Origin of the sequence: Acinetobacter sp. ANC 4862 (genome assembly GCF_004336635.1) — a bacterium.
Lineage (GTDB): Bacteria > Pseudomonadota > Gammaproteobacteria > Pseudomonadales > Moraxellaceae > Acinetobacter.
The window spans coordinates 1-57,671 of the sequence record NZ_SJXH01000014.1 but is presented as its reverse complement, the minus strand read 5'-3'; the positions used below and the strand labels follow the sequence as shown (position 1 = coordinate 57,671).

At 42.3% G+C, this 57,671-nt stretch carries 53 protein-coding genes, 2 pseudogenes and 1 riboswitch (1 of these 56 running past the window's edge); of the genes and pseudogenes, 32 read left to right on the top strand and 23 right to left on the bottom strand.

Annotated elements, in window-relative coordinates; all coding sequences use genetic code 11:
* From E0409_RS08190 to E0409_RS08165, 6 genes are all read left to right on the top strand, one after another.
* A protein-coding gene (locus E0409_RS08190; protein WP_131289567.1) for a TerC family protein crosses the window boundary here: on the top strand, positions 1-1,068 show its 3' portion. 510 nt of this gene lie to the left of the window's left edge; the window shows 1,068 of its 1,578 coding nt (coding positions 511-1,578); the start codon falls outside the window, past its left edge; its stop codon occupies positions 1,066-1,068.
* 85 nt (positions 1,069-1,153) lie between these two features.
* A complete protein-coding gene (locus E0409_RS08185; protein WP_131289565.1) occupies positions 1,154-1,621 on the top strand; it encodes a YchJ family protein in 468 nt (155 codons plus the stop codon).
* Between the two features lie 60 nt (positions 1,622-1,681).
* The gene (locus E0409_RS08180) at positions 1,682-2,326 is read left to right on the top strand and encodes a trimeric intracellular cation channel family protein (RefSeq protein ID WP_086193105.1); all 645 of its coding nucleotides are present in this window, start codon (positions 1,682-1,684) and stop codon (positions 2,324-2,326) included.
* Between the two features lie 136 nt (positions 2,327-2,462).
* Positions 2,463-3,782, top strand: a complete 1,320-nt coding sequence (gene niaP / locus E0409_RS08175; RefSeq protein ID WP_131289562.1) for a niacin transporter NiaP — start codon at positions 2,463-2,465, stop codon at positions 3,780-3,782.
* 164 nt (positions 3,783-3,946) lie between these two features.
* Positions 3,947-6,166: a DNA topoisomerase IV subunit A gene (gene parC, locus E0409_RS08170; protein ID WP_131289560.1), complete on the top strand. Its 2,220-nt coding sequence runs from the start codon at positions 3,947-3,949 to the stop codon at positions 6,164-6,166.
* 148 nt (positions 6,167-6,314) lie between these two features.
* Entirely contained in the window at positions 6,315-7,991 is a 1,677-nt protein-coding gene (locus E0409_RS08165; protein ID WP_131289558.1) for an AMP-binding protein, read from the top strand.
* 52 nt (positions 7,992-8,043) lie between these two features.
* Here E0409_RS08165 and E0409_RS08160 read toward each other — a convergent pair whose 3' ends face one another.
* Entirely contained in the window at positions 8,044-8,424 is a 381-nt protein-coding gene (locus E0409_RS08160) for a hypothetical protein (RefSeq protein WP_131289556.1), read from the bottom strand.
* A gap of 106 nt (positions 8,425-8,530) precedes the next feature.
* Between E0409_RS08160 and E0409_RS08155 the strand changes: the two genes are divergently transcribed.
* Positions 8,531-8,929: an MAPEG family protein gene (locus E0409_RS08155; protein WP_131289554.1), complete on the top strand. Its 399-nt coding sequence runs from the start codon at positions 8,531-8,533 to the stop codon at positions 8,927-8,929.
* Positions 8,930-9,057: 128 nt separating this feature from the next.
* Entirely contained in the window at positions 9,058-9,594 is a 537-nt protein-coding gene (ppa, locus tag E0409_RS08150; RefSeq protein WP_131289552.1) for an inorganic diphosphatase, read from the top strand.
* An 87-nt stretch (positions 9,595-9,681) separates the two neighbouring features.
* Here ppa and E0409_RS08145 read toward each other — a convergent pair whose 3' ends face one another.
* Entirely contained in the window at positions 9,682-10,995 is a 1,314-nt protein-coding gene (locus E0409_RS08145; RefSeq protein ID WP_131289550.1) for an OprD family outer membrane porin, read from the bottom strand.
* Between the two features lie 596 nt (positions 10,996-11,591).
* On the opposite strand from E0409_RS08145, the gene E0409_RS08140 reads away from it, so the two are divergent.
* Complete coding sequence (locus E0409_RS08140; RefSeq protein WP_131289548.1) at positions 11,592-12,362, top strand: TorF family putative porin; 771 nt, start codon at positions 11,592-11,594, stop codon at positions 12,360-12,362.
* Positions 12,363-12,742: 380 nt separating this feature from the next.
* Positions 12,743-13,486 carry a TorF family putative porin gene (locus E0409_RS08135; protein ID WP_131289546.1) on the top strand — a complete coding sequence of 248 codons (744 nt, stop codon included), beginning with the start codon at positions 12,743-12,745 and terminating at the stop codon, positions 13,484-13,486.
* Between the two features lie 59 nt (positions 13,487-13,545).
* Here E0409_RS08135 and E0409_RS08130 read toward each other — a convergent pair.
* The 3 genes and pseudogenes from E0409_RS08130 to E0409_RS08120 form a co-directional block, all read right to left on the bottom strand.
* Positions 13,546-14,060 (bottom strand): annotated as a pseudogene (locus tag E0409_RS08130) (GNAT family N-acetyltransferase).
* Between the two features lie 7 nt (positions 14,061-14,067).
* The gene (locus tag E0409_RS08125) at positions 14,068-15,543 is read right to left on the bottom strand and encodes a YifB family Mg chelatase-like AAA ATPase (protein ID WP_131289544.1); all 1,476 of its coding nucleotides are present in this window, start codon (positions 15,541-15,543) and stop codon (positions 14,068-14,070) included.
* 67 nt (positions 15,544-15,610) lie between these two features.
* Complete coding sequence (locus E0409_RS08120; protein ID WP_131289542.1) at positions 15,611-15,838, bottom strand: accessory factor UbiK family protein; 228 nt, start codon at positions 15,836-15,838, stop codon at positions 15,611-15,613.
* A gap of 279 nt (positions 15,839-16,117) precedes the next feature.
* Here E0409_RS08120 and glnK point away from each other — a divergent pair, with 279 nt between their 5' ends.
* From glnK to E0409_RS08085, 7 genes are all read left to right on the top strand, one after another.
* The gene (gene glnK / locus E0409_RS08115; protein WP_067722465.1) at positions 16,118-16,456 is read left to right on the top strand and encodes a P-II family nitrogen regulator; all 339 of its coding nucleotides are present in this window, start codon (positions 16,118-16,120) and stop codon (positions 16,454-16,456) included.
* Positions 16,457-16,516: 60 nt separating this feature from the next.
* The gene (locus E0409_RS08110; RefSeq protein WP_131289540.1) at positions 16,517-17,920 is read left to right on the top strand and encodes an ammonium transporter; all 1,404 of its coding nucleotides are present in this window, start codon (positions 16,517-16,519) and stop codon (positions 17,918-17,920) included.
* A gap of 138 nt (positions 17,921-18,058) precedes the next feature.
* A complete protein-coding gene (gene nrdR / locus E0409_RS08105; RefSeq protein WP_074946956.1) occupies positions 18,059-18,517 on the top strand; it encodes a transcriptional regulator NrdR in 459 nt (152 codons plus the stop codon).
* Between the two features lie 12 nt (positions 18,518-18,529).
* Positions 18,530-19,633 (top strand): bifunctional diaminohydroxyphosphoribosylaminopyrimidine deaminase/5-amino-6-(5-phosphoribosylamino)uracil reductase RibD, encoded by a 1,104-nt coding sequence (gene ribD / locus E0409_RS08100; protein WP_131289538.1) that lies wholly within the window; start codon positions 18,530-18,532, stop codon positions 19,631-19,633.
* Positions 19,630-20,922 carry a DNA adenine methylase gene (locus tag E0409_RS08095; RefSeq protein ID WP_131289536.1) on the top strand — a complete coding sequence of 431 codons (1,293 nt, stop codon included), beginning with the start codon at positions 19,630-19,632 and terminating at the stop codon, positions 20,920-20,922. The genes ribD and E0409_RS08095 overlap by 4 nt, the downstream gene beginning before the upstream one ends.
* A 27-nt stretch (positions 20,923-20,949) precedes the next feature.
* Positions 20,950-21,609, top strand: coding sequence for a riboflavin synthase (locus tag E0409_RS08090; RefSeq protein ID WP_131289534.1), 660 nt, complete (start codon positions 20,950-20,952; stop codon positions 21,607-21,609).
* Positions 21,610-21,721: 112 nt separating this feature from the next.
* On the top strand, positions 21,722-22,267 hold the full coding sequence (locus tag E0409_RS08085) for a VTT domain-containing protein (protein WP_131289532.1): 546 nt from the start codon (positions 21,722-21,724) through the stop codon (positions 22,265-22,267).
* Positions 22,268-22,378: 111 nt separating this feature from the next.
* On the opposite strand, the gene E0409_RS08080 is transcribed toward E0409_RS08085, so the two are convergent.
* The 4 genes from E0409_RS08080 to E0409_RS08065 all read right to left on the bottom strand — a co-directional run bounded on the left by E0409_RS08080 (position 22,379) and on the right by E0409_RS08065 (position 25,248).
* Complete coding sequence (locus E0409_RS08080; RefSeq protein WP_131289530.1) at positions 22,379-22,597, bottom strand: hypothetical protein; 219 nt, start codon at positions 22,595-22,597, stop codon at positions 22,379-22,381.
* 141 nt (positions 22,598-22,738) lie between these two features.
* Positions 22,739-23,374, bottom strand: a complete 636-nt coding sequence (gene blhA / locus E0409_RS08075) for a cell division protein BlhA (RefSeq protein WP_252151787.1) — start codon at positions 23,372-23,374, stop codon at positions 22,739-22,741.
* A 25-nt stretch (positions 23,375-23,399) separates the two neighbouring features.
* A complete protein-coding gene (locus E0409_RS08070) occupies positions 23,400-23,807 on the bottom strand; it encodes a DNA polymerase III subunit chi (RefSeq protein ID WP_131289526.1) in 408 nt (135 codons plus the stop codon).
* Complete coding sequence (locus E0409_RS08065) at positions 23,800-25,248, bottom strand: leucyl aminopeptidase (protein ID WP_131289524.1); 1,449 nt, start codon at positions 25,246-25,248, stop codon at positions 23,800-23,802. The genes E0409_RS08070 and E0409_RS08065 overlap by 8 nt, the downstream gene beginning before the upstream one ends.
* Positions 25,249-25,407: 159 nt before the next feature.
* Here E0409_RS08065 and lptF point away from each other — a divergent pair, with 159 nt between their 5' ends.
* The 4 genes from lptF (at position 25,408) to E0409_RS08045 (ending at position 30,460) form a co-directional block, all read left to right on the top strand.
* Complete coding sequence (lptF, locus tag E0409_RS08060; RefSeq protein WP_131289522.1) at positions 25,408-26,508, top strand: LPS export ABC transporter permease LptF; 1,101 nt, start codon at positions 25,408-25,410, stop codon at positions 26,506-26,508.
* A 1-nt stretch (position 26,509) separates the two neighbouring features.
* Positions 26,510-27,580, top strand: a complete 1,071-nt coding sequence (gene lptG / locus E0409_RS08055; protein ID WP_131289520.1) for an LPS export ABC transporter permease LptG — start codon at positions 26,510-26,512, stop codon at positions 27,578-27,580.
* Positions 27,581-27,704: 124 nt separating this feature from the next.
* Positions 27,705-29,252, top strand: a complete 1,548-nt coding sequence (gpmI, locus tag E0409_RS08050) for a 2,3-bisphosphoglycerate-independent phosphoglycerate mutase (RefSeq protein WP_131289518.1) — start codon at positions 27,705-27,707, stop codon at positions 29,250-29,252.
* Between the two features lie 74 nt (positions 29,253-29,326).
* The gene (locus E0409_RS08045; RefSeq protein WP_502699806.1) at positions 29,327-30,460 is read left to right on the top strand and encodes a S41 family peptidase; all 1,134 of its coding nucleotides are present in this window, start codon (positions 29,327-29,329) and stop codon (positions 30,458-30,460) included.
* 8 nt (positions 30,461-30,468) lie between these two features.
* Here the strand turns inward: E0409_RS08045 and E0409_RS08040 are convergent, their stop codons facing one another.
* Genes E0409_RS08040 through gacA form a run of 3 tightly spaced genes read right to left on the bottom strand, consistent with a single transcriptional unit; the run spans position 30,469 to position 34,132 of the window.
* On the bottom strand, positions 30,469-31,881 hold the full coding sequence (locus E0409_RS08040) for a sigma-54-dependent transcriptional regulator (RefSeq protein ID WP_165541316.1): 1,413 nt from the start codon (positions 31,879-31,881) through the stop codon (positions 30,469-30,471).
* A 15-nt stretch (positions 31,882-31,896) separates the two neighbouring features.
* Positions 31,897-33,465, bottom strand: a complete 1,569-nt coding sequence (locus E0409_RS08035) for a sensor histidine kinase (protein ID WP_131289511.1) — start codon at positions 33,463-33,465, stop codon at positions 31,897-31,899.
* A gap of 31 nt (positions 33,466-33,496) precedes the next feature.
* Positions 33,497-34,132 (bottom strand): response regulator transcription factor GacA, encoded by a 636-nt coding sequence (gacA, locus tag E0409_RS08030; RefSeq protein ID WP_131267965.1) that lies wholly within the window; start codon positions 34,130-34,132, stop codon positions 33,497-33,499.
* 220 nt (positions 34,133-34,352) lie between these two features.
* Between gacA and E0409_RS08025 the strand changes: the two genes are divergently transcribed.
* Positions 34,353-35,405 (top strand): serine hydrolase, encoded by a 1,053-nt coding sequence (locus tag E0409_RS08025; protein ID WP_131289509.1) that lies wholly within the window; start codon positions 34,353-34,355, stop codon positions 35,403-35,405.
* Positions 35,406-35,493: 88 nt separating this feature from the next.
* On the opposite strand, the gene thrC is transcribed toward E0409_RS08025, so the two are convergent.
* The 4 genes from thrC to xerD all read right to left on the bottom strand — a co-directional run bounded on the left by thrC (position 35,494) and on the right by xerD (position 39,960).
* Positions 35,494-36,633, bottom strand: coding sequence for a threonine synthase (thrC, locus tag E0409_RS08020; protein WP_131289507.1), 1,140 nt, complete (start codon positions 36,631-36,633; stop codon positions 35,494-35,496).
* A 57-nt stretch (positions 36,634-36,690) separates the two neighbouring features.
* Positions 36,691-37,995: a homoserine dehydrogenase gene (locus E0409_RS08015; protein WP_131289505.1), complete on the bottom strand. Its 1,305-nt coding sequence runs from the start codon at positions 37,993-37,995 to the stop codon at positions 36,691-36,693.
* Positions 37,996-38,118: 123 nt separating this feature from the next.
* Positions 38,119-38,934 carry a DsbC family protein gene (locus E0409_RS08010; protein ID WP_131289503.1) on the bottom strand — a complete coding sequence of 272 codons (816 nt, stop codon included), beginning with the start codon at positions 38,932-38,934 and terminating at the stop codon, positions 38,119-38,121.
* Positions 38,935-39,042: 108 nt separating this feature from the next.
* Positions 39,043-39,960 (bottom strand): site-specific tyrosine recombinase XerD, encoded by a 918-nt coding sequence (xerD, locus tag E0409_RS08005; protein WP_131289501.1) that lies wholly within the window; start codon positions 39,958-39,960, stop codon positions 39,043-39,045.
* A gap of 171 nt (positions 39,961-40,131) precedes the next feature.
* Here xerD and E0409_RS08000 point away from each other — a divergent pair, with 171 nt between their 5' ends.
* The 5 genes from E0409_RS08000 to ftsW all read left to right on the top strand — a co-directional run bounded on the left by E0409_RS08000 (position 40,132) and on the right by ftsW (position 45,276).
* The gene (locus tag E0409_RS08000) at positions 40,132-40,395 is read left to right on the top strand and encodes a FeoA family protein (RefSeq protein ID WP_131289590.1); all 264 of its coding nucleotides are present in this window, start codon (positions 40,132-40,134) and stop codon (positions 40,393-40,395) included.
* Complete coding sequence (feoB, locus tag E0409_RS07995) at positions 40,392-42,248, top strand: ferrous iron transporter B (protein WP_131289499.1); 1,857 nt, start codon at positions 40,392-40,394, stop codon at positions 42,246-42,248. Before E0409_RS08000 ends, feoB begins: the two co-directional genes overlap by 4 nt.
* Positions 42,249-42,295: 47 nt before the next feature.
* Positions 42,296-42,547, top strand: a complete 252-nt coding sequence (locus E0409_RS07990; protein WP_131289497.1) for a DUF6587 family protein — start codon at positions 42,296-42,298, stop codon at positions 42,545-42,547.
* Positions 42,548-42,711: 164 nt separating this feature from the next.
* Positions 42,712-44,058 carry a UDP-N-acetylmuramoyl-L-alanine--D-glutamate ligase gene (gene murD / locus E0409_RS07985; protein ID WP_131289495.1) on the top strand — a complete coding sequence of 449 codons (1,347 nt, stop codon included), beginning with the start codon at positions 42,712-42,714 and terminating at the stop codon, positions 44,056-44,058.
* 21 nt (positions 44,059-44,079) lie between these two features.
* Positions 44,080-45,276 (top strand): putative lipid II flippase FtsW, encoded by a 1,197-nt coding sequence (gene ftsW, locus E0409_RS07980; protein ID WP_131289493.1) that lies wholly within the window; start codon positions 44,080-44,082, stop codon positions 45,274-45,276.
* A 32-nt stretch (positions 45,277-45,308) separates the two neighbouring features.
* On the opposite strand, the gene E0409_RS07975 is transcribed toward ftsW, so the two are convergent.
* The 7 genes from E0409_RS07975 to E0409_RS07945 all read right to left on the bottom strand — a co-directional run bounded on the left by E0409_RS07975 (position 45,309) and on the right by E0409_RS07945 (position 52,069).
* Complete coding sequence (locus E0409_RS07975; RefSeq protein WP_131289491.1) at positions 45,309-45,542, bottom strand: zinc-ribbon domain-containing protein; 234 nt, start codon at positions 45,540-45,542, stop codon at positions 45,309-45,311.
* Positions 45,543-45,593: 51 nt separating this feature from the next.
* The gene (gene gluQRS, locus E0409_RS07970) at positions 45,594-46,511 is read right to left on the bottom strand and encodes a tRNA glutamyl-Q(34) synthetase GluQRS (RefSeq protein ID WP_171458798.1); all 918 of its coding nucleotides are present in this window, start codon (positions 46,509-46,511) and stop codon (positions 45,594-45,596) included.
* Between the two features lie 9 nt (positions 46,512-46,520).
* On the bottom strand, positions 46,521-47,048 hold the full coding sequence (gene dksA, locus E0409_RS07965; RefSeq protein WP_067722416.1) for an RNA polymerase-binding protein DksA: 528 nt from the start codon (positions 47,046-47,048) through the stop codon (positions 46,521-46,523).
* 209 nt (positions 47,049-47,257) lie between these two features.
* A complete protein-coding gene (cpdA, locus tag E0409_RS07960; RefSeq protein WP_131289487.1) occupies positions 47,258-48,067 on the bottom strand; it encodes a 3',5'-cyclic-AMP phosphodiesterase in 810 nt (269 codons plus the stop codon).
* 10 nt (positions 48,068-48,077) lie between these two features.
* Positions 48,078-48,698: an NUDIX domain-containing protein gene (locus E0409_RS07955; protein ID WP_131289485.1), complete on the bottom strand. Its 621-nt coding sequence runs from the start codon at positions 48,696-48,698 to the stop codon at positions 48,078-48,080.
* Between the two features lie 76 nt (positions 48,699-48,774).
* On the bottom strand, positions 48,775-50,670 hold the full coding sequence (thiC, locus tag E0409_RS07950) for a phosphomethylpyrimidine synthase ThiC (RefSeq protein ID WP_131289483.1): 1,896 nt from the start codon (positions 50,668-50,670) through the stop codon (positions 48,775-48,777).
* 111 nt (positions 50,671-50,781) lie between these two features.
* Positions 50,782-50,910, bottom strand: a riboswitch (TPP riboswitch).
* Positions 50,911-51,001: 91 nt separating this feature from the next.
* On the bottom strand, positions 51,002-52,069 hold the full coding sequence (locus E0409_RS07945) for a hypothetical protein (protein WP_213073362.1): 1,068 nt from the start codon (positions 52,067-52,069) through the stop codon (positions 51,002-51,004).
* 274 nt (positions 52,070-52,343) lie between these two features.
* On the opposite strand from E0409_RS07945, the gene abuO reads away from it, so the two are divergent.
* From abuO to E0409_RS07920, 5 genes and pseudogenes are all read left to right on the top strand, one after another.
* Entirely contained in the window at positions 52,344-53,696 is a 1,353-nt protein-coding gene (gene abuO / locus E0409_RS07940) for a multidrug efflux outer membrane protein AbuO (RefSeq protein WP_131289481.1), read from the top strand.
* A 96-nt stretch (positions 53,697-53,792) separates the two neighbouring features.
* A complete protein-coding gene (gene phoU, locus E0409_RS07935) occupies positions 53,793-54,509 on the top strand; it encodes a phosphate signaling complex protein PhoU (protein WP_131289586.1) in 717 nt (238 codons plus the stop codon).
* A 396-nt stretch (positions 54,510-54,905) separates the two neighbouring features.
* The gene (locus E0409_RS07930; RefSeq protein ID WP_252151786.1) at positions 54,906-56,243 is read left to right on the top strand and encodes a glycosyltransferase family 2 protein; all 1,338 of its coding nucleotides are present in this window, start codon (positions 54,906-54,908) and stop codon (positions 56,241-56,243) included.
* A complete protein-coding gene (locus tag E0409_RS07925; protein ID WP_171458797.1) occupies positions 56,240-57,196 on the top strand; it encodes a hypothetical protein in 957 nt (318 codons plus the stop codon). Before E0409_RS07930 ends, E0409_RS07925 begins: the two co-directional genes overlap by 4 nt.
* Before the next feature lie 319 nt (positions 57,197-57,515).
* A pseudogene (locus E0409_RS07920) lies at positions 57,516-57,671 on the top strand (IS256 family transposase); the annotation flags it as partial.

Genomic DNA, 57,671 nt, shown 5'->3' with positions numbered 1-57,671 from the left:
CTTTGGGCATCGAAACCGCTGATGGATTTCGTCAACAAACATCCAACCGTGGTGATTCTATGTTTGGGCTTCTTGATGATGATCGGTTTCTCACTCATTGTTGAAGGTTTTGGTTTCCATATTCCAAAAGGCTATTTATACGCTGCAATTGGTTTCTCGGTGGTGGTTGAGTTTGTGAATCAAACCATGCGCCGTAACCAGGAGAAAATGGTGACCACGACGGATTTACGTTACCGTACCGCTTCTGCGGTAATGCGCATGCTCGGTGGCAAGTCGGAATCACAAAATAATGATGCTGAAGATGTGCTTGCAACCCGTGCATTTGCCGATGAAGTCTTTAATGAACAAAATGGCGCTTATCACAGTGTGATGGTACAGGGCGTACTTGGACTGTCTGAACGACCGGTGAAGTCGGTGATGACACCGCGTCCTGAACTGGAATGGATTGATTTAGACGAAGACGAAATTGCCATTAAAGAACAATTGTTGAGTATGACCCATTCGCGTTTAATTGTTGCGCATGGTGAGTTAGACAATATTGCCGGTGTAGTCCTGACCCATAAAGTGATGAATGAATATATTGAAACCGGTGTACTCAATTTTGAACGTCACTTACGTGAACCGGTGATTGTGCATGAAAATGCTCAAGTGTTGATGGTGATGGAGCAATTACGCCAAGCCCCGTTGCAATTGGCGATTGTCCTGAATGAATACGGTTCGATAGAAGGGATTGCGACACCAATTGATGTACTTGAAGCGATTGCAGGTGAATTCCCGGATGAAGATGAATTTGAAACTGCAGCAGAAAGTCTGGAAGATGGCACTTTAATTCTTGAAGGTTCTACCGATATTCGTCACGTCTCCTTACTTTTAGATTGTGATCTGGTGGATGAGTCTGAACAATACTCAACCTTGTCTGGATATATCTTGCACCACTTGGGTCATTTACCGGAAAGTGGGGCAAAATTCGAAGCCGATGGTTATATCTTTGAAGTGGTGACAATGGATGGTCATAAAATTGATAAAGTCCATATCATTCCGAAAATTGAAAACCATGCCAATGATTAACTAAATTAAGGCAGATTGTCTTTAAAGCAAGATAATTGATTAAAATAGCTCGCATCGTCGGGCTATTTTTTATTGGGAAAATTTGATGTCAGAAAGCAATTGTCCATGTGGTCTTGGAATGTATGCCAGCTGTTGCCAACCGCTACATTTGGGACAGGTGAAAGCGCAAACTGCAGAACAGGTGATGCGTTCACGTTATAGCGCATTTGCCAAACATGAAATTGACTATATTGTCAAAACCACAGCCATTGGACAGCAACAGGCATTGGATGTGGCTGCGATTCGTGACTGGAGTCAGTCCAATCAATGGCTCAAGTTGGAAATTGTGCAAGCCAAAGAAAAAATAGATAAAAATCATGCACAAGTAGAGTTTAAGGCACATTATCATGATGGCAAACAGGCTCAGGTTCATCATGAAGTTTCACATTTTGTGCTACACGATGGAGCTTGGTATTTCCTTGATCCGACCACAGAGATGCAAATCACCATGAAGCAAGCCTGCATTTGTGGATCGGGGAAAAAATTTAAACAATGTTGTGCACAATATCTGTAAATTTCATCTGAATTTGCCTTAGAATAACGCGCATCGATTACCCTCAGTGGAAGAAGGGCAATGTTGCTATTAGTGATTTATATTATTGCGATTACGGCCGAAGCCATGACCGGGGCTTTGTCGGCTGGTCGGCGTAGTATGGATTGGTTTGGGGTAACGCTGATTGCTTGTGTGACGGCACTTGGTGGCGGTTCAGTTCGGGATGTATTGCTCGGACATTATCCACTGACTTGGGTCAAACATCCTGAATATTTGGTGTTAACCTGTGCTGCGGCCTTTGTCACTATCCTGATTGCCAAATGGATGCGCCATTTACGCTCTATCTTCTTGATTCTGGATGCCATGGGGCTGATTGGCTTTACCGTGATTGGTTGTCAGATTGCACTGGAAATGGGACATGGTTTCGTGGTTTCAGCTGTGGCGGGTGTCCTGACGGGTGTCTCTGGCGGTATTCTGCGTGATATTCTGTGTAACGATGTACCCTTGGTGTTCCGCCGTGAACTGTATGCCAGTATTTCTTTTGTGTCAGTTATCTGTTACTGGGTCTGCCAAGAGATTGGTTTCTCCCTGGAAGTCACCGTAATTTCGACTCTGATCTTCGGTTTCTCTTTACGCTGTATCGCCATCTACTTCGGACTGGAAATGCCCAAATTCATTTATAAAGATGATGATGATCAATCGGCATCTTCCAAAGATGCTTCATAAGAATTTTCAAAAAAAACGGGAAATGACCGACGAAATGAGCGGTCATGATCTTCAAATTAGCGTATAAAAATCAGCAAAATCATAAATCCTGTTGGGAAAGCAGTATGCACCCTTTCACCAAATCAGAGATCTTGTTATGGATTTAGTCTCACGTGTACAACGCTTACCCATTGGTAAGTTTCACTATACCTTGCTATGGGTGATCGGACTCGGCTGGATGTTCGATGCAATGGATACTGGTCTGATTGCTTTTATTTTGACGACCATGGCCGAAGAATGGAACATGACCCCGACTGAAAAAGGCTGGGTGGTGTCGATTGGTTTTGTCGGTATGGCGATTGGTGCAGTTTTCTCTGGGGGATTAGCCGATCGTATTGGGCGTCGTACCGTATTTGCCATTACTTTGGTGACCTATAGTATTGCCACTGCTTTATGTGCCTTTGCACCCAATTTGACCTGGTTATTGGTGTTTCGTTTTATTGTCGGTTTAGGTTTAGGTGGACAGCTTCCTGTTGCGGTAACTTTGGTCAGTGAATACATTCCTGCGCACGTACGCGGACGCTTTATTGTTTTACTGGAAAGTTTCTGGGGCTTGGGCTGGCTGGTCGCGGCTCTGGTTTCCTACTTTGTGATTCCGAATTATGGCTGGCATATCGCATTTTTAATTGGTGGTTTGCCTGCCATTTATGTGTTTATGATTCTGAAAAAAGTGCCAGAGTCTGTTCCGTATTTGATTAACCGTGGACGGATTGAAGAAGCGCATGCTCTGGTTCAAAAACTGGAACGTCAATGTGGTGTGGAAGTGATTCAACACATTGAAGTCAAACCGGTTGCGGAAAAGCAGAATATTTCTTTTAAACAGCTTTGGACTGGCCCATTTGCTCGTCGTACCTTAATGCTCTGGCTGATCTGGTTCGGGATTGTCTATTCGTATTATGGCATTTTTACCTGGTTGCCAAGTTTGTTGATCAAACAGGGCTATACGATTGTGCAGTCTTTTGAGTATGTGCTGATTATGATTTTGGCGCAGCTTCCGGGTTATGTTGCCGCAGCATGGCTGGTGGAAAAACTGGGACGTAAAGCCACATTGGCGGGCTTTATTGGCATGTGTGCCGTTTCGGCTTATTTCTTTGGCCAAGCGGATACCGTGAACATGATTATGTTCTGGGGTTGCTTGATGTCGTTCTTTAACTTGGGTGCATGGGGCGTGCTTTATACCTATACGCCAGAACAGTATCCAACCAATATTCGTGCTTTTGGTTCTGGTTGGGCCTCTGCGATTGGTCGTATGGGCGGGATTGTGGCACCGATCGTGGTTACCCATATGATGGTGATGAACAATGGTTTCAGCCACGTCTTTACAATGTTTACTGCAGTATTGCTGGCTGTGGCTTTGGTGATTTTAGTCTTAGGCGAAGAAACCAAAGGCAAGACTTTAGAATCGATGGGTTTATAAAATTGCTGATTTTTTAGTTGATCGAACATTATAAAGTGGATATTTTTAGGCCATAAGACACAATTTGTCGCAGAGTGTTCAGTACTGCCCTTGTATAGACTGCACCTGCGACTTAGCATAACAACGTAGATACAAAAACGAATTATTTAGGATTTCACGCTTTTATGACCAGCCTTGTGCATCATGCGACAGAAAATCGTTCCGTAGCAGAATTTACTGAACAAGCTTACCTTAACTATGCCATGTACGTGATTATGGATCGTGCATTGCCGCATATCAGTGATGGTTTAAAACCGGTGCAGCGCCGTATCGTTTATGCGATGAGTGAACTGGGCTTAAAGCATAGTGGTAAGCCGAAAAAATCTGCCCGTACGGTAGGTGATGTACTGGGTAAGTACCATCCGCATGGTGACTCTGCCTGTTATGAAGCCATGGTGCTGATGGCACAGCCGTTTAGTTATCGTTATCCCTTCATCGAAGGTCAGGGCAACTGGGGTTCACCCGATGATCCGAAATCCTTCGCAGCAATGCGTTATACCGAAGCCAAACTTTCACTTTACAGTGAAGTGCTGTTGTCTGAGTTGGGTCAAGGCACCTGTGACTGGCAGGACAACTTTGATGGTTCGATGAAAGAACCGGTGAATTTACCGGCACGTGTACCGAATATTTTGTTGAATGGTACCACCGGTATTGCCGTAGGGATGGCAACCGATATTCCGCCACATAACTTACGTGAAGTGATTAAAGGCACCATCGCGCTGATTCGTAATCCAAATTTAAGCGATGAAAAAGTTGCCGAATATATTCCGGCACCCGATTTGCCGACCAAAGCGGAAATTATTACCTCGGCTGATGATTTATTAAAAATTCAGACCACCGGTCGTGGTAGTTATCGTATGCGTGCGGTGTACACGATAGAAAAAAATGAAATCGTGATTACCGAGCTACCGTATCAGGTGTCGGGTTCAAAAATCATCACCCAAATTGCCGATCAAATGCAGGCGAAGAAATTGCCTTTGGTGAGCGATGTTCGAGACGAATCCGATCATAAAAATCCAACCCGTTTGGTGATTGTGCTGCGTTCCAATCGTATTGATGCCGAAGCGGTGATGAGTCACTTATTCGCAACGACCGATTTAGAGTCAAGCTATCGTGTCAATATGAACATGATTGGTGCTGATGGTCGTCCGCAAGTGAAATCGATTCGCCGTATTTTGCTGGAATGGATTGAAATCCGTAAGAATACCGTGACCCGTCGTCTGCAATACCATTTAAATAAAATTGAAAAGCGCCTGCATATTTTGGCCGGTCTTTTGATTGCCTATTTAGATCTGGATACAGTGATTCGTATTATTCGCGAAGAAGATCATCCAAAAGCTGAGCTGATTGCACATTTCGGGATTGATGAAATTCAGGCCGAAGCCATTCTGGAACTTAAGTTACGTCATTTGGCAAAACTTGAAGAAATGGAAATTCGCCGTGAACAGGAAGAATTGGAAGCACGTGCTGCCATTATTCGTGAACAATTGGCAAACCCGGAATCATTAAAGAATCTGATCATTACCGAACTGAAAGACGATGCCAAGAAATTTGGTGATGACCGACGTTCGCCAATCGTGCAACGTGCCGAAGCTGCCGCGATTAGCGAACAAGACCTGATGCCGGCTGATCCTGTAACCGTGATTTTGTCAGAAGCAGGCTGGATTCGTTGTGCCAAAGGGCATGATGTGGATGCTGAAAATGCAAATTTCCGTGCAGGCGATCAGTACTTAAGTCATGCAACCGGCAAGTCGAATCAACGTACGTATGTGCTAGATGAAACAGGGCGCAGTTATGCACTGGCGATTAACAGTTTGCCATCGGCACGAGGTTTGGGTGAGCCCTTAAGCTCCAAACTTGCTCCTGCAAATGGGGTTGGCTTTATTCAAGTCATGATCGCAGATGATGAGCAGGAAATTATTGCGGTGAGTTCTAAAGGTTACGGCTTTAAATCCAATGCAAAACAGCTAGATACCAATGCGAAAGCGGGTAAAGCCTTCTTAACCGTATCGGATGATGCCAAAGCATTGCCATTGCAAACGGTGGATGCCAATACGCATTTAGCCATCCTGAGTACCGCTGGCCGTTTATTGGTGATTGATCTGTCAGAATTGCCAATCCTGAACAAGGGTAAAGGAAACAAGTTGATACAACTTGAACCGAATGAACAAATTTTGTCCATGACATTACTTTGTTTAAATGAAATAATTCAAGTAGTTGCAGGACAGCAACAATTAAAACTAAAAGGTGATGATCTTCAGAAATATGTAGGTAAAAGAGCGACTAAAGGTCAACTCTTACCACGGGGATATCAAAAAGCAAATAAACTGTTCATTCAAAGATAAAACTAGCATCCATTGATCAAAATACGTTATATATGATCCGTATTCGTGTAAATGGATGTCGTGTTATGCCTAAACAAGTTCAATAATGACGCATAGCATTGAAAAAACAGTTGAAAACTAAGGATTACAGATTGGAGAGAAGGGCATTATGGAAAAAATTTGGTTCGCTGAATACCAAAAAACAGGGATTCCGGAAACTATAGAATTACCACCAGAAAATACCTCGCTTAATGATGTTTTTGAACGTAATTTTCAAAAATTTGGTTCACGTGATGCCTTTATCTTTATGGATAAAGTCTTAACATTTAATGAACTAGAAGAAGCAAGCCGTAAATTTGCAACCTATTTACAAAGCTTAGGTTTGGCAAAAGGTTCTCGCGTCGCAGTGATGATGCCAAACGTGTTGCAATATCCAGTGGTTGCATTGGGTATATTCCGTGCAGGTCTGGTATTAGTCAATGTAAATCCACTCTATACCTCGCGTGAACTTGAGCATCAGTTAAATGACTCGGGTTCTGAAGTGCTGGTCATTATCGAAAACTTTGCAACTGTTTACCAAGCAATTATTGGTAAAACACCTGTGAAGCATGTGGTCGTGGCTTCTGTTGGCGATATGTTAGGTGCATTAAAAGGCACATTAGTGAACTTTGTTTTACGTTCAGTACGTAAACAAATTCCAGCTTGGGATATTCCAGGACATATTAAGTTCAATGCTGCAATGTCTAAAGTCAATGCAAGCAACTACAAGCGTCCAAGCCTGACTTTAAGTGATACTGCTGTATTGCAATACACCGGTGGTACTACGGGTGTTTCTAAAGGGGCAGAACTGACACATCGCAATCTTGTCGCGAACATGTTGCAGTGTGATGGCATTTTCCAAAGTAAATTTGGTGCACAAGACGGTTCGAAAGATGACCGTATTTTCTGTGCATTGCCGCTTTATCATATTTTTGCGTTCATGGTTTGTGCCATGTACGGTATGTATAAAGGTCAAGCTAACATTCTGATTCCAAACCCGCGTGACTTACCTGCGGTAATAAAAGAATTACGCAAATACCGTCCGTCATTCTTCCCGGCAGTAAACACCTTGTTTAATGCATTGGTGAACAATGAAGAGTTTAAGCAACTCGACCATAGCAACCTTAAAATGGCGATGGGTGGTGGTATGGCTGTTCTTGCTTCTACAGCTGAAGCATGGAAGAAAATTACCGGCACTAACATCATTGAAGGTTATGGTTTATCAGAAACTTCACCTGTTGCGACTGCAAACCCACCATCATCAATGGAGTTCAGCGGTACGATTGGTGTTCCGTTGCCATTGACTGAAGTTGCAATTCTTGATGATGATGGCAATGAAGTTCCATTAGGCGAACAGGGTGAAATCTCGATTCGTGGTCCACAAGTCATGAAAGGTTACTGGAACCGCCCGGATGAAACTGAAAAAGTCATGACCAATGGTTTCTTCCGTACAGGTGACATCGGTATTATGGATGCTCGCGGCTATATTAAAATTGTGGACCGTAAGAAAGACATGATTCTGGTTTCTGGTTTCAATGTTTACCCTGCTGAAATTGAAGATGTGATTTCCAAACATCCAAAAGTATTGGAAGTTGCAGCGATTGGTGTGCCTGATGAAAAATCAGGGGAAGTGCCTAAGTTATTCGTGGTGAAAAAAGATCCGTCTTTAACCACTGAAGAAATATTGGAATATGCAAAAGAAAACTTAACCGGTTATAAACGCCCACGTTATGTTGAATTTATAGATGAATTACCGAAATCAAACGTAGGTAAAATTTTACGTAAAGATTTACGTAAAACTGCATAAACCCTGCAATAAAAAAAGCGCCGTTTTCGGCGCTTTTTTTATACTTGAACTTTTAATCTTTCATCAGCCAGCGATCAATATAAGGGCGTCCAATACCCATAATCCATAAAAAGGTCGTGATGCTACCGAACTGATAAACGTATCGCTTTAAATCAAATGAACCAAAGCTATAGAAATTATCCAGCAAACAGTAAAGTGCAACGACTGTCGTCCATATCCAAAGGGCTTGACGTTTAATCCCCACATTCCAAAGTGCAAGAATTGAGATGACAATGGTGAAAATAAGAGACAGTCTATTTAGATTGGCACACATGACTGAAAGTAAAAATCCCACAATCGGCAACACGATTTTGAGTACACGATCCACTTTAAGTTGATGCTGGCGCTGTTTTTCTAGGACATCAAACATTTGTTGTTGATCTGGGTTGACCATACTGGATCCTTATTCCTCATTAATAAAAACATTATAATTTAACAAAAATTATTACTGAAACGCCATGCTATGATATTGGGCAGAAAATCTTAATGAGAAAAATGAGATGCAAACCATCAGCGGAATAATCTATCTCATCTTAATTGCATGTTTATTGCCCTACGTTTTTACAGTGATTGCAAAAAAAACTGCTGGCTTTAAAGGACGAGATAACCAAAACCCGCGCGATTTTTTAGCCAAAACCACTGGTTTGGCAGCACGTGCCAATGCGGTACAGCAAAATAGTTTTGAAAGTTTACCCTTATTTATTGCTGCCATTTTAATGGCGGAATATATGGTGGTTCCTCAAACCGTGATTATGACCTTCGGTATTGCCTATATTGTGCTACGTATTGTTTACGGTATTTGCTATTTAGCCAATTGGGCAACTTTGCGTTCCATTGTTTGGGCCTTGTCTTTACTTTGTCCAATTTTCTTATTACTTCTGGTCATTAAATTAACTTAAGCTTGCATCAATCTGGGGAAATACATATTTTGCTGTGGCGGATGTATAATCACAAAGTTATTTAATTCTCAAAAACCGTTATAATCGTGCCGGTTTAAATAAGATTTAACTTGTTAAAGAGTGATGCTATGAGTTACAGTAATATCCCAGCGGGTAAAGATGCACCAAACGATATCTATGTGATCATCGAAATTCCTGCGAATGCAGCACCAATCAAATACGAAATCGACAAAGATTCTGATGCGTTATTTGTAGACCGTTTCATGGGTACAGCAATGTTCTACCCAGCGAACTACGGTTATGTACCAAATACCTTGTCTTTAGATGGCGACCCATTAGACGTATTGGTTGTAACACCACACCCAGTTGAACCAGGTTCAGTGATTCGTTGCCGTCCTGTCGGTAAATTGAACATGGAAGATGATGGTGGTGTAGACGCTAAACTTGTTGCTGTTCCACACGACAAATTAACGCCAATCTACAAAGATGTTCAGGAATATACAGATCTTCCTCCTTTGTTGATCAGCCAAATCGAACATTTCTTCCAACACTACAAAGACTTAGAGCCAGGAAAATGGGTTAAGTTAAGTGGTTGGGAAGGTGCTGATGTTGCGAAACAAGAAGTATTGAGTTCAATTGCAGCTTATGTAGAAGCAAACAAATAATTGTTTGTTTCGAATTTAGCCTGAAAGGCTTAGATAAAAAAACCTGCACAATGTGCAGGTTTTTTTATCTCTTAAACTTACTGTGAATTAAAATAATTTCACAGGAATATCTAAGAATAAACGCCATTCATTGGTGTCGCCGATGTAAGCGCCTTCATAGACATCATTTGCACGATAGATTGAGTTACGAACGCGCAAGCTCGCATCTTTGGCAAAACCACTTTGAACCGTGTATTTCACTTGGTTAAAGAATTCATTTTCTTTACCTTCGCCTGTTTCACCTGCAACATTAATGTCCCAACCATAGACATAAGCAGTGGTCCAAGTTAAGCCAGGAACATTCATTGCACTGAAGTCATAGGTATATTGAACTTGTGCTGATTTCTCATGGTTGCCGACGAAGTCAGACAAGTAAGAGTTTGGTAAGTAAATACTTTGGTAGCCATCAGCATTTTGGCCGTAGTCATAACCGGTGTTGCCAGTATTTTGTTGGTAAGCCAACATGACGTTGTGTGCACCAGTATTATAAGTACCTGAAATTGCCCAAATATTGTTGCTTCGACCGGAAACATCTTTATTGCCAATTGTTGAAGAATAAGTAGCTGCTTGTTCATCAAACTCAGTGTGATAACCGCTGAAATCATAAGTCAAAGAACTATCATTTGCTAATGCTTGTTTATAGTTGGCATTTACATAATGACGCTCTAATTTATTTTTGCTGTCTAGGCCATAGTACGATGCATTTAGAGCGTCGCTAAATTTGTATTTTGCACCCCAAACCACTGCACGGTCTAAGTTTTCACCATCAGTGTTAATTTGATCAGAGTATTGGTTTTTAGTAAATTTACCCGCAATAACTTCCAAATTTTCAATTTCGTGGCTTGTTGCAAGCACACCGGTGAAATATTCAGGAACCATACGACCTGTATTACTTGCAAGAACAGGGATATCTAATACTTGAGTACCGTACTCAACAGTTGTATTTGAAACACGCGCTTTGACACTTGCACCACCACGTGCCCAGTGGTCATAGGTATCACCAGCACCCTTAGCTAGTTCACCGTCACCGTTTAAGCCTGTTTCACGTGGAATCATACCGTTACCGGCATTTTTATTGTTGCCCAATTTAAATGAAGCATCACCTACTGCATTTACACCAAAACCTACAACACCCTGGGTAAAGCCAGACTCGAGTTTCACAATTGCAGATTGTGCAGCAGAGCTTTGATCTTTGACATCAGGTGCTTTTTTGTCACGATTGATATAACCGGTACGGAATAGAACAGTTCCTTCAGCATCTTCAACAAAGCCTTTAGCTTCGCTTTGCTCACTAGCATATACAGTTGAGATTAATGCAGCTTGAATCAAAACTGCTAAGGTAAGTTTTTGTGCTTTTTGCATTGGGAGATGGCCTTATACAAAAGAGGGAGGATTAAATGAGAAGAATTGTATACGTAATGTAGAGCAAAAAAATCTTTTTTTTATTCATTTTATTTCATTAAAGTTATGCATTCCTTGAATAAGAATCCATGTAATAAATTGAACAAAAGTTCAAAAAAATCGATTTCATTTAAATATATTATTTAAAACAATAATATATTTAAATGAAAGATGATTCTTTATGTGGTTTTTTATAAAGAATGAATAATAGATAGTGCCCTGATTTTTAATTTTATTTTATTAGATTTAACGCTTGCTACTTTGGTCTAATAAGGCTTTTAAGTTGTGACCAAAAGTTTGGGTGGTAAATTTTTATCAAATCTTGCCAATGATCTAAATTCTCAGATCATCATGATATTTAATGTAAATATCATCTAATTATATGCAATGAAAAATATATTTTACTTAAATATTAAGCGCTTTTATTTCCCTAAAATTAAATAAAAGCAGGATGAATTTATTTAAAAAATTGAACAAAAATTATAAAAAAGCTTTAGAATTCGCAGCTAAATTTGTCATCGAAAAAGAATCTTAGTCGGATTCTCTAAGGGGTAGGAATGCATCAAACTTCACACAAAATTGCGTTATCTTTATTGCTTGCCATGAGCACAATGCCTGCATTTGCTGAAGAAGAGATAATTTCACCAGCAGCGGGAGCATTAACAGGCAGTTTTGCTGTGGTGAATAAATATATTTACCGTGGTGGTGTGGAAAATGATGATGTTGCTCTACAAGCAGGTCTTGAGTATGCACTTCAAAGTGGTGTTAGCGTAGGATACTGGGGTTCAACCATAGGTTATGATCCATCTGATAAGGATAGAGATCATGGTTTTGAACATGATTTTTATGTGGCGTACGGTAATGAAATTAACCAAAACTGGAACTATAGAGTTCAAGGGGCTGCTTATTACTATCAAAATGGCGGTACAGTTTATGCTGAAGATGGCAGTAAACGTAAAACTACAGCATTCGATGTATTGGGTGAATTGGCTTATAAAGACCTAACTTTAGCTGCATCCGTAATGCTTGCAGATGCTTCTTTCGCTAACGCGGGAGATGTGTATTTAAGTGCAGCGTATAGTTATGCTTTGCCGCAAAACTTTATGTTGAATACCTCAGTGGGCGCATCCATCTATAACAGCAGCCGCGATGACAGCATGATTGAAACGACTAATGATGTTGCCTTTAATGAAGCACGTATGGGTGTGAGTAAAGATATTGCAAATACGGGGGCTACTGCATCTTTAGATTATGTGGTGGGCGGTAAGGATCGCTTCGATACAGATTTTGATGATCAGGTTGTATTCGGTTTGAATTTTAGTTTTTAAGTTTAAAACTGTAAGAGTTTTTAAAAGTGCATAAATTGTTTTAAATTTGTGCACTTTTTTTAAGCATAATAAAATAATGCGGTTAAAAAATAGCCTCAAAAAGAGGCATGATGTAAGTAAATATGAATCTTGCTCTAAAGCTGAAGTGAGTTTTAATGTTGAAAAAAATGGCTATGGCAGCGAATCAACTGTATTGCAGATAGGTTTATTATAATTAATTAAAATTTAATAAAAACAAAATGATAGATCTATTTATTTTTTATTCTAGATGGCTTGTAGAGATCTGATTTCGCTTTTGGCATAGCAATTGCTATTACCTTATTGAGTTTATCGAAATAACCAAAAAAACCGTCGTAGTACGATGTGGGGGGAATCAAACAATGAAATTAACTTTAAAAGCATTATCTCTGGCTGTATTAGGCGCAGCATCTACATTCACTTTCGCAGAAGAGGCACCTGCATCAGAACATACCATTACAGGTAATATTGGAGTGGTGTCTCAATATGTATTACGTGGTAATACTGCAGGTTTGGAAAACTCGGGGGCAGCGGTTCAAGGCGGTTTAGACTACAGTCATGCTTCAGGTTTCTATGCTGGATATTGGGGTTCTACACTAGATATAAGTTATGCAGAATCTGGTGAGCAAAGCTTTGAACATGATTTTTATGCGGGTTTCAGTGGCAAAATTACTGAAGACCTGGGCTTTAAAGTAGGTGGTACTTACTACGTTTATTATCCGTCTGATGATTCAAATGTTTTTGAAACCATGGTGGGCTTAAACTATAAGAGTTTGGGTCTTACTGCTCAAACGCTTACAGACGATGTAACTTGGGGTAATGCAGGGGATACCTATTTTCTTGCCAGTTATAGCTATGGTTTACCGAAAGACTTTACTTTGAATACATCATTAGGCGCGTATTACTATTCTGATAGTGGTGATTTTGAAGGTCTCACTTTAAATACCACAGAGGATTTCAATTTGCGCCATTTAACAGTGGGTCTAAGCCATCCATTGGGTGATACAGGTGCATCAGTTTCTATGGACTATATCATTGGTGGTAAATTACGTGATGATACTGATTTGAAAAATAAAGTTGTCTTAGGTTTGAAATATGGATTCTAATCCAAAAATATAAATAAGAAGGCGACTCATGAGAGTCGCCTTCTTATTTTGATACCATGTTACGAAGTCGCATTAAAAGCATCATGATAGGGATAGGTTACTGTTCCTTGTTGAAATTTTCCATCAAATGATAAAGCCTGAAAATATTCAGTAGGCACATTTGCTAAAATGAGTTCAGCTACCACTTTAAAACCAAATTTAGAATAAAAATTCGGATCACCTAAAACTACACAACCCGCTGCACCACTGGTTTTTAATTGACTTAATGCAGATTGAATCAGTGCTGAACCGATTCCTTGTAGTTGCCATTCAGGTAAACCGCAACCGGTCCCAAGCCATACCAGCCTTGTATGCCTGAAGAAATTTGTACCGGTGAGATCGCCACATGTCCGACAATATGCTGATTTAAAACAGAAACCAAAGAAATGGTCAGTGCATTGGCCTTTCGCAATGCAGCAACAATAAATTGCTCGGTATGACTCGAATATTGCTGATCTTTAAATGTTTGTTCGATGACATGTGAAATCGCAGCATGATCAGCAAGGTTTTCGCTATGGATAAGCAAATTTTGCATCAGTGAATTAGCTCTGTTGTGCCCGATAAGACAAAGCTTCGGTTAAATGCTGGCTTTGTATTTCTGCATGTTGGGATAAATCCGCAATACTTCTCGCGACACGTAATACCCGATGGTAAGCACGAGCAGATAAGTTTAAGCGCTGCTGTGCCATTTCCATGATTTTTTGTGCCTGCGTATCCAGTGGTGCAAATTGCTCTAGCTGTTTCGGACTTAAAGCGTGATTCAGACATTGCTGTCGTTGTATTTGTAGCTTGTAGGCTTGAATCACGCGCTCACGCACAGTCTGTGAATTTTCGACGGGCGTTGTATCTTGCAATTCATGCACTTGTAATGGCGGTACATCCAGATGCAAATCAATACGATCGAGTAATGGACCTGAAATACGATTCTGATAACGCTTAATCGCATCCGCAGAACATTGACAACGAATATCCTGATTAAAAGCATAACCACACGGGCAGGGATTCATTGCGGCAATCAGCTGAAAATTTGCGGGAAAGGTAATTTGCCGTGAAGCGCGAGAAATCACAATTTCTTTAGATTCCAGTGGTTGTCTTAAAACTTCTAATACTTTTCGATCGAATTCAGGCAGTTCATCTAAAAATAAAACCCCTAAATGCGCCAAGGTGATTTCACCGGGTTTAGGATGTGAGCCTCCACCGACTAAAGCAGTATGATGCGGTGCGCGAAAAGGACGCTGTCCAAAGGGGTGTGAGGTATTGGAAACTGAATAAATGCTGGCAACTTCCAGATTTTCCTGTGCATCTAAAGGCGGCAAAATACTGGCAAGCCGTGATGCTAACAGGGTTTTTCCTGTACCCGGTGGTCCTTTAAATAATAAAGAATGTCCGCCTGCTGCGGCAATTTCCAAAGCGCGTCGTGGACGGAGTTGACCTTTGACATCAGCTAAATCAAATTTGTACTGATCGGGTGCTGCAGAGTGACTGGCTTGATATTGCTGGATGGGCTGTTGATTAGAAAGGTGATCGCACACATCTTTTAAATGCTTGGCTGCAAAGACTTCAAAATTAGGCAGTTGAGAGGCTTGTTGAGCATTTTGTTCTGGCAAAATCAGTTGATGTCCTGACTGCTGGCAAGCAATCGCAATACTCAAAATACCGGTGATGGGGCGAAGTTGCCCATCCAAAGCCAGTTCACCTATAAACTCCAGATTATCTGTAACATTTTCAGATATTTGCCCGGATGCGATGAGAATCCCTAAAGCGATTGGTAAATCGAGACGTGAGCCATCTTTGGGCAAGTCTGCCGGGGCTAAATTGATAGTTAAGCGCTTCGTCGGAAATTGAAAACCGCTATTGATAATGGCCGAGCGGACACGGTCTTTACTTTCACGAACCGCCGCTTCAGGCAGCCCGACAATGGTTAAAGAGGGTAGACCCTGGCTGACATGAACCTCCACCTCAATTAAAGGCGCATGAAGTCCAAGCAGACCTCGAGTGTAAATTTTAGCAAAAGACATTATTATTGTTCCGTTATAGTGCGTTATTTTTAATCGTTTTGTGTCTTTTAGTGCACCAAAAAAGTGCTTATTTATTGTTCTTAATTTTAATTTCTAATGCTTCAACTTGTTTAAGCAGTTCATTCAAGCGTAAGTTGGCATTATTGAGTGCAGTACGTTGACGTTCAATTTCATCTTTTGAAACCAGATCTATCTTGGAAACCGCCTCATTGAGTAAGGCACGCAAATTATGTTCAATATCTTTTTTGGGTTGGTCGATTTGTTCCATGATTGCTTGTAATAAAGTTTCGATCATTATTGATTCCCTAACGGTGTAGAAGTATGAGCAGTGTAGCATTGCTCAAACCTAGACCATAGCCCCCATCGATCAGATATAGTTTTGTTCGATGAGTAAAATCGTAAATTTTATAATAAAAATGACTCTTTTTTTTAGATCGGACTACGTTTAAAAGTATAAAATAGGTTATAAAGAAAACTCGTGTCGAAACTCTCTATTTTCCCCCAACCTTAGAAAGTTTGGCACGAAATTTGAACATAAAACCTTACTGGTGAAAGAAGCCGAAGGAAAACAAACATGAAGCTCGTAACTGCAATTGTAAAACCCTTTAAATTAGATGACGTGCGTGAAGCACTCTCTGACATTGGTGTTCAAGGGATCACCGTAACTGAAGTCAAAGGCTTTGGTCGTCAAAAAGGTCATACTGAACTTTATCGTGGCGCTGAATATGTCGTTGATTTCTTGCCTAAAGTAAAAATTGAAATCGCGATTAGCGATGATATGGTTGATTCAGTCATTGAATCGATTACGCGTGTTGCAAGCACAGGAAAAATTGGTGACGGTAAAATTTTCGTTACTAATTTAGAACAAGTCATCCGTATTCGTACCGGTGAAACAGGTGCAGACGCTGTCTAATTTGGCACGAAGTTTGCTGAGTACCTAATAACTCAAAAAATACTAGGTTGGGGGATACGAATGAAAAAAATGCTCATTGCGCTGAGTTTATCGGGCGCACTTTTAGGTGGTTCTGTTGCATGGGCTGAAGAAGCTGTAACAGCATCCGCTCCTTCTGAAGATGTCACAGTTGTTGAAACTGCTGATACATCGTTAACAAATTCTGAATTAGCTGCGGCACCTGCTCCAGCTGAAACAACAGCAGCACCTGTCGAAGAAGAAGTAAAATTAGATACAGGTGATACCGCATGGATTTTAGTGTCTACAGCACTGGTTTTATTGATGACCATTCCAGGTTTGGCACTGTTTTACGGTGGTATGGTTCGTAAGAAAAATGTCCTCGGCACAATGGCACATAGCTTTGTTGCAGCGGCAGTCGTCAGTATTACTTGGGTGGTGATTGGTTATAGCTTAGCCTTTGGCGAAGGAAATGCATTCATTGGTGGCTTGGATAAAATCATGTTATCCGGCATTACCACAAGTGCCTTAACCGGAACAATTCCTGAAATTCTGTTTGTTATTTTCCAAATGACCTTTGCGATCATTACCGTAGCCATCATTACCGGTTCGATTGCAGAACGTATGAAATTCAGCGCTTTCGTTGCATTCATTACCATTTGGAGTGTTGTGGTTTACGCACCAATTACCCACTGGGTTTGGGGTGGCGGCTGGTTAGGTAACGACGGTGCACTGGATTTTGCCGGTGGTACGGTGGTTCACATTAACTCGGGTGTCGCAGGTCTGGTTGCTGCATACATGCTTGGCAAACGTATGGGCTTGGGCCGTGAATCAATGGCGCCACATAACCTGACTTTAACTGTGATCGGTGCAAGCTTGGTTTGGGTAGGCTGGTTTGGTTTCAACGGTGGTTCTGCACTCGGTGCCAACGGTTCTGCTGGTTATGCATTAGTTGTAACTCAAGTTGCAGCCGCAGCCGCAGCAATTGCATGGTTAATTACTGAAAAAGTGGTTCGTGGTAAAGCTTCTGTATTGGGTGGTGCATCTGGTGCTGTTGCTGGTCTGGTGGTGATTACACCGGCAGCCGGTTTCGTTACTGTTGGTGGTGCATTGGCAATGGGTTTAATTGGTGGTGTCGTGTGTTTCTGGGGGATTACTGCGCTTAAACGTGCACTGAAAGCCGATGACTCTTTAGATGCTTTTGGTCTACATGGTGTAGGGGGGATTGTCGGTGCAATCTTAACGGCAGTGTTCGCGAGTGAATTTATCATGGGTGATAAAGTCCCTGCAGATATGATGCATCAATTATGGGTGCAAATTGAAGGTGTACTTGCAACCATCGCTTACTCTGCAGTACTCACTTTCATCATTCTTAAACTGATTGACCTGGTGATTGGTATTCGTGTTGAAGCGGATGATGAACGTATGGGTCTAGACTTAAGTCAACATGGCGAACGTGTAGAATAATATAAAAACCAAGAATCAATATATTGTGTAAAACAGCCCGTAAGGGCTGTTTTTTTTCCATATCTTGCGTAAACCTCTACAAAGCACAGAATTTTTGCTACACTCTAAATCCGATTTGATTTGTTCAATTAAACCGCTATGCATTGTCCGTTTTGCAACGCCGCAGATAGTAAAGTTATCGATTCGCGTTTGGCTGCTGAAGGCTGTCAAATTCGTCGACGTCGTGAATGTATTAGTTGTGGAGAACGCTTTACCACTTTTGAAACTTATGAAGTGGTGATGCCTCGGGTGATTAAATCTGACGGCAAAAGTGAACCTTTTGATGAAGCGAAAATGCGCCGTTCATTGATGCATGCTTTACAAAAAAGACCGGTCACACAAGAGCAGATCGAAACTGTCCTAAGCGATATCCAATTACAAATTCGCCGTTTGGGTGAGCGTGATGTGAAATCACGAACCATTGGTGAAATTGTCATGCAGTCTTTATTTGCTTTGGATCATGTGGCTTATGTACGTTTTGCCTCAGTTTATCAAGACTTTCAGGATGTAGAAGCTTTTCGACGTCAAATTGAACAAATGCAACACCGTGAACACTAAAAGAGTTTCAAGATGTCTAAGTTAAGCCAAGATCCCATTCACCAAGATCAGCTGTGGATGCAACGTGCGATTGAATTAGCGCGACTTGGACAATACTCAACCAAACCCAATCCCAATGTCGGCTGCGTCATCATTAAAGATGGTCAACTGGTCGGTGAAGGCTTTCATCCGAAAGCGGGACAACCGCATGCGGAAGTCTTTGCCATGCGTCAGGCGGCAGATCAAGCCAAAGGCGCAACCGCTTATGTGACTTTAGAACCTTGTGCGCATTATGGTCGTACCCCACCTTGTGCCAAAGGTTTGGTGGAAGCAGGGGTCGCTAAAGTGATTGTCGCTTGTCCTGATCCGAATCCGTTGGTGGCAGGCAAGGGCGTCCAAATTTTAAAAGATGCCGGCATTGAAGTTGAAGTGGGCATCTGTCAGGCAGAAGCACATCAGCTGAACCAAGGCTTCTTAAAAGCCATGGCCACCGGCATGCCTTATGTCCGTTTAAAAGTGGCTTCAAGCCTGGATGGTCGAACTGCCATGGCTTCGGGTGAGTCGAAATGGATTACCGGAACTGAAGCCCGTCAGGATGTGCAGCATTGGCGTGCGATTTCTGGTGTGGTCATTACTGGAATTGAAACGGTACTTGCAGACGATTGTCAGCTTAATGTGCGTCAGCTCAATGGTATTGAAGATATCACCAGTATTGTTCAGCCGAAACGTCTGGTGCTAGATCGTCAGGGACGTTTACCTCTCAACGCAAAAATACTGCAGCAACCCGATACAGTCATGGTTATGGGACCGTTCCGTCAGGAACTGGCTGATTTAGGCGTGCTACAATTTTCAGTACAGCCTTTAAAAGACTTGCTACAAACCCTATCTACACAGCATCAAATTTATGATGTGCTGGTGGAAGCGGGGGCAACATTATCGACTGCCTTTTTACAACAACAGTTAGTCGATGAAATGATCAGCTATGTTGCACCAACATTTTTAGGTCAAACAGCACGTGCAATGTTTAGTGCGGAATTTAGCCGTATGGCAGAGCAACTTCGATTTAAGCTCATGGAGGTCACCCAATTGGGGGATGATGTGCGCTTAAGGTTAATCCCTTCTCAAGAGACAGTATGAATTCAGAGTCTTCGGTTTATCATAAACGTCGTCATTCAGCACGTACCACAGACGAATATCTTTTCAATCAGCTTGTTCCGTATTTAGGCAATAAGCGTCGTTTACTTCATCTGATTTTGGAAGCACTTGAGAGTACGGGAACATTAAATAGCAAAAATGGTCGTGCCCCGATTTTTGCTGACTTTTTTGCAGGCTCTGGTGTGGTTTCGCGTCTGGCGCGACAAAATGGTTATCGCGTGATTGCCAATGACTGGGAACCCTACAGCCATGCTTTAAACAGTGCGATTTTATCCTGCACAGAAGCACCGGCATTTAAAGAGTTGGGTGGTTATCAAAAAGCCATTGATTACCTCAACCGTTTGCCGGAAGTCAAAGGCTGGGTGACGCATAACCTGTGTCCGCGTAATGATGAAATTTATGATCCGACCCGAGACCGTTTGTTCTTCAAACGCCGTAACGGCATGCGTATCGATGCAATCCGTCAGCAAATTGCGACCTGGCAGGCGCAAGGGGCCATTGATGATGTCGAGATGTCGGCATTGCTGGCACCATTGCTTTATTCAGCCAGTTTTGTCAGCAATACCAGTGGGGTATTCAAAAGCTTCCATCATGGCTGGGGTGGTAAAACCCAAACGGCTTTGGAACGGATTGAATCATTACTCTGGCTGACACCGAGCCGTTTCTGCGAAATTGGCGAACCGAAAAAACCGGCCGCTGAAATGTGGTGTGTGGATGCCCAGCATCTGGCCAATCAGATGAGCAGTTTTGAAGTGGATGTGGCTTATCTTGATCCACCGTATAACCAGCATGCCTATGGCAGTAACTATCACGTACTGAATGCTTTAACCTTGTGGGATCAGGCTGATTTACCCAGTCCAGATACCAAAGGCTACAAGAGCGGGATTGACCGTGTATGGCGTAAAGAGCGTCCAAGTCAGTACAACTCTTCCAAGCATGCCAAAGAAGCGTATGAGAAATTGGTTGCGACCATTAATGCGCGTTATATTCTGACCAGTTATTCTACCGATGGTAATATTGAAGCCGGTGATTTGCTGCAAGCGAATTTAAAACGTGGTCGTGTGACGCTATTAACGCAAGATGTGCCGCGTTATCGGGTCAGCAAGCAACGCCAGTCAGAACGCGCACGCGTACTTGAGTTTATTGTGATTACCGATACCCATGCCAAATCGGGTCCACCGCTGCGCCAACTCTTGGGTCAGTTGTATCATTTTGCTGAACTGGGTGGGGTAGATACCACAGGCGTAAGTACACAACTGGCATTGTGGTAAAACAAATACAGAAATAGAGAACAAGTTATGTTTACAGGCATTATTGAAAGTCTAGGCAAAGTGGAAAGTTTACAAAGCGTAGGCGGTGATGTCCGTTTGCGTATTGGCACCAGTCTCGACATGTCAGATGTTCATTTGGGCGATTCAATTGCCACCAATGGGATTTGCCTTACCGTGATCGAATGGGGCGAAAACTGGTACGCTGCCGATGTCTCGCGTGAAAGTTTAAACCGCACCACCTTGGGCACCTGGAAAGTCGGTCAGCGCGTGAACGTGGAAAAAGCCATGCTTCCCACCACACGTTTTGGCGGTCATATTGTCAGTGGTCATGTCGATGCTGTCGGTGAAATTACCGTGGTGCGTGAAGATGCCCGTTCCATTTATTATGAAGTGACAGCGCCTGCTGAAATTGCCAAATATTTGGCGGAAAAAGGTTCGGTAACGGTTGATGGGATTAGTCTGACCATTAACCATTTGCGTGGTAATGTGATTAGTCTCAATCTTATTCCGCATACGGCTGAAAGAACCAATATTGGTACATGGAAAACCGGTGCTAAAGTCAACTTGGAAGTTGATGTTTTAGCACGCTATATCGAGCGTTTAATGCTCGGTGATAAAGCAGCTGAAACCCAAGAACAATCCAAATTAAGTATGGCATTTCTTGCAGAAAATGGCTTCTTGAAGTAAAAATCCATAGAATAGAAAACAGTCTGGTTGAAAAACGAGACTGTTTTTTTTGTTTTTATTTATACTTTTTAGTCGTTTATGCAAATAGTAAAGGGGAAGTGGATGGGTGCAAATGCTTGATTTTCTAATGCATATTGAACAATGGTTGCCGTCTCTACTGGATAACTATGGTCTGTGGATTTACGCCATTTTATTTCTGATCATTTTTGCAGAAACGGGTTCTGTGTTCATGTTCTTCCTGCCTGGGGACAGCTTGCTGCTTGCGATTGGCGCACTATGTTCAACCACAGATGTGATCCATTTACCTTATATGGGGTCATTGTTATTTATTGCGGCAGTATTGGGTTATATCGTTAATTATTATACCGGTCAGGTGTTGGGGTTTAAATTTTTCCATGAACATTCACGGTTTTTGAAACCCGCATATATTGTTAAAACCAATCATTATTTTACCAAGCATGGTGGAAAAACCATTCTGGTTGCACGCTTTGTCCCGTTTGTCCGTTCATTTGCACCTTTTGCTGCAGGGGCAGGGCACATGAATATTTTCAGTTTTATGCTTTATAACGTCGTAGGCGGGCTGATCTGGATTAGCTTGTTATTAGGTATGGGCTATGGTGTCGGCAATATGCTGGGACTTGCCGTAGATTTATTTTAGTTTTTTAATGATTTAGGTCGTATTTGAATTTGTTGGAATTGGATAAAAAAATCAATCTATATATTAAAACAACAATAGCCCACCGAAGTGGACTATTTTGATTAATCTATTTCAGTGTTTGGTAATCGTGACAGATGTGCTTGCAACCCAAGAGTTTAATGCCTCTGGAGTAGAAACAGAAAATTGTCCTTTTTCTGCCTCTCGGGAAATATAAATTGAAACTGAGTGGAAGTCGGCATGGCTAATCCATAAATCTTGAGCAGATACACTCCATTTTTCACCCGAATCCAGTGCGGCAATTTGAGTCGAAATTTGGTTCAAGATATCCATTTTTTATTCCTGAATAAGATGAAGTTTAAGTATTTAAATGGTCATGTTTTTAAATAGATTTTAAAACATGACCATTTTGTGACATAAACATGTCATTCATATGACAGCGGAAAAATAGTCTGGATTAATTGTGATTAGAAATCAGGGTTTAGGCTTCTCGGTTGATAAATCAGAGTTCTTTAAAATATAGTCAATTTCGTCTTGGCTGGCTTGATGTAACTTGGCACGAAATACCGTCACCGCCTGTTCAATGAGTGTTTCCGCTTCTAACTCTAGACGTAAACGCACGCTTTCCAGTTCCGAGAGCACTTCATGGTCATGAATCGACAGCATGCCTTTGGAAAAGTTCAGTGCCGAGCCTTCAGGATTCTTATGATAACGCGCTGTATAAACTTGGGTTTCATGATCTAAAGTTTGACGAATAAAGGCCAAAGTTTGGGTTTGTTCGGCAAACTGTCTGGCTTCATCTAACTGCAAGGCTTGAGCATAGGCAGCTTGTGCTGCACGTTTATTTTCCAGTGATTGCTCTAAAGCACGTTGCTTGCGAAGACGGGCTTCTTCAATCAATTGTGCCTTACGTTCGATATAAGCGCGTTCGATTTTTTCATAAGAGAGCTGTTGTGCTTCTTTATCCTTTTCCAACCACTTTTGAATATTGGTTTCCGGTTTCAGCACATTGCAGACGCGGTGTAGGTCATCAATAAATGCCTGACGAACAGCCTCAGGCACATTTAACCAGCGCTGTTTAAAATCTTGACCGACATTTAATGCCACCACATATCTCCTTATTGCAATTGATCGGCTAAAGCTTGAACGTTCGCGGTTCAATACCTAGGCGTCGATATTGTTTAAATTTTTCACGCCCTAGCTGTTTTGCCGATTCATTATTTTCGATGATTTCTATAATGTGACTAAATTTATCAATCTGTTCAAGGGCTTGATTGTTAAAATTAAACACAATCCAGTCAGATTGTTCTGGCAGTCGAGCTGAAATACAAATCGTGGCATGTTCCTGATCAATCCCATGCGGAATAAAACTGCTGGGATCAAAACTCCACAATCGTTCATCTAACTGTTGTTGCAAGTCCAAATCTTCACAATACAACCAGATATGTTCCGGTTGTTTCAGAATCTTGCGGCACAAACGGCAAGTGCTTTCCACTTGCCGTTCGGGACTTTTTTCAAATAAGTAAAAGCTAACTTTAGCCATTCGACTGCGCACGATTCGCCAGAAATTGAACCAGTAATGGAACAGGGCGACCGGTTGCACCTTTGCCTGTACCTGAGTTCCATGCTGTTCCAGCAATGTCTAAATGTGCCCAGCGGTATTCGCGGGTGAAGCGTTGCAAGAAACATGCTGCAGTCACCGAGCCGGCTTTAGGGCCACCAATATTGGCAATGTCGGCAAATGGAGAATCAAGTTGCTCTTGATAGTCTTCAAGTACCGGCATGCGCCATACACGGTCAAATGAGGTTTGACCAGCAGTACTGATTTCCGCCGCAAGTTCATCATCCGGGGTGAACAGGCCAGTTAGAACCGAACCTAAAGCCACAACACATGCACCGGTTAAGGTGGCGATATCAATCACCAGAGCCGGGTTGAAACGTTTGATGTAGGTTAGGGTATCGCATAAAACCAAACGACCTTCAGCATCGGTATTTAAAATTTCCACTGTTTGACCGCTCATCGTGGTCACGATATCGCCCGGACGGGTTGCATGACCTGAAGGCATATTTTCAGCTGCAGCAATGGTACCGACTACATGAATTGGCAGTTTGGATTCACACAGCGCACGCATCGTACCGAGTACAGAAGCTGCACCACACATGTCAAATTTCATTTCGTCCATACCTGCACCAGGTTTGAGTGAAATACCGCCGCTATCAAAAGTCACCCCTTTACCCACCAGTACGATAGGTGCCTGTTCGGTATTGGCCTGATATTCCATGGTAATGATGCGTCCCGGACGATCTGAACCTTTGCTGACTGCCAGGAAAGCGCCCATACCAAGGTCGGTCATTTGCAGTTCATCAAGAACGGTTACTTTTAATAGATCCGGATATTCAGCCGCCAATGCTTGTGCCTGTTCAGCCAGATATTCAGGGAAACAGATGTTGCCTGGACGGTTACCTAAATCACGGGCCAAGCTTTGACCCGATTGCACTGCATGGATCAAGTCAAGTTGTTGTGAATTTAAACTGCTATTGCTTGAAATGAGATGAATTTCTTCAAGGATGAATTCATTTTTCTTCGATTTATATTCATCAAAAGCATAACTGGCTTGAGTCAAAGCCAAAGCAAATAAATAATGATGTTCAGGTGCTAAGGCAGAAATATCAATACTGATCTGTTTGAATTTTTTTTGTGACGCTTTGATAATACTTTGTGCGATTTTTGCTAATTTGGTCGGCTGAATTTCAGCTGCTTTATCGATTCCAATGAGCGCACTATTGGCACATGCTGCCACTTTACCGACAAGAGCTAAAGATTCGCTCAGACCGGCTTTAAATTGTGCGGCTTCTACTAAAGCATTTAAATCATTGATTTCATAAGTAGTCGCTGCATTTTGAAGCTGCTCAGAATCGACTAATATCAACAAATAGGGGCTAGATGCATTCTCTTGGAATGACGTATTAATTGTCAGTTTCATGTTCTGTATTCATGCCTTTGAAAGTTTGCAAACCATTAAACCATTGAAACATTTATATGAATAGAGTTTCAATGCGCAACAACAGTATAGGTTTTATATTTTCACCATTCGGGTAAACTAGCGCTAGTTTTTATTAGCCTCTTTTTTGGAAGAATTAATTTGATTATTCGGCGTTATCTGGTCAAGCAAGTGGTGTCTACATCCTTGGTTGTGATTGCCTTGCTTACCTTGATCATGATGGGTGGTCGACTGATCAAGTACTTTGGCATTGCGGCACAAGGTCGTTTAGATGTCAGTATTTTGTTCAGCATTATTGGTTATCGACTGCCAGAATTTTTAACCCTGATTCTTCCACTCGGCTTTTTTATCGGTTTGATGCTGGTGTTTGGCCGTCTGTATGTCGACCATGAAATGGCGGTAATGAACGGCAGTGGAATCAGTCGGCATCAGCTGGGGCGCTTACTGATTCCACTGACCGTGGTTTTTCTGGCTGCTCAAACTGTATTGATGGTGTGGATGTCTCCTTGGGGATTGCGTCAGTTTGAAGAGTTGACCACCAATCAGGCGGTTAGAACCGGTTTTGATCTGGTGCGTCCTAAAGAATTTATTTCCTCTGGTCCCTATACCATTTATGCCGGGGACTTGTCAGAAGATCGTCGTAATCTCAAAGATGTGTTTTTCTATCAACGCGCGGAAAAACCGGGTAAATCGGATGTCATGATTCTGGCCAAGGAAGCAACTCGTGTAGAAGTTGCCAATGAAACGGCCAGTATTGTGGATTTATCTGAAGGGCGCCGTTACGAAATTTTCCCAGGCACACCCAAATATACGCAGGCTGAATTTCAGTCTTATCGTTTACGTCTGGAAAGTGATAAAGAAGCCAAATTTGAAAGTGCTGAAGTGGAAGGTTTACCGATTGCGAAGCTATGGAGCAATCGTAATGATCCCGTGGTTGTGAGTGAATTGGGCTGGCGGATCTTCGTTCCATTTTCAGTGCTTGTGGCTTTAATCTTGGCGATTGCACTTTCAGAAGTCAGTCCTCGTCAAGGACGTTATTTAAAACTATTCCCGGCTTTGCTGATTTTCGCCAGTTTGATTGTGGCACTGATGGCAGTGAAAACCCGTGTCAGTAAAGATGAGTTAGGAATTTGGGCATATCCTTTGGTATTGGTCGTGTACGGCATTGCTGGAGCCTTGTTCTCCCGAAAACAAAAGCTCGCCCCTAAAATCAAGAAACGAATTCAGCAGGTGAGGTCTTAAAATGTTAGCACGTCGAATAATTGCCAAACATGTGACCAAAACCACGGCCCTAGCCATGCTGGGTGCAACGGCTATTTTGTCGGTTCTGCAAGTTTTATTTACCTATTTAGGTGAATTAGGTTCCTTGAATGAAACCTATAATGCATGGCAGGCACTGCAATATGTGTTATGGGGTGCACCTAATTACCTCTATGAAATTTTACCGATCTCTGCATTGATTGGGGCGGTACTTGGTCTGGGCACTTTGGCTTCCAATAGTGAACTGGTGGTGATGCGTTCAGTCGGTATTAGCTTATGGCGCATTGTCGGTTGGGTGATTCGCTCCGCATTAATCTTGGTTGTTTTGTCCTTTGTACTCAGTGAATGGGTGATTCCATATACCAATGAACAGGCTAAAAGTGTCAAAGACCATCGTAGTGTAAGCGAGCTCGGTGAAGTCAATGGTTACTGGACGCGCGAAGGTCAGCGCTTTATTTACATTGATTATGCCAATGCCAAAGGGCAGCTAAAACATGTTCAAGTGGTTGACTTTGATGACAGTTATCGCTTGAAAGGTGTTTTAAATGCCGAGCAAGGTCAGTTTGTTAAAGATGGTGCTTGGAATTTAAAGACTGCTTCACAAATGGATATTTTGCCGCAAGGTAATTCAACCTTGGTGAAAACCGATCAGCTTCCTCTGGCTTTAGCCTTGCAACCGAAATATGTGCATATGGTCACGATTGACCCTGAAGATTTATCGCCGAGTCAATTGGTGAGCTTTATGAGTTATATGCATGAATACAGCCAGGTCCCGAAAACCTATCAACTGGCATTTTGGCAAAAAGTCGGTTCGCCATTTGCACTAATTGCCTTGGTACTGATTGCATGTTCCTTTATTTTTGGTCCTTTACGTCAACAGTCGATGGGTTTCCGTTTGGTGATTGCCTTATTTATTGGCTTGGGATTCTTTTATCTGCAAGATTTCTTGGGCTATGCAAGTTTGGTGTATTCACCTTCACCGGCATGGTTCGTATTTGTACCGATTATTTTCATGACTGTCGTCGGCGGTTATCTGCTGCGACGTGCACGCTAACTGTTGAATAGATAGTGATAAAAACAATGTGCATGATCAGCTTTAGTCATGATCTGCACATAGAGTCTTGACCGAAAATTCGGTAAGATATACCGATGAAATTGTAAACAAAAGAGTGTTCATTATGACGGATGCAACTGCTGGCAAAATCCCTCACGTATTGGTAATTATGGATGGTGTGGGTCATCGCGAAGCGGTCGAAGACAATGCTTTCCTGGCAGCAAAACGACCAAATTTAACTGCTATGCAACAAAAGCATCCACATGGTTTGATTTCAGGTTCGGGCGAAGATGTCGGACTGCCTGATGGCCAAATGGGCAACTCTGAAGTGGGTCATATGAACCTCGGTGCAGGTCGTGTGCTGTATCAGGATTTCACTCGTATTACCAAAGATATTCGTACTGGTGCTTTTTTTGAGCAGGAAGTGCTGGTTGATGCCGTTGAAAAAGCCAAAGCTGCGAATGGCGCGGTGCATATTTTAGGCTTGTTATCACAAGGTGGCGTGCACTCGCATGAAGATCATATTGTTGCTATGGCTGAACTGGCATTAAAACGCGGTGCAAAAGTTTATCTGCATGCATTTTTAGATGGCCGTGATACGCCACCGAAAAGCGCGCAACCGTCTTTAGAAAAATTAGATGCATTATTTGCCCAATATCCGGGTCAGGGTCGTATTGCGACCATGATTGGTCGTTATTTCGCTATGGACCGTGACAATCGTTGGGATCGTGTTGAACAGGCTTACCGTCTATTGACCGAAGGTGAAGCCGTACGTACAGCAGCAACAGCGGTAGAAGGCTTAGAACAGGCTTATGCAGCGGATGAGTCTGATGAATTTGTTAAAGCAACCCGAATTGGCGAAAGCGCTAAAATCCAAGATGGTGACAGCGTGGTGTTCATGAATTTCCGTGCTGACCGTGCGCGTGAAATCACCAAAGCCTTTGTCGAAAAAGACTTTGCCGGTTTTGAACGTAAAGTGGTTCCAAACCTGTCTAAATTTGTGATGCTTACCCGTTATCAGGCAACTATTGATGCACCTGTGGCCTACATGCCAGAAGCGTTGAAAAACTCGATTGGTGAATACTTATCTGATTTGGGTAAAACACAGCTGCGTATTGCGGAAACAGAAAAATATGCGCATGTGACTTTCTTCTTTAGCGGTGGCCGTGAAGATGAATACCCGGGTGAAAAACGTATCCTGATTCCATCGCCAAATGTTGCGACTTATGATCTTAAGCCTGAAATGAGCGCTTATGAAGTGACTGATGAACTTGTTGCTGCAATTAATTCAGGTGAATATGACTTGTTGGTAGTGAACTTTGCCAATGGTGATATGGTTGGGCATACCGGTGTATTTGATGCAGCAGTAAAAGCTGTTGAAGCAGTAGATACTTGCCTGGGCCGGGTATATGAAGCAGTCATGGCGCAAAAAGGCCATATGCTGATCACCGCCGATCATGGTAATGTAGAGCAAATGCAGGATTATCACAGTGGTCAGGTGCATACCCAACATACCACTGAACTGGTTCCGTTTATTTATGTCGGTCCGACTTCTGCCACCATTGCTGAAGGCGGTGTACTTGCAGATGTTGCTCCAACATTGTTGAACCTCATGCAAATTCCTGTACCTGCAGAAATGAAAGGTCGTAATTTGATTACTTTAAAATCATAAAAATTCTCGTATAAACAGGTGGTTGGATGGCTTTACAGCGCTGGAAAAAGGTTGTCATTTTAACCACGTTATTCATGTGTGTGAGCCATTCCGCTCTTGCTGCGGTAAAAGCCAAAAGCCAGCCTGTTTTAGATTTTGATGATGAAGCTGAACAGAATTATGCTGAAGTTCCGGTGGAATCGATTCAGCAATTCGTGCAGATTTATAGCATTGTCAAAGAAAATTATGTCGATGCCAAAAATGACGAAGCCTTATTTCAACAGGCGATTAAAGGTCTGGTCAGTGGACTGGATCGTTATTCTCGTTATTTAAGTCCAGAAGAGTATAAGCAGCTCTTGCAATATACCGAAGGCGATATTGCCTCTGTCGACTTTGAACTGGTGTATGACCAGCAGTTGCATCAATGGATCATTCGAAGCTTAAAAGATAATGCTGACTCGGCCAAGCAAGGTTTGCGCAATGATGTCAGTGTTTTTAAGATTGATGATCAGGAACTGAAAAAACTCAATCATGATCAGGTCAATAGTTTACTGAATGGTTCGATTGGTTCTACTTTAAGCTTACAGCTGGCACCCAATAGTAAACCCCTGATTTTAGTTCGTAATAAAAAAATAGAAACCGATATTCAGGCAACCTTGCTGCATAATCAGGTGCTGGTGATTAAAGTCAAAGTTTTCCAGCAAGATACTGCCAATGAGATTAAACGCCTGATTGAAGAGCATTCTTCCTCACGCTTGAAAGCGGTATTGCTGGATTTACGAAATAACCCGGGTGGATTGTTATCTGCTGCGGTTGAATCGGCCGACTTATTTTTGAATCAAGGATTGATTGTCTCGACCAAAAGCCGTTCTGAAGGGGATCAGCAGTTTCAGGCTCTACCCAGTTTTGAATTTCAGAATTTAAAGTTGGGTATTTTAATCAATAACCGCTCCGCTTCTGCCGCTGAAGTGTTTACTGCAGCCATGAAAGATCATGGCCGTGCATGGGTAGTGGGTGAAAAAAGCTATGGAAAAGGAGTGGTACAAAAACTTTTCCCTCTTTCCAACGGTGCCGCTTTACAGATGACGGTATCGCATTACTACACACCGAAAGGACAGATGATTGAAGGTGTGGGTATTCAACCGAATCAACAATATCTGCTGCAACATGACATGAAAGAAGACAACTATCTGGAACATGTTGCAGAGATTATTTTAAGTCATAAATAAAAAACAGCTTATTCCTCGTCGGTATCCAAACCAAATTTCTTCAGACGATAACGCAAAGAACGAAAAGACATGCCCAGTTTTTTGGCAGCCAGGGTTCTGTTCCAATGGGTTAAATTCAGGGCATTGAGTAAAATATCTTTTTCAATATTTTCCAGATACAGCTCTAAACCTTCATCGGGTAATTTTTTAGAAGAAATCAGGATGTCACTGTGCAAGACGTGGTTATCTTCCGCAACCTCTGGTGCTGCTGCGGTTGGATAGCGTAAAGGTGCACTTTGTAAGTGTTGCAAGTCGATTCTTTCATCATCGCTTAAGGTAATGGCACGCTCAATAATATTACGCAATTCACGGACATTTCCCGGATAATACTGACTCAGCAAAAAGCTTTTCGCACGATCCGTCAGCTGTTTTTGCGGAATATCCCATTCCTGGCTAATTTTCTGAATAAAGTGATGCGCCAATAAAATAATATCATCACCGCGTTCACGCAGTGGAGGGAGTACCAGATCCATCACATGTATACGGAAGAACAGATCCTGTCTAAAGCGGCCTTGCTGAACCAGGGCTTCCAGGTCTTGATGGCTGGCACTAATCACCCGGAAATCGACATCAATTTCAGTATCTGAGCCCACGGGACGAATCCGTTTTTCCTGTACGGCACGAAGCAGTTTGACTTGCATGGTTAAAGGCAGTTCAGCAATTTCATCCAGAAACAGACTACCGCCATGTGCAGATTGAATTAGACCTTGTTTGTCTTGAGTCGCTCCGCTAAAGCTACCTTTCTTATGCCCAAACAGTTCACTTTCCATCAGTTCAGTTGGAATGGCGCCGCAGTTAATCGCAATAAAAGGCCCTTCATTACGGTTGCTTAAACGATGTACCAGATTGGCGATCACTTCTTTTCCGGTGCCGGATTCACCGGTAATAAATACAGGCGCCTGAGAACGGGCAATTTTATTTAAGGTAATGCGTAATTGTTGAATGGGGAGCGATTGTCCAATCAATAATTTTTGTTCCAGACGATCTTCTTTATTTTGGAAATTTTCGATCGGTTTATTCAACGCTTTTTGTAAGAGTTGTTCCAAATGTTTCTGATTGATGGGTTTACTGACAAAATCAAAAGCACCTGCTTTTAATGCTGCAATCGCAATTTCCATATTGCCATATGCGGTCAGCACAGCCACAGGTAGGGCTGGAAGATGTTGACTAATCCATTCTACCAATTGCAGTCCATTACCATCCGGTAAATTTAAATCGGTTAAACAGGCATCATATCCATGTTCAGATAAGAGTTTTTTCGCCTGTTCAAGACGATGTGCGATATGCGTTTTGATGCCCATGCGTGATAAAGACATTTGCATCAGCGTACACAAATCTTCCTCATCGTCCACCAATAAAACAAGTGGTTGTCTTTCCACAATTACACCCCAGCAATATTAATTTAAAGCAACACGTAGGCATTCTATTTGAAAGCATGCCCCTTGTTTTTGTTCTACATAGTTAAGTTTTGCTTGGTTTGCTTCACAAAAACTATGTGATAAGTACAATCCTAAACCAGTTCCCGTGATTTCGGTACTAAAAAAAGGTTGAAATAAATAGCTTAAGTTTTTGGATGCCACACCTGTGCCAAAATCGCGGACTTCAATTCGGACATTCGATTCATGTGAGTAAATGTTTAACTCAATATGAGAGTGTTCAGGTGAATTATGACGAATGGCATTACGAATCAGGTTAATCAGAACTTGGCGAAATTGTGCTTCATCAAAAGTAATCGAAATTTTATTTTGTATCGTGCATCGAATTTGCTGGATGATATCAGATAAATCTTCTTGGATCATTTGCGGGATAAATTGATTCAGTTGAATCAGTACCGGATGGGTTTCCCTATTTCGCACCATATTCAGGGTGTCTTGGATGATACGATCAATACGCTGTGCTTGCTTTGAAATCATCTGGCTTAATAGCTTTTGTTGATCTGGATCGCTATCTAGCAACAGTTCGTTGGCTTGAACAATCGCAGCCAAGGGATTGCGAATTTCATGCGCAATACTGGCAGATAGTTGTCCTAAAGCAGCCAGTTTTAATTGTTGTACCCTTTGATTGAGTTTGCCGGCATCTTGCAGCACCAACAGGGTGAGGGTTTGATGGGGAACCATTAATTTTTGTACTTCGATATGCATATGATAACGGCTCAGCTGTGACTCGAATTGAAATTTTTCACCATCCTGAAGTTGCTCAAATTTAATTAATTCAAATAAATCAGGCTGTATTTTGTATAAAGGAGATTTGTCATAGGCATAGAGTGGGGGAATCCCTAACAGCATGCACGCCGCAGGATTACTCAGCACGATATGACAGTTTTCATCTAAAACCAGATAACCGAGTTCAATTTGTTCCAGAATATAACGGTTCAGATTTTGCAGTCGATTGAGTTCCAAAGATTGAGAAAAATTCAAATTTTCCAGCAATTGGAAACGCCGTACCGCAACTTGAGCACTGCCATAGACCACAAAAAACAGAAAAGCCAATAAGGCACTATTGCCAATATTATTGAGTGAAGAAAAATCAAAAATGCTGCCTAAAAAGATTTGATAAATCACGCTAATAACAGCAAAGAGGGTAATGATTAAGGCTTTTTTTGCATCTAATAATAAAGAAGCGGCAAAAATGGTAATCACGAAGAGCAGACTTACATGCAGATTCGGACCATCCAACGCTAAAGTCAGTAAACTTAAAGCAATCACATCGACAGCAAATAACAGCGTCAGTTGTTGTGGAATGTTGGCTCGTATTTTTTTTAGACTCAGCAGTTGCATGCAGCCTATCGCTACAAAGCAAATGAGTACGTAAAGATAGAGCTGTGGATAGCGGTAATCTGTATTTAACTGTGGGTAAGTGAGTGAAAAAATCAGCAGAAGACATGTCGCAATAATCAGTCTGTAGGCGCCATACCAGATGCCTAAATGATACTGATTAAACTCAAAATTTTTGGTGTTTTGCGTCATGCATGTCTTCTAGAAAGCTCAATCAAAAGCATTAAGGTTTAATTAGCCCATAACGAATGGCTAAGTGAGTCAGTTTTACATCACTATCTAGATTTAACTTTTCAAAGATACGATAACGATAAGTATTCACGGTTTTGACACTGACAAAAAGTTTATCGGCAATTTCTTGTGCACTAATGCAATTCACCACCATCATCGCAACCTGCATTTCACGTTCAGAGAGCGCATCAAATGGCGATTGCTGGGTATCTGAAAGGTAGGAACTGGCCAGTTGCTCGGCAATGTCTGCACTGAAATACTTGCCACCTTGCATGACTTTATTGATGGCACGAACCATTTCAGTCACAGGTGCGCCTTTGGTGATATAACCTTTAGCGCCTGCTTTAAGCAACAATGACGGATAAGGTTCTTCAGCCAGGCCACTCACTGCGACAACTTTGGTTTCAGGTGCACTTTGCAACAGACGGCGGGTGGTTTCTACTCCACCGATGCCCGGCATATTTACATCGAGTAAAACCACATTGGGATGATGGTGACGGACTAAGGTAATCGCTTCTTCCCCAGATTCAGCCTGACCAATCACTTGAACATCCGCATGGTCTTCGAGCATTCGGCAAATCCCGGTACGTACTAATTCATGATCATCTACTACTAAAACTGTGATCACCTATTTCTCCCCTCATATAAAAAAAGCAATTTTTTTGTTACATAAAGCAAAATAAGCTTGCAATGAAATGACAAAATTAGCAATCCTATTATTAATCTTTAAATGAAATGTTAAGCATAAAGGTTTATGCATAAAAGATGTTCACCTTTGTGTTTAAATGTAAGGCATATTTGAGGTAATACACAAATGTATCTTGCCTCCATGAGTTGAGTAAACCATCGTGAAAAATTCAAACAAGTCTTTAATGCATGTGCTGGGTATGTCCATCTTACTGAGCATGAGTTCTAGCAGTTTTGCAGAACTTATCATGGATGCTTCTGGAGGCACAGGTCAAGCTGCTTTAAATTGGTCTTCTGAAGAGGCCAAACAATTACTCAATGGCGATGTTTCGACATTGAGCGAAGAACCTACACCACAAGGTTCAACTAAAATTACCACTTCGGTGCGTAGTTCTAATGGTGTGGTTAAACAGTCTGCACCTAAAACTGTACAAATTCTGAATAATTCAAGCTTTGGTGATCAACCCTCTGTCAATGCACGTGCTGCTTTAGTGATGGATGGTCAAACAGGCGAAGTGTTATACAGTAAAAATAGTAATACTGCTTTCCCGATCGCATCCATTACTAAACTCATGACTGCAGTGGTGATCTCGGACGGACGTTTGAATATGTCGGAAAAGATCACTTTGCAACAAGCAGACTTTTCCTGTTCAGGTTGTAAAAGCTCAAGTTCAACCTTGCGTGCCGGTGACAGCATGAACCGTGCAGAAGCCTTGCTTTTTGCTTTGATGAAATCTGAAAATCCAGCAGCAGCTGCTTTAGCCCGGACTTATCCAGGTGGTCGTGCCGCTTTTGTGAGTGCGATGAATGCTAAAGCCAAATCCTTGGGTATGAATTCAACCCATTATTTAGAATCAACGGGTTTGCATCCAGGAAATGTTGCTTCTGCGCGTGACTTGGGGATTTTAGTCAATGCGGCATCACAATATGGCTTGATTCGTCAGTTCTCCACTACGCCGACCTACGATTTTAATTTAGGTTATCGGGTATTGAAATCGAACAACACCAATGCTTTAGTCCGTAACGGTGGCTGGAATATTAATATTTCAAAAACCGGTTATATCAATGAAGCAGGGCGTTGTGTGGTCATGCATACCACATTAAATAATCGTCCAGCGGTTGTCGTATTGCTGGGTGCAGATTCTTCCCAAGCACGTACCAATGATGCAACCCGTTTAATGAGTTGGGTAAGCCAACTTCCAAAACGTATCTAATTTCGTTGATCTAATATCACTTTATTTAGAGCGTAAAAAAGCCCTGCAATTGCAGGGCTTTTTTTTATTTCTAATGATGCTAAAAGAATTACATATTAGAAAGAATAGATTCTTTCACTTGATTCATCGTTGCATCAATCGACAGCATGACCGCATCAGAACATTGTTTAATGGCAGTATCAGGGTCTTTCAAACCGTTACCTGTTACGGTACAAACAATCACTGAACCTTCTTTAATTTTGCCCGCTTTAATGTCACGAATTGCACCGCCCACAGATGCTGCAGAAGCAGGCTCTACGAACACGCCTTCGTACATTGAAAGTAAACGTTGTGCTTCAAGAATCTCGGTGTCAGTCAGTTCATCAAACCAACCATTCGAGTCACGAACCACTGCTTTCGCATGGTTCCAGCTTTGCGGGTTACCAATACGGATGGCAGTCGCAACAGTTTCAGGGTTTGCAACAGGGCCACCACGTAGGAATGGTGCAGCGCCAGACGCTTGATAACCTGCCATAATTGGAAGGCCGGCAGGTTTAGGACCGGTGAATTGATCAGTTTCAGCATCGTAAATCACTTGCTCAAACTGTTCTTTCGGCTGGTTTGCAACTGCTTCGGTATAACCCATCCAGTGTGCAGTGATGTTACCCGCGTTACCCACTGGCAAGCAGTGGTAATCAGGTGCACGACCTAAAGCTTCAACGATTTCGTAAGCAATGGTTTTTTGACCTTGCAAACGGTAAGGGTTAATTGAGTTTACAATGGTTACCGGTGCTTGATCAGCCACTTCTTTAACCAGGCGCATGCCGTCATCGAAGTTGCCGCGAATTTGCATGGTGATTGCACCGTACATCATTGCTTGTGCCATTTTACCCATGGCAATTTTGCCTTCCGGGATTAAAACGAATGCTTTAATGCCTGCGCGTGCAGCATAAGCAGCAGCGGCAGCAGAAGTATTACCGGTAGAGGCACAAATAATGGCTTTAGAGCCTTCTTCAACCGCTTTGGTTACGGCCATGGTCATACCACGGTCTTTAAATGAACCAGTCGGGTTTAAGCCTTCGTACTTCACATAGATTTCAACATCTTTACCAATAATGCGTGGAATGTTCTCAAGCTTGATCAGTGGCGTATTACCTTCGCCTAAAGAGATTGCACGAGTGGTTGCAGATACTGGTAAACGGTCACGATAACGGTCAACTAAACCAGTATAACGATTGGCATTAGACATGATGATGTTCCAATTGTGTGTAGAGCTTGGCAAGGGGAAATACTCCCCTCAACCCGATTAATTATCAAGCGATTCTAAACGAATCCGTACAATTTCGCCATGAATGAAAGGCAATGCTTGAATCTGTTTTAACGCTTCATCCATTTTTGATTCAACGATAGGATCAGTTAAAATCACGATCGGAATCAGGTCTTTTAAGCGCGGTTGCTGCATGATGGCATCAATACTGATTCCGGCACGACTTAAAATCGTGGTGACATCGGCAAGTACGCCCATTTGATCTTCGGCATTAATACGAATGTAATAGCCCGTGGTCATTTGTTCACGCGTTAAAATTGGCAAATCCGTTAAGGCTTCAAAGGCCAATTGCGGAATGGTTCCTGCGCCATCTTCGGTATAAATGATATCACGAACGATATCCACTACATCCGCGACAACCGCAGAAGCGGTTGGACCTGCACCTGCGCCAGCACCGTAATAAAGGGTTGGACCGACTGCATTGGCTTGTACCAGAACTGCATTTTTCACGCCGTTAACATTGGCAATCAGCTGATCATCTGGAATTAAAGTCGGATGCACACGTAATTCAATTCCGGCATCGGTACGGCGTGCAATACCCAAGTGTTTGATACGGAAGCCCAAGTCTTCTGCATATTTCACATCTTGTGCAGTGACTTTGCCAATCCCTTCAGTAAAGACTTTATCAAACTGTAGCGGAATACCAAATGCACATGAAGCCAGAATCGTCAGTTTATGTGCAGCATCAATCCCTTCGACGTCAAAGGTAGGATCAGCTTCTGCATAACCCAGTTCTTGCGCTTCTTTCAGTACATCTTCAAAAGCACGACCTTTTTCACGCATTTCACTTAAAATAAAGTTGCCTGTACCATTAATAATACCTGCCAACCAGTCAATTTTATTGGCTGCCAAACCTTCACGGATGACTTTGATAATTGGAATGCCACCGGCAACTGCCGCTTCATAGGCAATTTGCACGGCATTGTCTTCGGCCGCTTTAAATAATTCATTGCCATGTTCAGCCAATAACGCTTTGTTGGCAGTCACAATATGCTTGCCATGTTTCATGGCTTCCATGATGACTTCATAGGCAGGGTGGATACCGCCCATGACTTCCACCACGACATCGACATCAGGCTGACGAACGATATCGAGCAGATCGGCACTGTGTTTTACAGATTCTGGAAGATCCAAATCAGGACGCGGACGACGTGTACCGACATGGGTAATTTCAATTTCTCGACCGGTGCGACGTCTAATCTCAGCAGCGTTTTCTTTTAAAAGTTTAAGGGCACCACCACCTACAGTACCAAGACCGAGGATTGCCAGACGAACTGGTTTCACGTCACACTCCAATATCTAATCAATTTTAAGCGAACCTAGATCATAGCTAAAAAAAGCATGAGACTCTAGGAAAGAAATAACTTTATCTGCAACTATAAAAAACAGTAATTTAACGAATAAAAATTAGTTATTTAAGCGCTCTGCTAATTCCTCTGGAGATAGGTATCCACCGAGGTAAACACCCTCTTGATTATAAATCGCAGGGGTACCATTGACGCCCATATTCAGACCCAATTGGTATTGTGCCCGGACTGGATTTTTACAGGTTGCAGGAGCAAGAGGCGCACCGGCAATGGCTTGATTAAAGGCTGCCTGACGATCTTCACTACACCACACGCTTTCCATGGCTGGCATGAACTGTTCGCCACGTGGCCATGCGATATAACGCACTTCAATGCCTTTGGCATTAATTTCGCTCATGTGTTCATGCAGTTTATGGCAATACGGACAGCTGGCATCGGTAAATACATACACAATATGTTTGGTTTTGCCTTGCGCTTTATAAACCAGCAGGTCTTCAGTTTTTAAGCTCGCCAGTAGTTTTTTATTGGCAGCAGATTGTAGGTTTTCACTGACATTATGAATTTTACTATCGCCCAAACGCAGTACATCACCTTGAATAATGTATTTCCCATCTGCGGTGGCATAAACCGATGACATGCCTTCAAGATTGACCCAATACAAATTCGGTACTTCAGTGGCTTTAATATCTAAAACTTTGGCATTGATATTGGCTTTTTTAAAGTGCTGTTGCAGTGTGTTAATCAAACGCTGCTGTGCATTGCGCTCGGAAATATTCGATGCCTGTCCGGTTGCGGGTGCACTAGCCGTTAAAGTACCTTGCTTTTTTTCATCGTTATTTGAGTTGGAACAAGCAGTGATTAGCAGGCTGCTTGCCAAGGTGCATGCAATAAAAATTTTTGAGCGGGTAAATGACATAAATAACCCTTTCTTTTAGCTATAGATAAAAATTGGTGGCTTAGCATAACAAAAAAAAAGCCGCGCTCGTTAACACTTCTTGGTCTTAGATGATGAATGAAGATCATGCTAAGCACGCGGGTGATGGGTAGCATGCAGTTGTTGCATTCGGATTTGAGCCACGTGAGTATAAATTTGCGTGGTCGATAAATCACTGTGACCCAATAACATCTGAACGACACGTAAGTCCGCACCATGATTGAGTAAATGGGTGGCGAAGGCATGGCGTAAAGTATGCGGCGATAATTCAGCCTGCACTCCAGCTTGTAGCGCATAGCGTTTAATGGCATACCAGAAATTTTGTCGGCTCATAATGCCGCCGTGCTGGGTTAAAAACACATAATCAGTGGCAGATTTATACAAACTGGAACGTGCTTCAGTGAGGTATTTTTCAATCCACTCACAAGCCACTTGCCCTAAAGGCACCAGACGTTCTTTATTGCCTTTGCCGACAATACGTAAATAGCCTTGTTTCAAATTAATCAATTCAAGCCGCAAATTGAGGAGTTCAGTTACCCGCAACCCGCAGGCATACAGCACTTCAAGCATGGCGCGATCACGTAAACCCAAAGCCGTTTCAACATCGGGTGCATGAATTAAGGCTTCAACTTCCTGTTCGGAAATATCTTTCGGGAGCGAACGACCAATTTTAGGGGTTTTGTGGGTCGCAACCGGATTGTCAGAGCGCAGTTTTTGTTCACGTAAAAACTTATAAAAAGACCGCAGTGCAGAAAGTGATCGCGCAATCGAACGTGGGCTTTTGCCTTGTTTGGTCAGGCTTAATAGAACATCGGAAATGTCATCACTGTTCCAATCTGGCATTGAGTTGGGATTACATTCACTACATTGAACTAAATCAGACAGATAAGCATTGCGGGTATGCGGACTGACGGTTTGTGCAATTAAATAATCTCGGAAACCCTGTAAAAAACTTAAATGTTCAGGAATGCTCACAGGAGCAGGGATACGAGGTTTTTTATTAAGCATGTCACTTCTACATTGAATGAAAAATCCAAGTTTTTCTTGGCTTGGATCAATTTAGAACAATTCTGCAGTAATGTCGATGTAACAGAACAAGATGAGAATTGGAATAAACCTTACTTGGTAATTATTCTCATTTGTTTGTATACTGTTCAAAATATTTTAGGATTAGATGCGGTGCGTTTATCTGATTTAAAAGTGAAACAAACAGCCATCATCAGCAAAGTCAACAGAACTTTAGATGGCAATATTGCTCAAAACGATTTAGTGGCAAGTCGTTTAGAGACTCTAGGTTTTGTTCCAGGCACAAAAGTACAGGTCATTACCAAAGGTATTTTTGGTGGCGACCCGATTTTGATTCAAGTTGGATTTACCCGATTCGCACTGCGTAAAGTTGAAGCTGAAAAAATTGAAATTAATCTTGAGGGAGCACCTGCATGAGTGATGCGCTGCGTATTGCCCTGGTAGGTAACCCAAACTGCGGTAAAACATCATTATTTAACCATCTGACTGGTACACGTCAGAAAGTCGCCAACTATGCCGGTGTCACGGTTGAACGTAAGGTGGGGCAGTTCACCTTGCCATCCGGTAAGCCAGTCCGTGTTCTGGATTTGCCTGGAACTTATAGCTTAGATGCCACCAGTCCGGATGAAGCGATTACTCGTGATGTCGTACAAGGTAAAATTGCCGAAGAAGGTCAGCAAGATGCGTTCTTGTGTGTGGTCGATGCCACGAACCTGAAACTGCATTTAGGTTTGGTTTTGGAAATGATCGAGCTGGGCCGTCCAATTCTGCTTGTGCTGAATATGATGGATGAAGCGCGTCGCCGTGGCATGCAAATTAATACGCAAAAATTGGCGGAACGTTTAGGTATTCCTGTGGTGGAAACCGTTGCGGTGCGTAATTCGGGCATTGAAAACCTGATGAATGCGCTGGATCAAGGTAAATATTCGATCCCGCATACTGAGCTCAGCGGCTTGACGGGCGATAATCATCATAAAATCACTACGATTTTGCATGATGTGGTGCATTCAGTTGAGCAGGAAGATAAACGCTCCGACTTCCTCGATAAAATATTTTTACATCCGGTTTTGGGGTTGGTCAGTCTGGCGCTGATGATGTTTGTGGTTTTTCAGGCGGTATTTGCCTGGGCTGCACCGTTTATGGATGGGATTGAAGCCTTCTTTGGCTGGCTGGGTGAATATGTTGGACCGCACATATCGCATCCATTACTGAACAGTTTGGTGGTGGATGGCATTATCGCCGGTGCGGGCGGTGTGGTGGTGTTCTTGCCACAAATTTTGATTCTGTTCTTCTTTATTTTGGTGTTAGAAGAGTCGGGTTATTTACCGCGTGCTGCGTTTTTGCTGGATAAACTGATGTTTAAAGCCGGCTTAAGTGGTCGTGCCTTTATTCCGCTGTTATCCAGTTTTGCCTGTGCAGTCCCGGGGATTATGGCAACCCGTAGCATCAGTGATCCGCGTGACCGTTTAACCACGATTTTTGTGGCACCGCTAATGACCTGTTCAGCCCGTTTACCAGTATATGCCTTGCTGATTGCCGCCTTTATTCCTGAATATATGGTTTGGGGCGTGTTTAACCTGCAAGGTCTGGTGTTGTTTGCTCTATATATGGCCGGGATTGTCAGTGCGCTGATGGTATCTTTCGTTCTGAAATTCTTTCAAAAAGATAAATCACAACATATGTTGCTGATGGAATTGCCAAGCTACCGTTTTCCAGATGTGAAAAGCATTTGGATTGGTTTGCTGGATCGCGCCAAAATTTTCTTGAAACGTGTCGGTGGCATCATCTTCGCGCTGTCTATTTTGCTTTGGTTCTTGTGTACTTTCCCGCAAGCTCCGGACGGTGCAACTGCTCCGGCAATTGATTATTCCTTTGCCGGAATGCTGGGTCATCTGATGCAACCGATTTTTGCCCCGCTGGGCTTTAACTGGCAAATCTGTATTGCCTTGATTCCTGCCATGGCCGCACGTGAAGTGGTGGTGGCTGCATTGGGTACAGTCTATGCGCTTTCTGCGGTAGATGAGGATGCCATGTCACAAGGCTTGGCCTCTATTATCGGTGGCACAGGTGACCTGGGCTGGTCATTGGCGACCGGTTTATCACTGCTGGTCTGGTTTATCTATGCACCACATTGTCTGGCTACACTGGCGACCGTGCGCCGTGAAACAGGTTCATGGAAAACCGTGAGCTTTATGACCGCTTATTTATTTGGTTTGGCTTATTTGATGTCTTTTCTGACCTATCAAATTGCAACCCACTATTTGGGTTAATTGGATTGGGTTCAGTTGACTGAAAATAATCTGCACAGGAGATTGAGATGATTGAAGTTGTGATTGTTGCGGCATTGGTGATTTGGAGTGCAATTGTGGTCTTCAAAAAGGTGTTTCCTAAGACGGCAAACTCAGTCTTCATGCAGTTGTCCAGTTTTTGTGCCCAGCAGGGCTGGTTCACTTTAGCCAAATGGTTAAAGCCCGCGATGGTTTCCGGTTGCGGAGGAAGCTGTGGCTGTTCTGCAACTGAGGATAACGTTAAGACTAAACCGGAAGTTCAGGCCGTAAAGTGGAAATAAATTCCGAGTTTGTGCTCAATTTAAAAAAACCGTCTTTTTTATGACGGTTTTTTTACGCGCGGACACAAAAAAAGACTCATAAAGTCAAAACAGAAAAAGCATTCAAAAGAGCAAAGTGCTAACATTTTGCCAGTTTTAAAAACATACCAAGATATGGGGTAAAAATGTTAATACAACGTGGTGGATTAAAAGTCGTTGCAGGGCTCGGAATTTCAGGTGTTGCAGCAGTAAATTTCTTACATGAAAATGGCTACCGCGTTGCAGTAACAGATTCTCGAAAGACGCCACCGGGACACGATCAAATTCCAAGCGAAGTTCAAACCAGTTTTGGTCAGCTCGATCAGGAGATGTTATTACAGGCCGAAGAAATTGTGATTAGCCCGGGGCTTGATCCAAAAACGCCTGCAATTCAGGCCGCGATTGCCAAGGGCATTCCAGTGGTCAGTGAAATTCAAATTTTACGCCGTGCCACAGATAAGCCGATTATGGCAATCACCGGTTCAAATGCCAAAAGTACCGTGACTACCCTGATTGGCTTAATGGCGAAAGACGCCGGAATTAAAGTGGCAGTCGGTGGGAACTTGGGACGTCCGGCACTGGATTTAACCAAGGATAATCCTGAACTGTATATCTTGGAACTTTCCAGCTTCCAGTTGGAAACCACCTCTAATTTGGCCGCAGAAGTCGCAGTCGTGCTTAATTTGAGTGAAGACCACTTAGACCGCCATGGCGATATGTTTGGTTATCACACTGCAAAACACCGTATTTTCCAAGGTGTGAAAAAAGTGGTGTTTAACCGTGATGACTCATTGACTCGTCCCTTGGTTCCAGATGCGACACCGATGCAAAGCTTTGGTTTAAATGCCCCAGATATGAATCAATATGGCATCTTAAAAGAAGATGATGGCACAATCTGGTTGGCACGTGGTCGTGAGCGTTTACTAAAAAGTTCCGACATGTACATTCAGGGTACCCACAATGTAGCCAATGCTTTGGCATGCTTGGCCTTAGGTGAAGCAATTGGTTTACCGCTTGAGTCGATGCTGAATACTTTAAAAACCTTTAAAGGCTTGGAGCACCGCTGTGAATTCGTCAAAGAAGTGCATGGGGTACGTTATTACAATGACTCCAAAGGCACCAATATTGGTGCGACATTAGCTGCAATTGACGGTCTAGGCGCTGCCATTGAGCCGCAACAGGGCAAAGTGGCGATTATTTTAGGGGGGCAAGGCAAAGGGCAGGACTTTACAGCACTTCGCGATGCCCTCACTAAATATGCCAAAGTTGCGGTATTGATTGGTGAAGACCGACCAGTGATTGAAAAAGCCATTGCCGGAACAACGACATTGCTCCATGCGGAATCGTTAAAAGAAGCGGTGGAATTATGCCAGCAACATACACAAGCCAATGATGTGGTGCTATTGTCACCTGCATGTGCAAGTTTTGATATGTTTAAAGGTTATAGTGAACGTGGACACCAGTTTGTTGAATGTGTGAACACACTTGCTTAGAAGAATGATAAGGAACGTTGTATGGCTGGGTTAGCTCAGACGACCATAAGTAAAATTAATCAGGTCTATAATGAGTGGGGAGCTAAAATCCCTGCTGAAGTTACACCGCGTAATGTGCTGATTTTTTGCGTGATTGCATTGTTGTGTATCGGTTCAATCATGGTGGCATCGGCATCGATGCCCTATGCAGACCGGTTACATGAAAATGCGTTTCACTATGTGATCCGACATGGGATTTCAATTCTTGTGGCCGCGGTAGCCGCATTTTTGACCTATAAAGTGTCGTTAAATATCTGGTTCAATAATACCTTTCCATTGTGGATTATGACCATTCTGTTGCTGGCGGTGGTTTTGGTGGTCGGCACGGAAGTCAATGGTTCTACCCGATGGATTCGGATCGCCGGCTTTACCTTGCAGGCTTCTGAAGTGGCCAAGGTCATGATGGCTATTTTTACCGCCGATTATGTGGTGCGCAGGGCAGAAGAGGTTCGAAATAACCTCTCTGGTCTGTTCCGCTTGGGCGGCGTCATGGTGATTACGGTCGGTTTGATTCTGGCGGAACCGGACTTGGGTGCAACTGCAGTAATTGTCTTGATGATTTTGGGGGTGTTCTTTTTAGCCGGAGCACCGCCAATCCAGTTTATCGGTTTCATGCTGGCGATTATTCTGGGTTTGGCTGCCGCGATTATCTTTGAGCCATACCGCTTACAACGCGCGCTATCTTTTACCGATCCTTGGGCTGATCCACTAGGCACTGGTTACCAGCTTTCCAACGCCCTGATGGCCTTTGGTCGGGGGGAATGGGTTGGAGTGGGGCTGGGACATAGTATCCAGAAAATGTCCTATCTCCCTGAAGCCCATACCGACTTTATGCTGGCAATTTTAGGTGAAGAGTTTGGCTTCTTTGGTATCAGTACCGTGTTGGTCTTGTCCTTTGTGATGCTGGTGTGCTGTATTAAAATCGGACATCGCGCGTTGCAACACCAATATTTGCGCGCAGGCTATTTGGCCTATGGCATCAGTATTATTTTCCTGCTGCAAATTCTGGTGAATGCAGGGATGAATATGGGCATGCTGCCAACCAAAGGTTTGACCCTGCCGTTTATTAGTTATGGCGGTTCATCGTTAATTATGTGTGCGGTGATGATCAGTTTGATTTTAAAAATTGATGCCACCACGCAAAAAGCCAATCCAAGCAAAGAAGAATCCAGCTTCTAAGGTTGCTCGTCTCTAAGTTTGGCTATTATTCCTTAATCTGGCTGAGCATGGTTTAATACTGTGCTTGGCATTTCAGTTCCACAATTCAGACATTTCACAAATTCTCCTTTTGCCTTTGAAAGGGGAATCAGTGGGATAAAAAATAAAGAAAAATAATTACGCTGTTGTTTTAATTCATATCCGCTTCTGGTCCTGCATACCGGGCAAAGAAACTGACTTTTCTGAATGATTTTGGTTTTCGGACCTATTCCAAAAATAAAAAACATAGACTGAGCTCTTTTTTGAAGTTTATCTTTTAGCTTAGCGCATTTTTAATTTTATAAATAAGTGCCCTGCAGTTGCATTGTGTGTGGAATCTGTTGGGTATCCCACTGCGCGATGGCTTGCCTGAGCATATGTGCTGGAGTGTCTAAATCGACTTCAGCTTGATGCAAGGCGCGAATCGCTTGCTGGAGTAATTCAGGTGCGCGGTTGAGATCGAGGGCTTGCGCCATGTTCTGTTTAGAGAGCTTTTGTCCCTGATTATTCATGGCCAAAGGCAGGTGTATATATTCAAGTTTTGGATAACCCAGTATCGAACCGAGCCAGATTTGCCGTTCAGTATTATCCAGCAGGTCTGCACCACGAACCACATGGGTCATGCCTTGCAGATAATCATCCACCACCACAGCCAGTTGATAGTTAATAATGCCATCCCGACGCTTGAGCACAAAATCTCCAAGGTCTTGTTGAAGATTGGAACAATGTATTCCTTGCAGACGATCGCTAAAGCAAATTTCTTGATCGGACACTTTGACACGAATGGCTTGCTGCTCAAAAGGTAGATTTAGATCGCGGCAAGTTCCGGTATAGATATGATTCGAACCCAGCATTTTGCGGGTGCATTGGCAGGCATACACCAAATGGTTTTGATGCAGTTGATCAATGACAGCATCGTAAATGTCTAAACGGTCTTTTTGGAAAATTATTTCTGCATCAGCTTCAAATTGAAAGGCTTCAATTGAACGCAGGATATGATCTTCACTGCCGGGATAAATACGCGGAATGTCGGTATCTTCAATCCGGACCAGCCATTTGCCATTATGCGCACGTGCATCACAGTAACTGGCTACAGCCGTGAGCAGTGAGCCAAAATGCAAAGGGCCGGTTGGCGATGGCGCAAACCGACCCACATAAGCCATCCTGTTATCCCCCTCCTTGATTAAAGAAGGGGTTAGGGGAGGATTATTAAGCATTAACTGCAATTAACCGTTATTTTGCTTCTCTTTGATTTCTGCTAAAGTTTTGCAGTCAATACAAAGGGTTGCAGTTGGACGTGCTTCAAGACGACGCAGACCAATTTCAATACCACACGTTTCACAGAAACCATAGTCATCGTTTTTAATCGCTTCAATTGATTGCTCAATTTTACGGATCAATTTACGTTCACGGTCACGTGTACGCAGTTCAATGGCAAACTCTTCTTCTTGTGTCGCACGGTCATTGACGTCAGGCAATGCAGTATTTTCATCCTGCATGGTGTTTAAGGTACGATCCACTTCAGACATTAGCTCTTCTTTCCATGCCAACAGAATTTGGCGGAAATGCTCAAGCTGTCCTTCGGACATGTATTCTTCATTTTTTTTCGGCTGATAAGGTGCAATACCAAATAAGCTAGCAGTAGAACCACTTTCTGACGCTTTTGGCTTGGTTTTTCGCACACGTTTTGTAGATTTTTCATCTACAACATCAGTTTGTTCGTCCAAGACTTGATTTTGGTTGTCATTCGCCATTTAGGGCATTCCTCATCATATACGTATTATCTATACGCAAAAAATATGGTGATATGCAAGTGTTTTTATCCAACCCTCAGGAGATTCTCCTTCGAGGGGCGTCATCATATAGACTTTTTGTGCTTTTTGATAGTCTTTGATGCCTGGATTCAATCTATCACGTTTCCTTTTGAAGCCATAAAGTAATAGAAAAAAAGCAAAATGAAAAGTTAATAACCTGAAATTTCAACATTAATTTTTTGTTGCGCCTTTTCGGTACGATAAATTTCAGTTTGTAACTCGCCATTTGCTTTCAAATGCAGCACCCGAAACCCCGGTGCTTCTTCATCTAGCGCAAAATCATCACTTAAAGGTTTGAACTGGACACAGGTTGAAGGTGTTGAAAAAAACTGAATATTTTTCCATTCATTCAAGGCGTCTTGATGAACATGACCACTTATTACTGCCTTCACATTACTGTGCTTAGCTAAAATATCGGTTAAATTTTCAGTGTTTTTCAATTTATGTTGATCGATCCACTTGGACTGCATATCGAAAGGATGATGATGACATGCAACAATCACAAATTGCTGTTGGAATTTAGATAAAATTCGATCCAGTTGTTGCAGTTGCTCTTCCTCAATCCAGCCATCAATTTTGCCACGCACAGCGCTATTTAATAACACCATGCTCCATGGGCCAAAATGAATCGCATGAACCTGATTTTGATTATGGTAGAAAGGGAACAGATCCATATCGTCATGGTTGCCCGGAATTTGATAAAACGGGATACCTAAACGCTGCATAAATGCCAAATAACGGCTATAGGTTTCTTTCACAGGCACTTGTGCTAAATCACCGGTATGAATGATCACATCCACATTTGGATATTGCTGCTGAATTTGCTTCATCACGGCATGAAAGCTCTGTTCAGGATTCATGTGCGCAAATTCTAAATCTTCCTGATTCATCAAATGTGTATCTGAAATTTGAATAATGGTCCAGTCTTGCTGGGTTTCATTGTAATCGGATAAAGTCATGTCTGACTCCTTAGACATTCCTTGTCGTTTTAATATGTTGTTGCAACCATTGCAATGCCATAATGACCGGTGCATTTCTTAATCGGCCATTGGTGAATAAGTTTTTAATTTCACTGTAGTCAATCAGATGCAATTGAATATTTTCGCTTTCATCAGGCATGCCAAAGATCCCGCCTTGTTCAGGCAGATTCGCTTGTGCACTGTATAAATGAAACAATTCTGAGCAGGCACCTGCAGATGGATAAAAACTGAATAAGTGCTGTAACTGATCAATCTTACAACCAGATTCTTCTAAACTCTCACGGCGGATACAGCTTTCAGGCGATTCATCACCATCCAGCACACCGGCAATAATTTCCAGTTGCCAGGCTGAATCTGAATCATCCATTGCACCGACACGGAATTGTTCAATTAAGGCAAATTTTTGTTGGGCATCATCATAAATCAGTACCCCGGCAGCTTCAGGTCGGTGAATAAGTTCACGTTGAATCACTGGCGTGTATTCAGTTTGATTAAATAAACGATGTTGGAGACTGACTTTTTCAACCTGAATGAAGCCACGGAACAGATATTCACGTGACTGGATTTTGACTTCGTCGCTGTTATATGTTGCTTGTCTAATAATATTCATATAGCTCAGTCAGGATGAAAAGCAATCATTCATCCTAACCGAGAATTTTATGAAAATAAAAGAGTTTTTTGCCAAATTAAAGCTTGTGGTACAATTTTTGACCATGTTCTTGGTAGGTGGTTTTCATCGTTTCGAATCCTGCTTCTATCTCTGCATTTTGTTCTTGGCTATGCTCCTCGTTGCTTTGATTTTTCGCATAATCTCTCACATTTTGGGTGATTTTCATGGAGCAGAACTTAGGTCCGCACATCGAACAAAAATGCGCTGATTTATGCGCTTCCTTTGGCATGGTCTCATCATGCATGCTGCGTGCAGTATCCGGGTCAAGACTCAAGTTAAACTGGTCTTCCCAACGGAATTCAAAACGCGCTTTGGATAAAGCATTGTCACGAACTTGGGAACCCGGATGACCTTTGGCTAAATCGGCAGCATGGGCAGCAATTTTATACGTGATGATGCCATCTTTAACATCTTTCTTGTTCGGCAAGCCCAGATGTTCTTTCGGGGTGACATAACACAACATGGCTGTACCGTACCAGCCAATCATCGCTGCACCAATTGCTGAAGTAATATGGTCATAACCCGGAGCAATATCTGTAGTTAAAGGGCCTAGCGTATAGAAAGGTGCTTCTTGGCAGACTTCAAGCTGCAGATCCATATTTTCTTTAATCATATGCATTGGCACATGACCCGGACCTTCAATCATGACTTGAACATCATGTTGCCACGCGCGATGGGTCAGTTCACCTAAAGTCCGTAATTCTGAAAATTGTGCTTCATCATTGGCATCCTGAATACAACCCGGACGTAAGCCATCGCCTAAACTGAATGATACGTCATAGGCTTTCATGATCTCGCAGATTTCATCAAAATGGGTATAGAGGAAGTTTTCCTGATGATGGGCGAGGCACCACTGCGCCATGATGGATCCACCACGCGAGACAATCCCGGTTAAACGGTTTGCGGTGAGGGGAACATAGCGAAGCAATACACCGGCATGAATGGTGAAGTAATCCACACCTTGTTCAGCTTGTTCAATCAAGGTGTCTTTAAAAATTTCCCAAGTTAAATCTTCAGCAACACCATCGACTTTTTCCAGTGCTTGATAGATCGGAACCGTACCAATTGGAACCGGAGAATTGCGAATAATCCATTCCCGGGTTTCATGAATGTTTTTGCCGGTCGATAAATCCATGATGGTGTCTGCGCCCCAACGCGTCGCCCAGGTCATTTTCGCCACTTCTTCATCAATGCTTGAACCGAGTGCCGAGTTACCGATATTGGCATTGATTTTCACTAGAAAATTACGCCCAATAATCATTGGTTCAATTTCAGGATGGTTAATATTGGCTGGAATAATCGCACGACCTTCTGCCACTTCCTGACGCACAAATTCAGGCGTTATTTCGGTCAGATTTTTTGCCCCGAAGTTTTGACCTACATGTTGACGTGCATCAACACCTTCAAGCTGGCGCTGATTTTCACGTATGGCGATATATTCCATTTCAGGGGTAATGATACCCTGACGCGCATAATGCATCTGGGTGACATTTTTACCTGATTTGGCACGACGCGGCTTTTGAATATGCGCAAAGCGAATCTCTGCTGTGCGAATGTCTTTTAGGCGTTCCTGTCCAAATTTCGATGTAAGCGTATCTAGTCGTTCTGTGTCTAGACGTTCTTCAATCCAGGCTTCACGCACATTCGGCAGACCTTTATTCAGGTCAATTGCAATTTTAGGATCGGTATACACACCTGAAGTGTCATACACCAGAATATCAGGATTCTGTTCGCCGCCTAAACCGGTCGGGGTATCGGTCAGTTCAATGGCACGCATCGGGACTTGAATATCCGCACGTGAGCCTTGGATATAGACTTTTTTTGAAGCGGGTAGAATACGGGTGAGATCTTTAGCATCTTGCTCATGTTGAGCAGAAATATCTGTTGCAGATAGATTCGTTAACTGGTTCATTGCAATGATCCTTATGAATGACATCAACGAATCAAGCACGACCAAAAACGTGGCGGATTTATCTGGTCTAATTTATTTTAAAAATCAAGATACAGATAAATTGAGGGCTTCAGTTTTTAGATGCTTGATTCCTACGCAGGTTTTAACCTGATCAGGTTCAACGGTACTTGTGCTTAAGTTCTTTATAGAAAGAACTGACACAATCTCAGCGAGCAATTACTCGCGCTCCGTCAAGCGATGGACAAATATTAACATGCCCAAGCACTAAAAAACATTCACATTAAATATCGCTTTTATGTGGTTCTAGAGGTCTTTAATTGAAAGGGTTTGATTAGAGACAAACGGCATCACTAAAACAATCACGTGTTTTAGACCGGTTCAAATTTTGCAACCCTAAATACTGATCTAATTGTTTGAGTGTGAGCTGATTTTCAGAAAATGATTGCTGTTCTTTAGTACTAAGTTGCAGGGGGATTTCTTTTAAGCGCTGCTGTTCAGAGAGTTGTAGAAATTGTAGGAATTTTGTTGCTTGAAGCGCTAAATACGAATTTTTGACCCGAGCTAATTTTTCAATTTCATCCATCGAACTACTTTGGATGGCATGTTTATCAGTATAAGTGTCAGAGACAGGCGAGTCGTTCATGCCCTTAAATAAAAACAGGGTATACATCTGTAAAAGATACATTGCATCTTTGCGATAGCTGCTTTTAGGATATTGAGTTAAATATTCTTCCCAAAATAAGGCGCGAGTTGCAATCTCGTGCGGTTCAATCATCAAGGTATCTTCAACAAATACCGGCATCATATTCTGTGTCGCCAAATTTTCGATAAACACCTGTTCTGCCCGTGGCATGTAGGGTGCAAAAATTTTGGCTAAATATTCAGGACTGCGACGATAATTGACCAAGCCTTTACCTGCATCAAACAGCTCGATATAGGCCTGACCCTTATGTTTCAATAAATATTGGTCACGTAGATTCAGTTGTTCAAAATGGTTTTGCTGAATGGTTGGATGCTGGGACAAATCAAAAGCATACGCTTCAAAAGCCACTTGTTGTGGCGGTGTTCTATCCACGGTTAAGAAGTTGTTATACATTTGATTAGACAAGGCTAACAAATGCTGTTGTTCATTAAATGTAGACAGCGGTAGACATAATTTTAAATCTTGATTGATCTGTTCCAAGGCGAAAGTGGTACGTTCCGCATTAATTTCTGCCATATTCTTTTCAATATTTTTGCATAATAAAGATAAATCCACCGTTTCATCTTGCTGTGATTGTTTTTGTAGCGGTTCTGGAATAGGCTGAGGTTCAGGTTTTTGACAGCCGAGCAAAAGCATCAACATGACAAAAGGAAAGCATTGCTTTACAGAGGATTTTTTTTTGAAAGGCACAGTCATTCGATATCTAGATACATGCAGCAATGATTTTGGTGGATTGCGGCTATTTTATAGCTAAAAAAGATTTTGTCTGTGTAGTATTGTGCAGGAGTTTAGTTACGTGCTGTGATCATGGACTAGCATTTTATAGATGAATCGATATAGCATGGCGGATTGTAAAAATTAATAAAAATCATACGGAAAATTAAGGAGATCACTCTAATATTGCATAGTTTTCTTTGAAATATGCGTGTTTGCAGATGGTCAGGTACGGTGCAGGGATTTACCATAAAAAATGAATATAAAAATAGTCATCAGTGCATGTATTTTACTTGTAAGTCCGTGCAGTTATGCTTTGGATTTGGTTGAGGCCTATCAACGTGCAAAAACTACCGATCCAAACTGGCAAGCGAATCTTTTACAGTATGAAGCTGATCAATTAAATCTGGGGATTGCGAAAGGAAATTTACTTCCGACCATTACTGTTTCTGGAAATGTCACACGAAAAAGCCAAGATGCGAATCAGGCCAGTGTTCCGGGTTTTCCTGCGGACGCATTTAGTGCATCCTCCTCAACTACTAAACAAATTGCCATGACTGCACGGCAACCGATTTTCCGTTGGGATGCCTGGGAAGGTTTAAAGCAAGTTAAAACCTCAGTCAGTTTGAGTGAAATCAATTTGCAACTACAACGTCAAGAACATATTTTAAATGTATCCGAATCTTATTTTAATGTGCTGCGTCAACAAAGTTTAACCACGGCCAATTTACAAGAAGAAAAAGCCTTGTTGGAACAGCTCAATTTAATGAATGCCAAATTGCGGGAAGGTCTGGTTGCAAAAAGTGATGTCAGTGAAGCTAATGCGCAATATGAAAGTGCACGCGCCAACCGGATTGCCACTCATGTGCAATTGATTTTGGCACAAGAGCAACTGGCACAAATCATTGGGCCCTATCGTGAAAACTTGGCGATACTCAGAGACGACTTTCAATTTCAAAAACCTTATCCAGCAGATTTGGAAGCATGGACTACTTTAGCACTGAGTCAGAATCTTTCGATTCAGCAAGCAAAGATACAACAGCATTATGCCGAAGATCAAAAACGCGTTGAACAAGCCGCTTTATATCCGCAAATTGAAGCGGTAGGCACTTATGGGTATATCAAACAGTCCCCGCAAAATGTGGTTTCCAGTGATGGTCAGTTTGATCAGATCGGCGTGGAGATGAACTGGAATGTGTATAACGGTGGGCGCACGCAAAAATCCATTCAAAAAGCCGCAGTGAATGTGAAAAAAAGTGAAGCTCAGCTGGATGCTGCCATTCGTAAAGCCAATACCGATGTAAAAAAATCCTATATGCAGGTGGAAACCGATCAGGCCAAACTACAAGCGCGTAAAGCGGCTATGGATTCGGCCAGTATTGTTTCTCAAGCTTCTAAAGCCCAATATCAGGAAGGTTTGAAAACCATGGTAGATGTGCTATTGGCGCAACGAAATGCTTTTTCTGCCAAACAGGATTACTTAAATGCACAATATGATTACTTGATTAATGTGCTACGTTTGAAAGCTGCTGTTGGCAAATTAACAGAACAAGATGTTGAAGAAATGAATGCTTGGCTGATCGATAAAGTAGTCAAACCAGCGAGCTAAACATTTGGATGTTTGTCATCAAAGCTTCATATTAGATATGATTTAATATTGACCAAGATTTTTAATCCTAAAATTGCTGTTGTGGAGTACGCCCCCTTGCCAAATAATCCGGTGTTGAATCACCATATTTCTTCGCAATTTAATGAAGAATTGCAGGATGTAAATACCAAATTTATGACCATGGGTGGTATGGTTGAACAACAAGTTGCCAACGGTATTCGTGCTTTATTAGACACAGATGCAAGCTTGGCGATTGATGTGCAATTCCAGGACAATGTCGTCAATCGTTTAGAAACGGAAATTGATGAAGCCTTAACCTTGATTTTGGCACGCCGTCATCCGGCTGCAATTGATTTGCGTATGGTAATAGCCATGTCTAAAGCCAATACCGATTTAGAGCGTATTGGTGATGAAGCGGCAAAAATTGCCCGTATTGCACAGAATTTGTGTGAAGAAGGTAATTCACCACGCGGCTATATGGAAACCCGTCACATTGGCAATCAGGTGCGGGTGATGATTCATGATGCCTTAGATGCCTTTGCGCGTTTAGATGTCGATCAAGCCTTGCGTGTATTACTTGCCGATGCCGATATTGACCGTGAATATCAATCTGCAACCCGTACCTTAATGACCTATATGATTGAAGATCCGCGTCATATTTCACGTGTGATCAATGTGTTATGGGTACTGCGTTCTTTAGAGCGGATTGGTGACCATGCACGCAATATTTCTGAACAGGTGATTTATATGGTCAAAGGTTTGGATGTACGCCATACCAGCGTGGAAGAGATTGAGCAAAAAGTTCAGCGTTAATTGCTGGAATTATTAAAGTAAAAAGCCTGCAAATTGCAGGCTTTTTTAGTTTGGATAAATTTTTCTTTATCAGATCGATAGCTTGGTGGATGGCTCAGTTCTAAATAATAATGACTTAATAATAAAGAATAAAACTTTAAGATGAGTAAAATAAATTTGACTAATAAGTGTTACTTATTTATCAAAAAGTGTACAAAAATATATATAATCATAACAAATGTAGGTTTTTTTAAAAAAAAGCAAAGTCCGTTCTCCGAACAATAATGATTTTCGTACATTTACGGTAACTAACGCATGTAAAGAAGGTCATCATCTGTTTCAGCGCAGTCACACACTTTACTGAAGATAACCTTGCATAAGTCTTATGAATGAAATGACATATTTGAGAGAGTGCTGATGATCATTGATGAAAGCAAAAGAGAAGTTTCTCAAATTTACTTTTCTGTGCAGTTAAAGTTTGTTGTGGCTCTCATTGGCGCTTGTTTTTGGACAGTATTTTCAATTTGGATTTCCCTAAACTGGCTGCATGATCTTAGCGGATATATTGGTTATTTTGCAGCGGTTTACCTGATTTATGGCATTGCCATTATTCCAGGCTTTATGAATTCATTTTCAGCTTTTAGCTTGATGATGGATCGAAGGCCCAAGCGACAGCGATTAGCTTCTTATCCGGGCATTACCATGTTGGTTGCCGCCTATAATGAAGCAGCTTCAATTCAGGATACCTTAGTCAGTATTGGTATTCAGGATTACCCGGGTGAATTGCAGGTGATTGTCATTAATGACGGTTCTCAAGATGAAACCGCAGACATTGTCCGGGAAGCCCAGTTACAGTTTCCCTGGCTATCTTTACTTGATTTAAAGCAAAATGCCGGCAAGGCGAATGCACTCAATCAAGGACTCAAACTGGCACAACATGATCTGGTGATCACCGTTGATGCGGACTCTTACTTACATCGGGTTGCATTAATCCATATTGTCGAACGCTATCTCGAAGATCCACCGAATACACGTGCGGTCGCAGGTACAATTCTGGTACGTAATTCCCGCAACAATTTGCTGACCAGAACCCAGGAATGGGACTATTTTCTGGGGATTGCGGCGACCAAACGGATGCAGTCCCTGTATCAGGGAACCTTGGTGGCTCAAGGGGCTTTTTCTATTTATGACCGTCATGCCTTGATCGAAGTGGGGGGATGGCCTGAATGTGTCGGTGAAGATATTGTACTCACTTGGGCATTGTTGAATGCAGGCTATCGTATCGGACATTGTGAGGATGCCTGTCTGTTTACCAATGCACCGACCACACTCAAAGTCTTTATTAAACAGCGTCAGCGTTGGGCTCGCGGCATGATTGAAGCCTTTATCAAACATCCAAGGATTTTAATCAAGCCTCGATTATCCACGTTTTTTATTTACTGGAATATGTTTTTCCCCTGGTTAGATGTCGCCTTCACCTTTGGTTTTATACCAGGAATCATCCTAGCCTGTTTTGGACACTACTGGATTGTCGGTATTATGACCCTGGCCTTATTACCGATGGCCTTATTGCTGGGGCTGTTAAATTATTCGATTGAACGCAGAATGTTTGATGCACAGGAACTCAAGGTGCGGAAAAACTTCATTGGCTTTTTGTTGTATGTACTCTTTTACAGTTTCTTGCTACAGCCCGCCAGTATTTTAGGGTATTTAGATGAGTTATTGAGAACAAGAAAAACATGGGGAACAAAATGAAAACCATAAAAACTGGAACCTATGTGCTTGTTCCTTTGCTCATCAGCATCACTACACCTAGCCTGGCAAATGGATTAGAGGAAGAGCAGACGCAAAGTGAACGTGCTGCCGGAACCGAATTTTTTTTTAGTGACGATAGTGAAGGCTTTCAAACTCGTAAACTATCGGCAGAATTTCTACCTCAATATGAAAATGCAGATCATTACTTAGGTGTACGTGCCAGTGCTTATCAGTATAAAGCTGATGATTGGCGTCGAGATGGTCAAAAGATCTCATTTATTGGACGCGAAATTGATTCTGCTACAGCAAATGGCTGGTCCTTGGAAGTCGGTGTATTTGAGCAGGGTGATCATACATTATTCACCTTTGATGGCAGTTATCGAACACCGCTTGCTCAAAAGACAGCATTGGAAGTTTTCGCTAATCGTGACTGGGTGGAAACACAACCCGCTTTGGATCAGGGGACGAATTTCACTTTCGTGGGCGCTGCACTGGATCAGGGCTTAGGTGAGCATGTCACAGTCATCGGTGTAGCGGGATCACAATTTTTTTCAGATGATAATCGCCGTGATCATGGCCGAATTAAATTGATCTATCAGCCTTCTCTCGACTTGGGATTGACACTTCAGGCCCGATATCGTATCTACCGTAGTCGTGAAGAGGATGTAGGTAGAGCGTATTTCAACCCTCAGGATTATGAAGAATCAATGCTGGCCTTAGGTTGGCGTCAGCGCTTTGCCGGATGGTCTGCTGGTTTAACTGCTGGTTTTGGACGTGAAAAAATTAATGCGGATCCGAGCCAATCTACCCGGCTATTTGAATTGAACTTGCAAAGCCCAATTCGTGGGTCCCAGTTTCTACGCATGAATGCCGGATATAACCGCAGTGCTTCTTTCTATGGACCAGATTATGATTATCACTATATAAAGGGTGAGTGGATTGTACGATTCTAGTCTGGTCTGAATAGAAAATTGGGTTATGAATGGGCGTTGTGACTTTGGTACAGGCCAAATAGTCCCTTATTCTCTTTTAGGACATACTCAATTCAAGACAGAGAGCTTAAATGAATTGACCGCGTTAATGATATTTACATGCTTAAGATTGGCTGCCAAGTTCAGCTGCTGAGCGATTTATTAAGGTAGTTTAATAAATACGGTTGGTGCTTAATACGATGGTGAACCATATAAGCACTAACTAGGGACTGTTCTAAATTTTGTGTAAGTACTTAATTTTCATTTATCCTACTGAGGATAATAAAAAGAGGTACTTCACATGGATGAAGCTACAATCAAAAGTATGGCAGCTGAATTAGCTAAAGGTTTAAAAACTCCTGAAGATTTAAACCAAATGACAGCCATATTTAAAAAGTTCATGATCGAAACCGCTCTGAATACTGAGCTTTCTGAACATTTAGGCTATGAAAAGCAT

Coding starts and splice junctions, on each gene's coding strand:
- E0409_RS08160 (WP_131289556.1), bottom strand. CDS start 8,424: ATGGTCAACCCAGATCAACAACAAATGTTTGATGTCCTAGAAAAACAG.
- E0409_RS07975 (WP_131289491.1), bottom strand. CDS start 45,542: ATGTTTTTTATTTTTGGAATAGGTCCGAAAACCAAAATCATTCAGAAA.
- E0409_RS08080 (WP_131289530.1), bottom strand. CDS start 22,597: ATGGATATCTTGAACCAAATTTCGACTCAAATTGCCGCACTGGATTCG.
- E0409_RS08035 (WP_131289511.1), bottom strand. CDS start 33,465: ATGACGCAAAACACCAAAAATTTTGAGTTTAATCAGTATCATTTAGGC.
- E0409_RS08065 (WP_131289524.1), bottom strand. CDS start 25,248: ATGAAACTGACAATTAATACGTCATTCCAAGAGAATGCATCTAGCCCC.
- niaP (WP_131289562.1), top strand. CDS start 2,463: ATGGATTTAGTCTCACGTGTACAACGCTTACCCATTGGTAAGTTTCAC.
- xerD (WP_131289501.1), bottom strand. CDS start 39,960: ATGCTTAATAAAAAACCTCGTATCCCTGCTCCTGTGAGCATTCCTGAA.
- lptG (WP_131289520.1), top strand. CDS start 26,510: ATGTTAGCACGTCGAATAATTGCCAAACATGTGACCAAAACCACGGCC.
- E0409_RS07930 (WP_252151786.1), top strand. CDS start 54,906: ATGATCATTGATGAAAGCAAAAGAGAAGTTTCTCAAATTTACTTTTCT.
- gpmI (WP_131289518.1), top strand. CDS start 27,705: ATGACGGATGCAACTGCTGGCAAAATCCCTCACGTATTGGTAATTATG.
- glnK (WP_067722465.1), top strand. CDS start 16,118: ATGAAGCTCGTAACTGCAATTGTAAAACCCTTTAAATTAGATGACGTG.
- E0409_RS07955 (WP_131289485.1), bottom strand. CDS start 48,698: ATGAATATTATTAGACAAGCAACATATAACAGCGACGAAGTCAAAATC.
- E0409_RS08010 (WP_131289503.1), bottom strand. CDS start 38,934: ATGTCATTTACCCGCTCAAAAATTTTTATTGCATGCACCTTGGCAAGC.
- E0409_RS08070 (WP_131289526.1), bottom strand. CDS start 23,807: ATGGCTAAAGTTAGCTTTTACTTATTTGAAAAAAGTCCCGAACGGCAA.
- E0409_RS08155 (WP_131289554.1), top strand. CDS start 8,531: ATGCAAACCATCAGCGGAATAATCTATCTCATCTTAATTGCATGTTTA.
- dksA (WP_067722416.1), bottom strand. CDS start 47,048: ATGGCGAATGACAACCAAAATCAAGTCTTGGACGAACAAACTGATGTT.
- thiC (WP_131289483.1), bottom strand. CDS start 50,670: ATGAACCAGTTAACGAATCTATCTGCAACAGATATTTCTGCTCAACAT.
- E0409_RS08085 (WP_131289532.1), top strand. CDS start 21,722: ATGCTTGATTTTCTAATGCATATTGAACAATGGTTGCCGTCTCTACTG.
- ribD (WP_131289538.1), top strand. CDS start 18,530: ATGTCTAAGTTAAGCCAAGATCCCATTCACCAAGATCAGCTGTGGATG.
- cpdA (WP_131289487.1), bottom strand. CDS start 48,067: ATGACTTTATCCGATTACAATGAAACCCAGCAAGACTGGACCATTATT.
- E0409_RS08165 (WP_131289558.1), top strand. CDS start 6,315: ATGGAAAAAATTTGGTTCGCTGAATACCAAAAAACAGGGATTCCGGAA.
- E0409_RS08110 (WP_131289540.1), top strand. CDS start 16,517: ATGAAAAAAATGCTCATTGCGCTGAGTTTATCGGGCGCACTTTTAGGT.
- E0409_RS08045 (WP_502699806.1), top strand. CDS start 29,327: ATGTGTGTGAGCCATTCCGCTCTTGCTGCGGTAAAAGCCAAAAGCCAG.
- parC (WP_131289560.1), top strand. CDS start 3,947: ATGACCAGCCTTGTGCATCATGCGACAGAAAATCGTTCCGTAGCAGAA.
- E0409_RS07945 (WP_213073362.1), bottom strand. CDS start 52,069: ATGACTGTGCCTTTCAAAAAAAAATCCTCTGTAAAGCAATGCTTTCCT.
- thrC (WP_131289507.1), bottom strand. CDS start 36,633: ATGTCTAATGCCAATCGTTATACTGGTTTAGTTGACCGTTATCGTGAC.
- E0409_RS08145 (WP_131289550.1), bottom strand. CDS start 10,995: ATGCAAAAAGCACAAAAACTTACCTTAGCAGTTTTGATTCAAGCTGCA.
- E0409_RS08125 (WP_131289544.1), bottom strand. CDS start 15,543: ATGTCTTTTGCTAAAATTTACACTCGAGGTCTGCTTGGACTTCATGCG.
- feoB (WP_131289499.1), top strand. CDS start 40,392: ATGAGTGATGCGCTGCGTATTGCCCTGGTAGGTAACCCAAACTGCGGT.
- E0409_RS07925 (WP_171458797.1), top strand. CDS start 56,240: ATGAAAACCATAAAAACTGGAACCTATGTGCTTGTTCCTTTGCTCATC.
- E0409_RS08180 (WP_086193105.1), top strand. CDS start 1,682: ATGTTGCTATTAGTGATTTATATTATTGCGATTACGGCCGAAGCCATG.
- E0409_RS08135 (WP_131289546.1), top strand. CDS start 12,743: ATGAAATTAACTTTAAAAGCATTATCTCTGGCTGTATTAGGCGCAGCA.
- E0409_RS08120 (WP_131289542.1), bottom strand. CDS start 15,838: ATGATCGAAACTTTATTACAAGCAATCATGGAACAAATCGACCAACCC.
- abuO (WP_131289481.1), top strand. CDS start 52,344: ATGAATATAAAAATAGTCATCAGTGCATGTATTTTACTTGTAAGTCCG.
- E0409_RS08090 (WP_131289534.1), top strand. CDS start 20,950: ATGTTTACAGGCATTATTGAAAGTCTAGGCAAAGTGGAAAGTTTACAA.
- E0409_RS07990 (WP_131289497.1), top strand. CDS start 42,296: ATGATTGAAGTTGTGATTGTTGCGGCATTGGTGATTTGGAGTGCAATT.
- E0409_RS08140 (WP_131289548.1), top strand. CDS start 11,592: ATGCATCAAACTTCACACAAAATTGCGTTATCTTTATTGCTTGCCATG.
- ftsW (WP_131289493.1), top strand. CDS start 44,080: ATGGCTGGGTTAGCTCAGACGACCATAAGTAAAATTAATCAGGTCTAT.
- E0409_RS08185 (WP_131289565.1), top strand. CDS start 1,154: ATGTCAGAAAGCAATTGTCCATGTGGTCTTGGAATGTATGCCAGCTGT.
- gluQRS (WP_171458798.1), bottom strand. CDS start 46,511: ATGCTTAATAATCCTCCCCTAACCCCTTCTTTAATCAAGGAGGGGGAT.
- E0409_RS08095 (WP_131289536.1), top strand. CDS start 19,630: ATGAATTCAGAGTCTTCGGTTTATCATAAACGTCGTCATTCAGCACGT.
- nrdR (WP_074946956.1), top strand. CDS start 18,059: ATGCATTGTCCGTTTTGCAACGCCGCAGATAGTAAAGTTATCGATTCG.
- murD (WP_131289495.1), top strand. CDS start 42,712: ATGTTAATACAACGTGGTGGATTAAAAGTCGTTGCAGGGCTCGGAATT.
- ppa (WP_131289552.1), top strand. CDS start 9,058: ATGAGTTACAGTAATATCCCAGCGGGTAAAGATGCACCAAACGATATC.